This window comes from Plantactinospora sp. ZYX-F-223 (assembly GCF_039649625.1).
GTDB lineage: Bacteria > Actinomycetota > Actinomycetes > Mycobacteriales > Micromonosporaceae > Plantactinospora.
The window spans coordinates 1-57043 of sequence record NZ_JBDJAV010000047.1 but is presented as its reverse complement, the minus strand read 5'-3'; the positions used below and the strand labels follow the sequence as shown (position 1 = coordinate 57043).

The window sequence follows — 57043 nt, the reverse complement described above, 5'->3', positions numbered from 1 at the left end:
GGCGACGACCCACACCCGGGGTAGGCCCGGGATCCGCAGCACACGCAGGCCGACCAGCCGACCGAGCCGTTCCGCCCGACCGGGCCGGGGCACACCCACCAACCGCCAGTGATCGGGCCACTCCACGCGGTGACGATACGTCCTGTCGTGGCCATTCGACGGCAACCGCCCGGGTCGACACGGCAACCATGCCGTGTCGACGGGGCCGGGCGGTGACCCGTTAGAGAGGGATTTCACCTCGGCCAGGCCGCAGCACGGCGACCAGGGCGGCCGATGACCACCACCGGAGCACGACGACCGAGCCGGGGGGCTCCGCGACCGGGCCGGGGGGCACAGCGACCGAGCCGGGGGGCACAGCGACCGAGCCGGGGCGCTCCGCGACCGGGCCGGGGTATGGCGGCCGGCGGCGGCACCGCCTGGACCGGGACAGGGCGGGGTGTCCTATCGTGCACGGATGATCGCACCCCGACCGGCTGGGGCCGGCCCGCTCACCGGCGTCCGGATCGTCGAGCTGGCCGGCATCGGCCCCGGTCCCTTCGCCGCGATGGTCCTCGCCGACCTGGGCGCCGACGTGGTCCGGGTGGACCGGGTCGGCGAGGTCCGGCCGGAGCGGTTCGGCACCCCCCACCCCGACCTGCTCAACCGGGGCCGCCGGTCGCTCGCCGTCGACCTCAAGGCGCCGGCCGGCCGGCAGGTGGTACTCGACCTGGTCAGCGCCGCCGACGTGCTGATCGAGGGCTTCCGGCCGGGCGTCACCGAGCGGCTCGGGCTGGGCCCGGACGACTGCCTGGCGGTGAATCCCCGACTGGTCTACGGCCGGATGACCGGTTGGGGCCAGGACGGCCCGAACGCCCGGTACGCCGGGCACGACATTGATTACCTTGCGCTGACCGGCGTACTGCACGGGATCGGCCGGGCCGGCGAGCGGCCGGTGCCGCCGATGAACCTGGTCGGCGACTTCGGCGGCGGCGGAATGCTGCTGGCCCTCGGCGTGGTCTGCGCGCTCTTCGACATCCGGGGCGGCGGCACCGGGCAGGTGGTGGATGCGGCCATGGTGGACGGAGTGTCGCTGCTGGCCACGATGATCCACTCAATGCGCGGGATGGGCCAATGGGGCGACGACCGTGGAGTGAACGTCTTCGACGGTGGCGCCCCGTTCTACGACACCTACGAGTGTGCCGACGGCAGGCACCTGGCGGTGGGCGCCGTGGAGCCGCAGTTCTACGCCGAACTGGTCCGGCTGACCGGCTTCCCGCTGCCGCCGGACGAGGCGCTGGACCGCACCGATCCGGCGAACTGGCCGGCGCTGCACGACGCCTGGGCCCGACTGTTCCGCACCCGTACCCGGGACGAGTGGGCCGCCCTGCTGGAGCACACCGACGCTTGCGTGGTACCGGTCCTCGACTGGCGGGAGGCGCCCCGGCACCCGCACCTGGCCGCCCGGGACGTCTTCGTCGTCCACGCCGGAGCCGAGCAGCCGGCTCCGGCGCCCCGGTTCAGCCGTACGCCGGGGGCGATCCGCCGGCCGCCGCCGCAGCCCGGCGAGCACACCGACGAACTGCTGGCCGAGCTCGGCCTCGACGCCGACCGGATCAGCCGACTCCGGGCCGACGGCACCGTCGCCTGAGCCACCCGGCCGGCGGTCCGGGAGGAGCTACCGACGGTCGCCGTCCTCCCGGTGCAGCCAGTCGAGCAGGTCCGCCGGGCCCAGCGTGGCCAGCCGGCGGCGGTAGTGCGCCAACTCGTCGGGACGCAGCATTTCCCGTCCCGCCCCATTGCCGCCCCGCCGGAAGAACGCCGCCTGGCTCTTCAGCACCCCGGACCGGTCCGGTACCAGCTCCGGCGCCCGGTCCCGCATCCGGGTGAAGGTGGCCGCCTCGACCAGCGCCGGCCAGCGCCGCTCCGGCACCTCGATGCCGAGCCGCCGCGCGATCCGGCGCATCTGCCCGCCGAGGTCCGCGGAGAGGTCGGCGTAGTGCACCAGCAGCACGTTGGGCAGGTGCCGCCGGGCCCAGGCGTCACCGAGGTGCCACAGTACTCCCGGCAGGGAGTCGAGTTCGTCGGCCGGTGCGACGTCCCGGTCGATCCAGGACAGCAGCCACTCCCGCACCGGTGGGCGTACCCGGGGTGGGCCGGTCGGCGCGGGCTGGCCGGTGAGCTGTGCGACCCGCTCCCGGTCCAGGTTGCCGCTCTGGTGGTAGAGCGACACCGCCATGTCCAGCGGATCCCGGGCGACCACGACGTAGGTGGCGCGCTCGTCGAGGGGAATCCCGTCCAGCGGGGTGTGTGTCTTGACGAACCGGCGGTGCGGCTGGGCCTGGAGCGCGGCGACGACGTCGTCCCGGGGCTCGCCGAGCCAGTCGAGCCAGGGTGACAGCTCGGCCAGCGGGGCCGGCAGCTCCGCCCGCTGGAAGACCAGCAGCGCGCAGATCATCTGCATCCAGGTGGTGCCGCTCTTGGAACGGGTGCTGATCACGATGTCACCCGGTCGGAACGGGAAGCCGGTCCACCGGGCGCTGTCCTCGTCGCCGGACCGGTACCGGACGAAAGCTTCGGGCATTCGGCCGAGGATACCGGCCGGTGATCCATCCGCCCGGGCAGGCGTGAGGGTGCGTACAACGGGTATCCGGCCGGCCGGTGAACCAGACAACGGGCGAGGAGCGGGATCCCATGGTGACCAACGCGGACGTACTGCGGTACCTGGAGTCGATGGACTTTCCGGCGCCCAAGGAGGACATCGTCCGGGAGGCCGAGCGCGCGGGAGCGCCCCGCGAGGTACTTCAGGCGCTGCGCGGGATGCCCCCGGTGGACTACCAGAACACCGAGGAGGTGGCCCGGTCCGCCAAGACCGATTTGGCCCCGGACGCCAGCCCGGCGGAGATGGCCGCCAAGACCCGCGACCGTACCCACCAGCGGGTCGCCCGGCACCAGCGCCAGATCTGACTCCCCCGTTCCGCGGATGCGGCGCAGACCCTGGTCCGACCCGCCGAAGGCCTCGATCCAGATGGCCGTCATCACGCTGGTCGGGGTCTGCGTCGGCATACCGGCCACTCTCCTGCTGTCGCCGCTGCTCGGGCCGCTGATCGGCTGGGACGCGGCGGCGGCAGCCTATGTGGTGTGGGCGTGGCGGGTGCTGTGGTTCCGGGACTCGCAGCAGACCGCCGAGCTGGCCGTCCGGGAGGACCCGAGCCGCCCGGTACGCGACGCGGTGCTGGTCGGGGCGGGGCTGGCCAGCCTGTTGGCGATCGGCATCCTGCTCGCCACCGACCACGAGGTCCGCGGCATCGACCGGGAACTGCACATCGGACTCGGCATCGTCAGCGTGCTGCTCTCCTGGACGGTCGTGCACTTCGTCTTCACCGCCCGCTACGCCCGGCTCTACTACACCGGCGACGACGGCGGGGTGGACTTCCACGAGGAGGACCCGCCAAAGTACACGGACTTCGCGTACCTCTCGTTCACCATCGGGATGACCTTCCAGGTCGCCGACACCGACCTGACCACGAAGACCATGCGGGTCACGGTGCTCGGGCACGCCCTGCTGTCGTACCTGTTCGGCGCGGTCATCATCGCCGCGACCATCAACCTGCTCGCCGGGCTCGCCAAATGACGGTCCGTCCCGAAGGGAGGGAAGGCACCGGACGGGGCGCCCGTCACATCCGCGCTCACACGCGTGTCCCGGGCGCCACGTCCGCCAGTGCCCCGGTGAGGTCACACGTCCGAACCGGACCCGCTCACCGGATCGCGGCGGCCGGCCCGAACCGGGCTGGCTGACGCCGCGCACCCATCTTACGATCCGGGATGGACCGTTCGGCCAGAATCCGGGAAACTGTGTGTGAAAGCACGCTGTTTCGCTGCTCAACGGGCGATTTCGTGGTATCTGTCCTCGAGATCAATCCTGGCCAGAGTACCCACCAACCAGGCCAGTTTCTCCGATTCCCCGCCGCCAGCCAGCGTGGCCAGGTCGGCCGCCGAACGCCCGAGTCCGAGCCGGCGCGCGGCGGCGAGGGCCCGGCGGTCGGCGACCGGCGCCGTTTCCGCCCACAGCGCCTGGACCTCGCGCAGGAACAGCTCCACCACCTCGGCGTCCACACCCGGCAACTCGGCGAGCAACGCCCGCTCCCGGGCCGGCGCGTGCTTCGCCGCGGCTCGCAGCCGGCGCAGGTCGCCGTGGTATCGCGCGACCAGCGCCTCGGCCAGCTCGCCCAGGGTGCCGGCCAACCGGTCGGCGTCGGCACCCCGACCGTGCTCGCGCAGCACCGCCGCCCGCGCCTCGGTGCGGGACCGCGCCATCCGGGCCGGGCTCTCCCAGCCCGCGTCCCGCAGTGCCCGGGCCGGATCGACCGCGCGCCGGACCTCGCCGGTGCGGCGCAGCAGGATCGCCAGGCAGAGCACCTGGAACAGGCTCGCCGGGTTGTTGGTGACCTGGAAGCCGTACTCCTCGGCGAAGCCCCGGCTGCGTGCCACCAGCCGCCGGACGAGCCGCTTACGGTCCTCGACGCTCGTCGTCGCAGTCGTCGCCATGCCGGCGACTACCCACGACGGGTCGGGCCAAAGCTGGCCGGGGCGCCGTTTTCCCGCCACCGCTGCGGCGGCCCGGCATCCTCGTCAGCCGACGGTCCGGCCGTACCAGTCAGCCGACGGTCCGGCCGTGGCGGTCGCGGCTCTTCAGCCGGGTTGTCGGCATCGGCGGAGCCGGCAGCGGATCCGAGTCGTCGCCCTGCACCCGACCGAACCGGAGGCTGCCGGCCGCCCAGTCCGCGCGGGCCTCGGCGATCTCCTCGTGCGAGCGCCCGACGAAGTTCCACCACATCACCAGCGCGGAGTCGAACGGCTCGCCGCCGAGCAGCATCAGCCGGGTCGGGCCGGTCGCCCGTACCGCCAGCTCGGGACGGCCGGCTCCGAGGTAGAGCAGCGAACCGGGGGTGAGCGTGACCCCGCCGATCTCGGCGGCCCCGGACATCACCAGCAGGCCGTGCTCGAAGCCGGCGGTCAGCGGCAACCGGGCCGGGCCACCGTCGGGCAGCCAGAGCTGCGCCCCGAGCAGCGGCGAGTGCACCACCGCCGGCGACCGGACCCCGGCCAGCTCCCCGACGAGTACGGTCACCGAGTAGTCCGGCTCGGTCAGCACCGGAAGCTCGGCGTGGTGGGCGAAGCCGGGCGGGCCGGACCGGGCCCCGTCGGGCAGCGCCACCCAGAGTTGCAGGCCGTGCAGGGTCGGCGGATGCTCCGGTGGCGAGTACTCCGAGTGCGCGATGCCGTGGCCCGAGGTCATCACGTTGAGCTGACCGGGCCGGATGAGCTGGTCGTTGCCGAGGCTGTCCAGATGCCGGATCTCGCCGTGCACCAGCCAAGTCACCGTCTGTAGCCCGGTGTGCGGATGCGGCCCGATCCCCATGCCCGGCCGGTTGGCCACGTCGTCCGGACCGAAGTGGTCGACGAAGCACCAGGCACCGATGGTGCGGAGCTGGCGCTGCGGCAACAGCCGGCGCACGGTGGTGTACCGGCCCAGCGGCACGTCGTGACCGGGCAGCAGCACATTGGTCGGCCCGGTGTCCGCGCCCGTCCCGGTGCCCGGCGGCAGGGTCTCCCCCGGCATCGGCTCGGTGATGCTCACCCGTCGAGCCTACGCGGCGACCAGGGCGCCAGACCCGACTACCCGGCCGGCCGGCACTGCCCGGATACCAGACTGGCGGACACGGATCGGCCGGATCCCGGCCAGCGGTGCGGTACGCCGGTTGACCTCGACCGTGGTCGAGGTTGTTGACTGGCCCGGTGGAGGTGCCGGCAGGCCGGGAGGGGCTGGGATGCGGGCGGTGTGGTTGCGGGAGTTCGGCGGTCCCGAGCGGCTGACGGTGGCGGAGACGCCCGACCCGGTCGCCGGGCCGGGGCAGGTGGTGGTCGACGTCGAGTTCGTCAACATCACCTTCGTGGAGACACAGCTCCGGGCCGGCACCGGCCCGTTCCCGGTGCGGTTGCCGACGATTCCGGGCAACGGCGTCGGCGGTGTGGTCGCCGAGCTGGGTCAGGGGGTCGCACCGGCGCTGCGCGGCCAGCGGGTGGTGACCAGTACCGGCGGGTCGGGCGCATACGCCGAACGCGTGGCGGTGGACGCCGACGGGCTGGTCGAGGTACCCGACGGGCTGCCGCTGGACAGCGCGGTGGCGCTGCTGGCGGACGGGCGTACCGCACTGCTGTTGCTGGAGACCGCGCAGGTACGCCCCGAGGAGCGGGTCCTGGTCGAGGCCGCGGCCGGCGGCGTCGGCAGCCTGCTGGTACAACTGGCCCGCGCGGCGGGTGCCACCGTGGTCGCGGTGGCCGGCGGCGACCGGAAGGTGGCGCTGGCCCGGGACCTCGGCGCCCACCTCGCGGTCGACTACTCGGTGCCCGGCTGGCCGGACCGGGTCCGGGCCGGGGCCGAGGGGCTCGACGTCGTCTTCGACGGGGTGGGTGGCGCGGTGGGCCGGTCGGCGTTCGACCTGCTCGACCGGGGCGGTCGGCTGGTCAGTTTCGGGTTGGCCAGCGGTAGCTGGACACAGGTCCCGGACGAGGTCGCGAAGGAACGGGGGGCGACCGTCGTCCGGTCGCTGACCCGATCACCGGAGCAGTTGCGGGAGCTGACCCGCCTCGCGCTGGCCGAGGCGGCGGCGGGCCGGCTGCGCCCGGTGATCGGGCAGCGGTTTCCACTGGACCTGGCGGCCGACGCGCACGAGGCCATCCAGTCCCGCCGCACGCTGGGCAAGACGCTGCTGGAGGTCGGCTGACTGTGAGCATGGCGGGATCGGTTCATCAGTGGTGAGCTGATTGTCGGCAGCAGTGGGTGTGACCCTTCGTCCGACTGGCTTTGTGCCTCTGGCGGGACCTGTCCGCCCACTGCTGCCGGCTCGACTCCTGACCGCGCGGCCACCGGGGCGGCGGCGAGCACTGCCGCCGCCCCGGGAGGTCCGGCCGAGAAACGAAGGCGCCTGCCGGACGAGGTGTCTCGTCCGGCAGGCACTCCTGCGAGGTACGGGTCGGCTCTCGCCGCCCGCCCGACGGTCAGCCGACCGAGGTCAGCTCTCGCGAACGGCCCCGGCGGCGGCTCGCGGTCCGCCACGCGACCGCCACCAGCACCAGCAGCACACCGGCGATCAGCAGCATGGTGCCGAGCGCGATCTGCGGCCCGGTCTCGCTACCGGTGACCGGCAGCGGTGGCTGCCCCTGCACGACGGTGACCGTGGTGCTCGCCACCCGGCCGGTGGTGAGCCCGGTGCCGGTGATGGCGACGGTGCCGGTCCGGCTGAACCGGACCCGGACCGAGAATTCCCCGGTCACGTTCGCCCGGACGGTCAGCGTGGTCGGGTTCCGGTGCACCGTTTGCGCCTGCTGCGCAACCGGCAGCATCGCGCCGACCCCGCCGGTGTCCTGCACCGCCGTCCCGGCACCGAGCCCCAGCGGCGTACGCGTGAAGACGAGCCGGACGAGTTCGTTACCGCCGTACCCGGAGCCGAAAACCGTGAAGGTCTGGTTCACCTCCACCGTCGGGTCACTGACGGTCAGCGCCGGCGCCTGTGGTGGGTACGGTGGTTGTGGTAGTGGCTGGGCCTGTGCGGGCGACCCCGCGATGGCGAACGCGCCCACCGTGGCGAGCGTCGCCACCGCCGAGCCGATGATGCGGGATAGCCGCATGATGGATCCTCTCTCTACTGATCGCATGACGTTCACAACGGATCGCATGACTTGTTCTGACGTGCCGGCCTACTGGCCACACGCGGGTGCGGAACTGACACGGGTGGTCCATGGGGTCGGGCCCGGGGTGAGCCACAACTCGACCGCGCCACTGGATTTCGGCGGGGTCAGCAGGCCCACTTCCAGTACGCGGGTACGTCCGGGTCCGATGTCGACGGCCAGTACCCCGACCTTCCGGCCCCGCTCGATGCCGCCGCCCATCGGCTTCGACTTGCCGTCCAGCCGGGCGCTCAGCGGCGAGCCGCGTACCGGGCTGAAGACCGAGACCAGAACGCGGGCGGTGTACGGGTCGCCGGACATCGCGAGGCCGCGCACCGACTCGCTGAGCCCGGAGGAGGGTGCGGACGAGCGCAGGGTGAGCCGGAGGTGGAGTTCCCGGCTACCGTCCGCGCGGCAGTCGCCGACGGTCAGCTCGGCCGAGCGGTGCAGGTAGTAGCCGAGCTTCGCGCCGCTGCCGTCGTTGAGGAAGACACCGACGTCGTGCACCGACTCCCGCTCCGGCAGCACTCCGGCGAGCCGGGTGTCGACGAGTTCCCGCTGCTCGCTCGCGTGCGCGCTCCAGAACAGGATCCGGCGCTCGGCGACGGCCGCGTTGACCGCCTGCACCACCGCGCGGGGGTTCACCGACCGCTTCAGCAGGGCGTCGAAGACCGCCCGGGCCGAGACGGCGAAGTACTTGTCCTGCTTGGCCGGCTCGTCGATCCGGCGGTACGCGTCCGACAGCAGGGTACGCACCGCGGTGGACGCGGTGAGGGTCGGATGCCCCGGCACCGGCACCGGTCCGATCGCCTTGAGCAGGTAGGAGAGCGCGACCGGGTCGGTGGCGAGTACGCCGTCGATGGCGCCGCCACCGGCCCGCTGGTACATCCGGCGGATCAGGGTGGCCGCGGTCGGGAAGTGCGGGGTGAGGTTCACGTCCGCCGGATAGATCCCGGGCAGGTCGGTATAGAGCGCGCGCAGCTCCCGGCTCAGTGACAGCGGCGGCTGGCCGTGATTGCTCAGGTCGGTGACCGGGCCCTGCTTGACCAGTTTCACCTCGCCCTTGCTGGCCCGGATGACGGCGTAGGCGCCGAAGATCCCGCCGGTCGCCCGGGGCTCGGCGAGGTTCTGGAAGACCGCCAGGTAGGTCCGGGTTCCGTTGCCGCCGAGCAGGGCGGGGAGCAGGGCACCGCTGCGCCGGACGGCGGAGATCGCCTCGACCAGTCGGTCCAGCTCGGCACGCAACTGTGACACCGCGTCCCGGACCGTGGGCACGAGCCCGGAGGTCGGCACCGCGAGGATCCGGTCCCGGACCTCGCGTACCGCGCTGTCCGCCTCGGCGACCGCGGGTACCGCGCCGCGCATGGCGGCCACGTCGAGCCGTCCGGAACTGGGCAGCAACGTCTGAGGGTTCAGTTCGACCAGGGCCGGGAAGGCCCGCCGGGCGAGTTCGTCGACGCCGACCGCCAGCTCCCGGACCGCCGACATGCTGCGGCCGGCGTACGGGGCGGAGCCGGCGGCACGCCAGCCGATGTCACCGGTACGCGAGCGGGCGGCGGCGGTCTGCTGTTGCAGCGCCTCCAGGGTCCGGCGTGCCTGCCCGGTCTGGCCGTCCAGCACCTGCTGGCTCAACTCCCGGGCCAGGCTGGCGGCGTTCTCCAGGTGTCCACCGGCCTGCCAGCCGCGCAGTCCGAGCCAGCCGCCGCCGACGGCCAGCAGGCAGCCGATGACGAGTGCGGTGAGCAGGATCCGGCGGAGCTTCCGCCGGACCACTCGACGGCCCGCCGTCCGCCGTCCCGGGGACACGTCCCCCACCGCCACCACCGCTTTCGACTAAGTCGGATGAACTGGACACAATGCCTTTAGCGCCTATATCTCTATAGCACGGCTCACAGTTCACTGTTGGTATTTCAACCGCCCTTACAATGCTTTTGTGGGCCTATAGTGAGGAAAGTTCACAAACCGGCCAGGGCGATGCTGCGGTGACGGGCGAAGAGCCAGGTCAGCGCCGCCGGCGGCTGGCCACCGCTTCGGCCAGCAGCTGCTCCATCTGATCGACGCCGGTGCGCAGCGACATCCGGGACAGATAACTGTCCCGGGCCCGCTGCGCCATCTCCGCGCGAGCGGTACTCGGAATCACCGCAGCCAGGGCGAACCGGTCCGCCAGCGCCTGCCAGTCCTCGGGCGGACAGGAGAGTCCCGCCCGGGCCCGCTCCACCAGGTCGGCGGTGTCCCCGCCGGCGGAGGCGACCACCGGCGCCCCGGCGGAGAGCGCCGCCTGCAACTTCGCCGGCACCGCCCCGCGCAGCGCCGGAAGATCGCGCAACAGCACGAGTTGGTATTCGGCGGCGGCGTACAGGTCGGCCACCTCGGCCGGTGGACGCCAGCCGAGGAACCGGACGTTGGTCGCGCCGAGTTCCTCGGCGAGCTGCCGGGACTGCCGCTCCTCCGGCCCGGAGCCGACCAGGACGAGATCGAGGTCGACCTTGCCGTTGATCGCGGCGGCGGCCCGGACCGCCGTGTCGACGCGCTGGAACGGCCCCATCGTGCCGGCGTGCATCACGGTGGTGTGCCCGCGGTGCCCGATCGCCCGCCGGGCCGCCGGAGTGGTGCCCATGGGCCGGAAGAGCCGCTCGTCAGTCCAGTTGAGCACCACCCGCACCCGGTCCGGATCGGCGCCCCGCTCGATCACCACGTCCCGCATCGACGGCGAGATCACCGCGATCCCGGCCGCCGACCGGTAGATCGCGCGCATCGTCCGGCCGAGCAGCCCGTGGGTGAACCCGCCGGAAGCGTCCCGCCCCGACTCGCCAGGCGGCGGGGTCACCCCCTCCGGCCAGATGTCCTGGATGTGCACCACCGCCGGCACCCGGCGCAGCATCCGGAGCAGGGCCGCCGCCGCGTACGCGCCGGCCGGCGGGAAGTGGACGTAGAGCGCGTCCACCCCGGCCAGGAAGCCCGGCGCGGCCAGCGCGCTGCTCATCGCGTACGTGAGCTGCCGCGCCGCCCGCCGGGCCGCCGTACCGTCGTGGCTGGCGTACGCCGGCACCCGGCGGATGGTGACCCCGCCGTCGTCGGTCTGGTGCCGCCACCGCTGCCGGTACCCGGGATAGACCTGGCCGGTCGGATGGTTCGGAAACCCGGTGAGCACCCGCACCTCGTGACCGCGTGCGGCCAGCTCTTCGGCCAGGCAGCCCGGTATGAAGGCGGGCTCGGGCGGAAACCAGTACGAGATAACGCCGATCTTCATTTTTCATCCCCCGATCACCCCGCGACCGGGCGAGCCCGCGTTATCGCGGTACCCGGTCGAGCTCCTCCGTGTTGTCCGCGGGCGCGGCGGCCACGACACCGTTCAGGGGGACGCGTACCGGGTCGGCGACGGGTGGCTCCTCGCCGCGCGTGGCGAGGACCGTCTCCACCGGCCCACCCTTCCGGTACGCCCGGTACTGCTCGACGTCGATCTTGTTCTCCTTCGACATGTTCAGCACGCAGCCGAGTACCCGGGCGGAGACCGCGTGCAGCGCCTGCGCGGCGGCGGCGGTCTGCGCGCTCGGGGTCTTGCCCTGCCGGGCCACCAGCAGCGCGCCGTCGGCCTGCACCGCCACCACCACGCCGTCGGTGAAGGCCAGCAGCGGCGGGGTGTCGATGATGACGATGTCGGTCAGCTCGCGCAGCGACAGCAGCAGGTCGGCCATGGCCTTCGAGCCGAGCAACTCGCTCGGGTTCGGCGGTACCGAACCGCCCGGCAGCACCAGCATGGACTTGTCGCCCCACGGTTGCAGCACGTCCTCGACCGCGACCTCGCCGATCAGCACGTCGGTCAGGCCGGCGCCCGAGCCGAGCCCGAGATAGCCCGCGACCCGGGGCCGGCGCAGGTCCGCGTCGACCAGCAGCACCTGCCAGCCCGCCTCGGCGAGCGTGATCGCCAGGTTGCAGGCGAGCGTGGACTTCCCCTCGGCCTGCACCGCACTGGTCACCGCGATGACCCGGGCCGGCTCCTGGGCGTCCACGAACCGCAGGTTGGTCCGGAGTTTCCGCATCGCCTCGGCCCGGGCCGTCTGGGCGGCGCCACCGACGATCAGCGGGCTCGACCGGGCCTGCCCGTCGTACGGGATGCTGCCGAGCAGCGGTGCCGAGGTCGCCTCCTGGAGCGTCTCGCCGTCCCGGAAGGTGGTGTCGGTCAGTCCGCGCAACACGGAGAGCGCGGCGCCGAGTACCAGCCCGAACACTCCGGCCAGGACGAGGTTGCGGACCGGGCGGGGCGACACCGGCTCGGCGTTCACCCGGGGGCCGCCGACCACCTCGATCTTGATGGGCGGTTCCTTCGCGCCGGGCGGGGTCTCGATGCTGTGCACGAGTTTCACGAACTGCGCCGCCAGCGCCTCGGTGAGCCGCAGCGCCCGGGCCTGGTCGGTGTCGGTGACGGTCGCGGAGAGCAGGACGGTGTCCGCCTCGACCTGCGCGCTGACCCGGGAGCGCACCTCGTCCGCGGTGAGCCCCACGCGTTCCTCCGCCGCGACGGTCTGCGCCAACCGGTCGCTGCTGAGCAGGTCGACGTACGACTTGACTCGCTGTTGGAGGAAGAGGCTGCCCTGGTACGCGTCGGTCATGCCGTGCCCGGAGGAGGTGACGAAGAAGGTCACCGAGGAGGCGTACTGCGGGGTCGCCCGTACCGTGACGAACCCGGCGAGGCCCAGCGCGACCATCACGGTCGCGAGTACCACCCACCAGCGTTGGCGCAGCGCGCGCAGGTAAGTGTGCAGATCCATCAGCCCCGGCCTTCCGTCCCGGCACCAATCGGCGCCAAGACCTCTAGTGATCATAAAAAAGGCGACAGTATGAAAAGTTCCCACTTGTCGCTCGGCAGTTCCTACCGAATGTAGATGATTGGGCGCCGTCAGTAGTCACACTCGGCCCAATAAGGCCGATAAGTACCAGCGACGTGTTCAGGCAGCGAGGTGTTCAGGCAGCGCACCCGGAGCAGGGCGGACGGGAGCGGCGGCGGAGCGGGCAGACGAAACGGCGCCGGCCATTCGGCCGGCGCCGTCGATGATGCCCGGGACTCAACGCGACGGGGGCGGCTCCGCACCCTCGTCCGCCTCCTCCACCTGGTCCGAGTCGGCGAGCGCCTCCCGGAACTCACGCGACAGGTCCGAGCCGGGAACGGCGGCCTCCTCGGCCTCCTCCGCGACCACGTCCCGCTTGTGCGGCCGTTCCGGCTCGGGCAGCGCCACGTCACCGGCGAACCCGTACTCGTTCGGCTCATCGTGCCTGGTCATGCAGTGATCCTCCGTTCGGGCCACAGGTCGGCCGTACCGACCGCCGGCCATCAAAACGGCTACCCGCATCCCGGCCGTCCCACACCCGGCAGTGGTCGTCAGGTCAGTTGGTGCACCGCGTCCACCAGCAACCAGACCCCGCAGATCCCGAACAGCGCGCTGGCGCCGTACCGGATCGTCTTCTCCGGCAGGCGGCGGCCGAGGATCCGGCCGACGCCGATGGCCAGGGCGTCGGCCGCCACCATGCCGACGGTGGAGCCGAGCCAGGTGCCGAACCAGCCGTACTGGGTGGCCAGGGTGATCGTCGCCAGCATGGTCTTGTCGCCGAGTTCGGCCAGGAAGAAGGCGACCGAGACCGCGATGATCGCGGAGCGGCGGGTCCGTTCCGCCTTGCGCCGCTCCTCCTCGGTGAGCGAGTCGCCGCGCAGCGTCCAGATGCCGAAGCCGAGGAAGGCGAGCCCGGCGACCAGCGCGATCCAGCCGGTGGGTAGCGCGGCACCGAGGCCGACACCGAGGGCGACCGAGGCCAGGTGCACGACCGAGGTCGCCACGGTGATGCCGATGATCACCGGTAGTGCCTTGAACCGGGTGGCGAAGGTCAACGCCATCAACTGCGACTTGTCGCCCAGCTCGGCCACGAAGATGACGCCGAAGCTGATCGCCAAGGCGGTGTTGAAGTCCTGCATGTCACCCTTCCCGGTCGATGCCGGGCGGGGGCATGGGCGACCTCGACCCGGCATTGCTGCCTGAGTCGAAGGTCTCGCCCGCCCCACCGGGGTGAGGCCGCGTGGCCGGGTGTGCGACACGCGCGCACCAGTATGTCGACCACGACGTTGGGAGCTACTCCCCTTCGCTGCCGACGACCCTACCCGAGCACGCCCGACGGCGGCGAGGCGCCCTTCGGCTGACCGGGACCTCAGGTGGCCTGGGCGAGGGTCACCGCGAAGAGGCCGTCGTCGTCGGTCCACCGGGCCTGCACGGTGAAGCCGCCAGCGGCCAGTTCCGCGTCGACGTCCTGCGGACGGAACTTCGCCGAGATCTCGGTCCGCAGCTCCTCCCCCTCGGCGAAGGCCAGGTCGAGGTCGAGCACCCGGACCCGCATCGGCCGCCGGGCGCGCAGCCGCATCTCGATCCAGCGCTCGTCCGGGTCCCAGAGCGCGACGTGCGCGAACCCGTCCACCTCGAAATCCGCGCCCAGCTCGCGGTTGAGCACCCGCAACACGTTGCGGTTGAACTCGGCGGTGACCCCGGCCGCGTCGTCGTACGCCGGCACCAGCACGCCGGGGTCCTTGACCAGGTCGGTGCCGAGCAGCAGCCAGTCACCCCGCTCCAGTGCCGAGCGCAGCGCGGCCAGGAATCCGGCCCGCTCCGCCGGCAGCAGGTTGCCGATGGTCCCGCCGAGGAAGGCCACCAGCCGCCGGCCGCCGGTGGGCAGCCGGTCCAGGTGCCGGGTGAAGTCGCCGACGATGCCGCGTACCCGCAGCCCCGGATAGGCGGCGGCGATCTCGGCGGTCGACTGCTCCAACGCGCTGACCGAGACGTCCAGTGGCACGAAGGTACCGAGGCTGCCCCGCGCGGTCAGCGCGTCGAGCAGCAGGCGGGTCTTCTCCGACGAACCCGAGCCCAGCTCGATCAGGGTCTTCGCGTCGGTGAGCCGGGCGATCTCCCCGGCCCGGGCCGCCAGGACGGCCCGCTCGGCCCGGGTCGGGTAGTACTCGGGCAGCCGGGTGATCTCCTCGAACAGCTCGCTGCCCCGGGCGTCGTAGAACCACTTCGGCGGCAGCCACCGGGGCGTGCCGGTGAGCCCGGTCCGGACGTCCTCCCGCAGCGCCCGCTCCAGGTCCCGTTCCTCCAGATATATCTCCAACGGATCAGCGGTCACCCGCACACTCCCCTCGGTCGACACCGCCGCACCGTGCGGCGGGTCCGGTTCCTCGCACCGGCCGCTCCGGCCGCTCAGCCCGGACTCTGCTGTTGCTCGCGCCGGCACTCCGGTCGCGCACGCCCCGGTGGCGCGCTCGGCGCTGCGTCGCTCGGCGCTGCGTCGCTCGGCGCTGCGTCGCTCGGCGCTGCGTCGCTCGGCGCTGCGTCGCTCGGTCGAATCGCGGCCGACGGATGCGGGACGGGCTGGTCGCCGGCTCCGCGCCGGTGGTCCGTCGGCCAGATCGGCGCGATGTCGAGGTGGCCGGCGGCGGCCACGACGAGATGGCCGTCGGGGACCGGCCGCCAGCCCGGTTCCTCGGCCAGCGGCTCGGAACTGACCAGCACCGACTCCCCGGTGGCCCGGACCGACAACGCGTGCCCACCGGCGTTCGCCACCACCAGCCGCCCGTCGGTGAGCATCAGGTTCAGCCGGGAGCCGGGAGCCGCGGCGGCCACCTCCCGGACGGTCTCCGCCACCGCCTCGGCCGGCCCGGCCCCGGCGCGCAGCCGGTGGCGTACCAGGGCCCAGAGCAGGGCCGCGTCGGTCGGGGCGTCCAGGGTCATCAGGTCCCGGGTCGGCAGCCGGCCAGCCAGCGCCGCGATCGAGTCCGGCCAGCCGTGGACCGCACCGTTCAGGCTGAACAGCCACGGTCCCTCGGCGAACGGGGCGGCGGCGGTCTCGACCACCGGCATGCCGACGGTGGCCGAGCGCACCGCCGCCAGTACCGCGCCGGCCGAGGTCGCCGCGGCCAGCACCGGGAGGGTGTCGTCGGCCCAGATCGGGGTGGCCCGCCGGTAGCGCACCGGCGGGCCGTCCAGGGGGTACCAGCCGACGCCGAAGCCGTCGGCGTTGACCGTGCCGCCGCCGCGCATGTCCAGGGGTGCCCAGGACTGCCGCGCCAACGAGTGCGGCGGGTCGAACAGCAGCGCGGCCAGCGGTAGCGCGGGACCGAGATAGGCCAGGTGCCGGCACATCAGCGGGCCCCGCTCCGCCGGCCGGGCAACCGGTCGGGACCGGTCACGCCGTCTCGTCCGGCCGGGCGTCCCGGGCGCACCGGAAGCCGCTGAAGATCTGCCGGCGGATCGGCAGGTCCCAGTTGCGGAACGTGCCCCGACAGGCCACCGGGTCGGTGCCGAAGGAGCCGCCCCGGAGCACCCGGTAGGCGGAGCCGAAGAAGACCTCGGAGTATTCCCGATAGGGGAAGGCGGCGAACCCGGGATAGCCGAGGAACGGACTGGAGGTCCACTCCCAGACGTCCCCGATCAGCTGGTGGACGCCGAGCGGCGAGGCACCCGCCGGGTACGCCCCGACCGGTGCCGGCGCCAGGTGCCGCTGCCCCAGGTTGGCGTGCTCGGGCGTCGGGTCGTCGTCCCCCCACGGATAGCGGCGGGACCGGCCGCTGTCCGGGTCCCAGCGGGCCGCCTTCTCCCACTCGGCCTCGGTCGGCAGCCGCTTGCCGGCCCAGGCGGCGTACGCCTCGGCCTCGTGGAAGCCGACGTGCACCACCGGCTCGTCCGGGACCAGCGGGGCGAACCGGCCGAACCGGGTGTAGCCCCAGTCGGTGCCGTCCCGCCGCCAGTGCATCGGAGCGGTCAGTCCGGCCGACGACCGGTGCCGCCAGCCCGCCTCGCTCCACCAGCGCTGGTCGGCGTAACCGCCGTCGGCGACGAAGGCGAGGTATTCCGCGTTGGTCACCGGCGCCGCGTCGATGACGTACGCCGGCAGTTCCACCGGGTGGCCGGGGCGCTCGTTGTCCAGCGCCCACGGGTCGGTGGAGGTGCCCATCGTGAACCGCCCGGCCGGAACCAGCACCTCACCGGCGACCGGTCCGGCCGAGGGCGGCGGCGCGGGTGCGGAGAGCACCGGCGGGCCGGTCCGGAGCTGGTGGGTGGCGAGCATGGTCTCGTCGTGCTGCTGCTCGTGCTGGGCGATCATGCCGAACGCGAACCCGTCGGCGACCAGCCGGCTGCCGTCGAACCGTACGCCGTCGAGCAGGTCGAAGACCTTGTCCCGGACGGTCGCGACGTAGCGTCGGGCCTCGGCCGGGCCGAGCAGCGGCAGGGCCGGCCGGTCCTTGCGGGGATGCTTGAAGGCGTCGTAGAGGTCGTCGATGTCCTGCCGCACCGGATCGCGGCCGCCGATATCGCGGACCAGCCACAGTTCCTCCTGGTTGCCGACGTGGGCGAGGTCCCAGACCAGCGGGGACATGATCGGTGAGTGCTGCCGGACCAGGTCGTCGTCGTCGACCGCCTCGGTGAGCCGGACGCTGCGGTCCCGGGCCCGGGTGAGTTCGGTGGCGATCCGGTCGCGAAGCGGCCCGGTCGGCCGGTTGTCGGGTCGGACGTCGGTCATGTCGATCCCTCCCGCGCGGCGGCGAACCGCCGCGCCACGATCCGGGTGATCTCCTCGCAGGTCGCCGGCGACAGTCCGGTGCGGTGCAGCGACCGCAGCGCGAGGTCGAGCAGGGTATCGGCCGCTCCGGCCAGCAGCGGGTCCCGCAGCCCGCGCCGGGCCGCCTCGGCCCACCGGCCGGCGACCGGTTCGCAGGCAGCCCGGGCGGCGTCCCGGGTGCGGTCGTCGTCGAGCAGCGCCGCGAGCACGCCGACCGGCGCGATCCACTCACCGTCGGGTTGCGCGTCGAGGTAGCGGATCTCCAGGTACCCCCGGGGGCGTACCGGCGGAAACAGGGTGCTGAGGTGGTAGTCCAGGTCGTCGGTGGTCGGCGGCCGGGGCAGCGCACCGGCCAGCCAGTCCCGGAAGGTGATCCCGGGCGGGACCGTCCAGTCCCCGCCGTCCCGGCGTACGCAGAGCAGCGGCGCGGCGAGCGCGTACCGGACCCAGGCGTCGACCGGGTCGGCCGAGCCCGGCGTCGGCGACCAGGCCGGACGGGTCCGGGCCGGGTCGATGAACTGCCAGGCGGCCATCCGGGCGGAGGCCCAGCCGGTGTCCCGGCCGGCGTGCCGACGGGCGGTGGCGAAGAGCGCGAGCAGGGGCGGTCCGAAGGCGTGTGCGGCGGCCCACCGGTCGGCGAACCGGTCGACGGTGCCGGCGTCCAGGCAGACCTGGAGCCCGGCGGTGCTGTACATCATGGTCCGGCCGGCCGCGCCGAGCCGGTCGAAGGCGCAGCGCATCGCGCGGTAGCGGGGGGTGTCGACCACCGGTGTCGGTGGCCGGTGCGGATCGATGCCGGTGTCGCCGCGGACGAGTCCTGCGGCGCCGAGCAGATCGGTGAGGTGGGCGAGGTCCGAGGTGGTGCTCTCGTGCAGCTCGCCGAGGAGGTGACGCGGGGCGGTGGAGAGTTCCACCTGGCCGCCGGGCTCCATGCTGACCGTGCCCGAGCGGGGCAACGGCTGGCCGGGACTGTCGGGATCGAGGGTGGTCGGGGCGTACGGGCCGAGTGCGGTGCGGAGCCGGGCCGGGTCCACCGGTCGGCTCGGAACGGCCGCGTCGTGCACGGTCCATTCCAGTTCTACGCCGCTGAGCGTGGGCGGCCCGGTCTTGAAGCAGATCTTGGCGACATATCCCTCGGCGTCCTCCATCGCCCGCAGGATCGTGCCGCTGTCCAGGTCGGATGGCATCAGTGCAGGTCCTCCCTCCTGGGAACCGACTCCCCTTACCCGGTTTTCCGATGCACACGCTCCGGACTACTGCCGAGCGCCGCACATGCATAACTTGATCGGCATATTACTGAGTTGGTATGTTCGGGGTCATGGCCACGCCGTTCGAAGTCCTCGCCGAGCCGGTCCGGCGACACATCCTGGACCTGCTCCGGGAGCGCCCGCGCTCGGTGGGCGAACTCACCGAGCAGTTGGGGCTGACCCAGCCGGGCACCTCGAAACACCTGCGGGTGCTGCGCGACGCCGGGCTGGTCCGGGTCCGCCCGGAGGCGCAACGCCGCTGGTATGAACTCTGCCCCGAACCGCTCGCCGAACTCGACGCCTGGCTCGCACCCTACCGATGGATGTGGTCCAGCCGGATCGATGCTCTTGAACGGCATCTGAACACCATGCCACCCGGGTCCGACAATTCCGCCGGGCCCGAGCACCCGCCGGTCGTCGAGCCGCCGCCACCGGCGCGTTCCGGCCCCACCAAGAAGCGGCGGACCGATCCGAGATCCGAGGAGTTGTCGTGAACGAGAGCCTGGACACCGCGCACGGACGGCAGGTGCTGCGCATCGAGCGCCGGCTGGCCCATCCGGCGGAGAAGGTCTGGCCCGCCGTCACCGAGCCCGAGCACCTCCGCGAGTGGTTCCCCGCCGAGATACGGCTGGACCCGCGCCCCGGCGGGCGGATCACCTTCAGCTTCGGGTCCGGTCCCGACGCGCCGCCGGAATCGATCGGCCGGGTCGACGCGTACGAGCCGCCCCGGCTCTTCGCCTTCACCTGGGAGGACGAGCTCTTCCGGATCGAACTGCACCCGGACGGTCCGGGCTGCCTGCTGGTGTTCAGCCACGTCTTCGACGACCGGGCCGGCGCCGCGAGCTTCGCCTCCGGCTGGCAGATCTGCCTCGACGCGCTCGAATGTGTGCTGGACGGCCGGTCCGTCGACCAGTCGGCACGCCCGTCGGGGCGGCTGCACGAGTCGTACGTCGAGCGGTTCGGGCTGGCCGAGGGGGTCGCCGACACCACCGGGGACGGCTGGCGGGTGCGCTTCGAGCGGCAACTGACCCGGCCCGCCGAGGCGGTCTGGGCGGCACTGACCCGGTCCGCGCCCGACCGGCCGGCCACGCTCGGTGCGCCACCGCCGCCGGGCTTCACCACCGACGAGTTCCCGGCCGGCCCGGTCACCGCACTGCACCCCCCGACCCTGCTGGAGTACGCCTGGGAGGCCGCCGGAGCACCGGCCGGCCGGATCCGCTGGGAACTGGCCCAGGGCACCGGGCACGGCGCCCGGCTGGTACTCGAACAGACCGGGCCGGCCGACGCGCCGGGCGGCAAAGCGACCGCGCTGGCCGCCTGGCGCTCCCGGATCGAGCCGCTCGCCCGCCAGCTCGCCGAGGAGGCGGACCGGCTCGCCGGCTGACCGGGTCGGGTCAGCCGGTGAGCCGGACTCGGCGCGGCGCCGGTTGGATAACGGGACGGAACGTAACGGCGTTCCCGGCTTGACACCAAGCTTGCGAATATGTGCACTTGTGGCACTCCGCTCCAGCCGGCACGGTGCCCGCTCAGCAGTCGGAACCGGACCGGCCACCACCGTCACGGGGAGGCACGATGGCACGACGCGCAGGCACGCCCCGCACAGACCTCCGGCTCGACCGGCGCCGGCTACTCGGGCTCGGCCTCGCCGCCGGGGCCGCTCCACTACTGAGCGCCTGCGGCGGCGCGTCGACCACGGGCTCGGACGAGGAAGGGTCGATCACCTTCCTCTCCACCCAGTTCACCCCGGTCGAGGAGCGGCAGCGGTTCGAGCAGATCCTCCGGGACCGGGTCAAAGGCGGCGCGGTCGCGTACAACACCGTCGAGCCGAACGTCTTCTCCTCGACCATCACCTCGCAGGTCGGTGCCGGGCGGGTCGAGGTCAGCCTCGCCGGCGGGCTGCACGGCGACTTCGCCCCGCACGCCGACAAGTTCGAGAACCTCGACGACCTGGCCGGCAAGCTGGCCGACCGGAAGTTCCCGACCGACCTCGCCCAGCTCGGCAAGCTGGCCGGCGGCGCCACCACCTACCTGCCCTGGATGCAGGCGTCGTACGTGCTCGCCGTCAACAAGCGGGCGTTGCAGTGGCTGCCCAGCGGTGCCGACGTGCAGAACCTGACGTACGACCAGTTGCTGACCTGGGTCGGCAACGCCCGGCGGGCCAACGGCAACAAGCCGGTCTTCGGCCTGCCCTGCGGCCCGAAGGGTCTCTACCACCGGTTCTTCCAGGGCTACCTGCTGCCGAGCTTCACCGGCGGCCAGATGACCACGTTCCGGGGCCCGGAGGCGGTGCGGGCCTGGCAGTACATGGTGGAGCTGTGGGCACAGACCGCGCCGGCGTCGACCAACTACGACAACATGCAGGAGCCGTTGCAGCGCGGCGAGGTGCTGATCGCCTGGGACCACGTCGCCCGGCTGGTCAACGCCCCGGCCGACAAGCCGGACGACTGGATCATGGCGCCCGCGCCGCGCGGTCCGAAGGGGCTCGGCTACATGCTGGTCGTCGCCGGCCTGGCGATTCCGAAGGGCGCCCCGGAGCCGGACCGGGCACGCCAGGTGATCGAGGCGTTGACCACTCCGGACGTGCAGTTGGAGGTGCTGCGCCGCAACGCCTTCTTCCCGGTGATCGAGGCCGCGCTCCCGACCGACCTGCCGCCGGCCGTGGCGCTGGAGGCCGAGGCGGTGCGCCGGCAGCAGGACGCCGAGGGCGCCGTGCTGGCCCTGCCCCCGGTGGGGTTGGGCGGCAAGGACGGCGAGGTGTCCCAGATCTTCAAGAACTGCTTCAAGGAGATCTGCCTGGACCGCCGGCCGGTGCAGCAGGTCCTCGACCGGCAGGCCCAGCAGCTCAACAGCATCCTGGACGAGGTGAAGGTGCCCTGCTGGCGCCCGGACCCGGTCGCGGCGGGGCAGACGTGCCGGGTGCAGTGACCACCGCGCCGGATCCGGCGCCCACCGAACGGTCCCCGGCGGCACCGGCCCGGCCGGGCCGTCGGCGACCCCGGCCCCGGGTGCCGACGGCGGCGCTGCTGGTCGCCCCATCGGTGCTCTTCCTGGCCGCGCTCTTCCTCTGGCCGATCGTGGTCGGCGTCGGGCAGGCGTTCACCGGGACCGACGGGCCCACCCTGGCCCACCTGCGCCGGATGCTGGACGACCCCTACTTCTGGACGGCGACCCGGAACACCGCACTGCTGATCGTCGTACTGATCCCGTTGCAGTTCGCGTTCGCGCTGACCATGGCACTGCTGCTGCGGGAGCGGCCGAGGCTGTCGTCGTTCTACTTCTACGTCTGGTGCGTACCGCTGGCGATCAGCGACCTGGCCGCCGGGCTGGTCTGGCTGTCGATCTTCGCCGACCGGGGCTACCTCAACTCGGTCCTGGCCCACCTCGGGCTCGGCGACGGCTACGCCTGGCTCTCCTACGACAACCAGACCACCATGTTCGTCGCGGTGCTGCTGGCCGAGCTGTGGCGGGCCACCTCACTGGTGCTGGTGATCGTGGTGGCCGGACTGCAGAACATCCCGCGCGACTACGACGAGGCGGCGGCGGTCTTCGGCGCGACCTACTGGCAGCGGCTGCGCCACGTCATCCTGCCGCAGTTGCGCCCGAGCCTCCAGGTGGCGCTGATCCTGCGGACCATCCTCGGGTTGCAGACCTTCGCGGTCGCCCAGGCACTCACCGGCCGGAGTTTCCCGCTGCTGGTCGGCGAGACCTACCAGTGGTACGTGACGTTGCAGAACGAGCGGGTCTCGGCGGCGATCGCCCTGGTGATCCTGCTGATGTCCCTCGGCACCGCGGTGGTCTACCTGCGGGTGCTGCGCGACCCGGCAGCCACCGGCGGTGGTCGGTGAGCCGGCTGAAGGCGGCCCGGCGCCGCACGATCGTGATCCACGTCGCCTGCGTGGCGGTCACCCTCTTCATGGGGCTGCCGATCTACCTGATCGCGCTGGCCGCGCTCTCCAGCCGGGAGTCGCTGAACCGGTTCCCGCTCTCCCTGCTCCCCACCGACGTCTCGACCGAGACGATGCGGGTCTTCCTGGACAGCACCGGGGTGGTCGGCGGGTTCCAGAACTCCGTCGAGGTGGGCCTGCTCAGTCTCGCCCTCTCGCTGGCCCTCGGGGTGCCGGCCGGCTACGCCGTGGCCCGGTACGCCTTCCGGGGCCGGGAGCCGTACCAGCTCTTCCTGCTGCTCACCCGGGCGCTGCCGATCGTGGTGCTCTCGGTGCCGCTGGCCCGGGTCTTCCTGGCCACCGGGCTCTACGACACCACGTACGCGGTCGCGCTGCTGCACACCGCGCTGGCGCTGCCGACCACCGTCCTGATCACGTCGGCGATCTTCGTGGCGGTACCGGTCGAGCACGAGGAGGCGGCGATGGTCTTCGGGGCCAGCGCGCCGCGGGCGTTCGCCCGGGTGGTACTGCCGCAGGCGCTGCCCGGGATCGCCGCCGCCGCGATCTTCACCTTCGTCACCTCCTGGAACGAGGTGCTCGGCGCGGCCGTGCTCACCCTCAACCGGCGTACCCTGCCGGCCCAGGTGCTCTCCACGCTGGCCGACTCGCCGCTGGCGTTCCGGTTCGCCGGGGGCTTCGCGCTGGTCGTACCCGCCCTGGTCTTCATCGCGTTCATGCGCCGCTACCTGTTGAACATGTGGGGAACCACGATCCGCTGAAAGGGACGAGCGTTGGCCGAGATCGTGTTGCGGAACCTGGTGAAGACCTATCCGGGGACCCGCTCCCCCGCCACCGACGACATCAGTCTGGAGGTACGCGACGGCGAGTTCCTGGTGCTCGTCGGGCCGAGCGGCTGTGGCAAGACCACCCTGCTGCGGATGATCGCCGGGCTGGAGACCCCGGACGCCGGCAGCGTACACATCGGCGGCCGGGACGTGACCGACCTGCCGGCCCGGCAGCGCGGCCTGTCGATGGTCTTCCAGTCGTACGCCATCTGGCCGCACATGCGGGTACGCCAGAACATCGCGTTCGGGCTGGCCATGCGGAAGACGCCGAAGGCGGAGATCGACCGCCGGGTGGGCGAGGCGGCCGAACTGCTGCACCTGACCGAATACCTGGACCGCTATCCGGCGCAGCTCTCCGGCGGGCAGCGGCAGCGGGTCGCGGTGGCTCGGGCGATCGTGACCGACGCCGACGTGCTGCTGATGGACGAGCCACTGTCCAACCTGGACGCACTGCTCCGGATGGAGTTCCGCACCGAGCTGAAGCGGATCGTCGGCAAGCTCGGCACCACCACGGTCTACGTCACGCACGACCAGGCCGAGGCGCTCTCCCTGGGTGACCGGATCGCGGTGCTGCGCGAAGGACGGGTCGCGCAGGTCGGCCCGCCGCTTGCGGTCTACGACAGCCCGGCCGACGAGTTCGTCGGCGGTTTCCTCGGCGCCCCGCCGATGAACTTCCTCCCGGCCCGGGTCGACCGGGCCGACGGCCGGCCCCGGCTGCGGATCGGCGACCAGTCCACGGCCGCCCCCACGGTGCTGGGCGACTATCCGGGCGACGAGGTGACGGTGGGCGTCCGGGCCGAGAACATCGAGGTCTTCGACGCCGACGGGCCGGGCCGGCTGGCGGCCCGGGTGGAGGTGGTCGAGCCGACCGGGGCGGCCATCCTGCTCACCGTGGACCTGGCCGGCCGGCAGCTCAAGGTGCAGGCGCCGCCGACGTTCCGGATCGGCCCCGGCAGCCCGGTCTGGCTCGCTGTCGACCCGGACCGGGTGCGCTGCTACCACCCCGCCGACTCGACCGCGATCGCCGTCTCCGGCTGATCCGGCGGGGTGCCGGACCGGTCGCGGTGGCCTCCGGGTACGGTGATCGACGGCACCACCAGCCGACGCAGCACAGTCGCCGCCGCGATTGCGTACCCGGCCACACGGCTGGGTACGGTGTGCACGTGCTGGAATCGGGAGTCCTGCTGAGCGGGCGTTACCGCCTTGACGAGCGTGTCGCCACCGGCGGGATGGGCGACGTGTGGCGCGGTACCGACGTGGTGCTCGGGCGCCGGGTCGCGGTCAAGGTGCTGCTCCCCTCGCTGCTGTCCGACCCCGATTTCATCGCCCGGTTCCGCGCCGAGGCCCGGATGCTGGCCACCCTGCACCACCCGGGCATCGTGCAGGTCTTCGACTACGGCGAGGACGAGCTGCCCTCCGGCCGGACCGACTACCTGGTCATGGAGTACGTCGACGGCGAGCCACTGTCGGCCCGGATCCGGGACACCGGACGGCTGAGCGTGGTCGACGCGATGCGCGTGGTGGCCCAGGTCGCCCAGGCACTGCACGCCGCCCACCAGGGCGGGATCGTGCACCGCGACGTGAAGCCGAGCAACCTGCTGGTGCAGGCCGACGGCGCCGTCCGGCTGCTCGACTTCGGGGTCGCCCGCTCGGTGAACATCACCAGCATCACCAGCTCGAACGCGGTGCCCGGGACGGCGCTCTACATGGCGCCGGAGCAGGCCGCCGGCAAGCCCGTCTCGGCCGCCACCGACATCTACGCGCTCGGCGCGGTGGCGTACCAGTGCGTGGCCGGGCAGCCACCGTTCACCGGGGAGAATCCGTTGCAGGTCGCGGTGAAGCATCTGCACGAGGATCCGGATCCGCTCCCCGCCGACGTGCCCGGGCCGGTGGCCGAACTGATCGGGCGGGCCCTGGCCAAGGACCCGGCCGACCGGTACCCGGACGCGGCGGCGCTGGCGACGGCGGCCCGGGCCGCCGCGAACCACCCGGAGGTGCTGGCGGCGGACGCGGTGGGCGGGGTCGACGGTGGCGGCATCGCCCCGGCGGAGCCGACCGCGGTGACCGGTCTCGGCGTCCGCGCGGGCGCGGCGGGTGGCAGCGGCAAGGCGGGCACGGCGAGCGGGCCGAGCACGCTGACCGACAATCCGGTGGTCGGCCCGGACGGCCGGGACCGGGAACCCGGAGTCCGCGTCCTCACCCTGGCCGGGATCGCCGCCGTGATCGGGCTGGGCGCGGCGGTGGTCACCGCCGTGATCGCCTTCCGGTTGTCCGACGACGCCCCGGCGACGAACGCACCGCCGTCCCCGACGCCCAGCAGCACCGCGACGGTCGAGGCCCACACTCCGGAACAGCCGTCGCCGACGCTGCCGAGCGGGCAGGATGCGAACTCCCCCCGACCTCGGGACAGTCCCCGGCCGCGTCCCACCGCCTCGCCGACGCCGAGCCCGACCCCGGACAGCGAGCCGAGCGACGTCCCGACCGAGCCGCCGCCGACCAATCCGCCGGCGAGCAACCCGCCGACCGGCCCTGAGGACCCGCCGGGCAGCGGCGGGCCGGTCGAGCCGGGTGACGGCTGAGCCGAACCGCGCCACACTGTTGGTAGCCTCTCCGCTACCAACAGTGTGTGTATCGTCGCACTGCCAGCACGACGATGGGAAATACTTCCCTTTATCCCTGTTTCGAGGGTGATCAACGATAAATCACCCTAAGGTGTGCACCACGTCGTCCGAGTACGGTGGGAGCCCCTTATGAGCAGCGAAAAGCTGGTTGTCGTCGGTCAGGGATACGTCGGTCTGCCCCTCGCGGTGGCCGCTGTGGAGTCCGGACTGGACGTCGTCGGACTCGACCTCGACACCGACCGGATCAAACGGCTCGGCAGTGGGGAGTCCTTTGTCGAGGACATCTCCGACCAGCGGCTCGGTACGGCGCTGGCCACCGGCCGCTACCTGCCTACCAGCGACTACGCCGACGCCCGGGACTTCGATGTCTGCGTGATCAGCGTGCCGACCCCGCTGCGGGACGGCGTACCCGACCTCAGCTATGTGGAGCAGGCCGGCATGGCACTCGCCCCGTACGTCCGGCCCGGCTGCACCGTCATCCTGGAGTCGACGACCTATCCCGGGACCACCGAGGAACTGCTCCGGCCGCTGCTCGAATCCGGCAGCGGGCTGCGCAGCCCGGACGACTTCCATCTCGGCTACAGCCCGGAGCGGATCGACCCGGGCAACCCGGTCTGGAGACTGGAGAACACCCCGAAGGTGGTCTCCGGAATGGGACCGGAGGCGTTGGACCGGGTCGACTCGTTCTACCGCCGGATCGTCCAGCAGACCGTACCGGTCGACTCGACCCGGGTCGCCGAACTCACCAAGCTGATCGAGAACACCTTCCGCCAGGTGAACATAGCGCTCGTCAACGAGCTGGCCACCTTCAGCCACCAACTCGGCATCGACATCTGGCAGGCCATCGACGCGGCGGCGACCAAGCCGTTCGGGTTCATGTCCTTCCGGCCCGGCCCCGGAATCGGCGGCCACTGCCTGCCGATCGACCCCTGCTACCTGTCCTGGCAGGTGAAGCGGCGGCTCGGCCGGCAGTTCCGGTTCGTCGAGCTGGCCAGCGACATCAACCACGCCATGCCGGAGTACGTGGCGCAGCGGGTGATGGCCGGGCTGAGTAGCCGGGGTCGGCCGCTGCGGGGCGCCCGGCTGCTGATGATCGGCCTGGCGTACAAGAAGAACACCGGCGACCTCCGGGACTCTCCGGCGATCGACCTGGCCGGCCGGCTACACGCGCTCGGAGCCCGGATCAGGGCGGTGGAGCCGTACGCCGATCCCCGGCAGGTGCCGACCGAACTGGCGATGGTCGAGTTGACCGAGGACGAGGTCCGGGACGCCGACGCGGTGGTGGTGGTCACCGACCACGACGTACTCGACTACGACATGATCATCAGAACCGCCCGGTACGTCTTCGACAGCCGCGACCGCTGCCGCGGCCCGGTGGTCGAACGCCTGTAGCCCGGGTGGTCCGCGCACCGGTAGGTCGGCGCGGCCCGTCGGGTAGCGGTAGGTCGGCGACCCGGCCCGTCGGAGCGGCCAGGCCGGTGGTCCGGTCCCTCGTACACCGGCAGCTCGGCGACCCGGCCGCCGGATGGCGGTGGGTCAGCGGGCGCGGGCCAGCGCGCCGGGGGACTCGGCAGGCTCGGTCGGCCAGCAACCCCGGGCCATCGCGAGCCGGTGGTAGAGGTCCCGGGTGGCCGCCACCAGCCGGGGCGTGCCGAACGCCTCCCTGGTCTCGGCCAGCGCGGTGCGACCCATCCGGTGCCGCGACTCGTCGTCGGCCAGCAGCCGCAGCACCGCACGGCTCAGCCCGTCGATGTCCCGGCGGTCGCAGAGCAGCCCGGTCCGGCCGTGCCGGATCACCTCGGCGGTGCCGCCGACGTCGGTGGCCACCACCGCCCGACCGGCGTGGCCGGCCTCGATCAGCGTCAGCGGCGTCCCCTCGTGATCCGAGGTCTGCACCACCAGGTCGGCGGCCGCGTAGACCGTCTCCAGATCGGACCGCCAGGGCAGGAAGGTCACCTCGATCCGGTCGGCGGCGGCCGCCCTGACCGTCTCGGCCAACTCGGCACCCTCGCCGCAGACCACGAACCGGACATCGGCCCGGGTACGCCGGACCGCCCGGGCCACCGTGAGGAACCGGTCCGGCCGTTTGGCCGTACTGAGCGGACCGATGTACGCCACCACCGGCCCGGTCTCGGGCAGTCCGAGGGTACGCCGCGCGTGGTCCTGCCCGGGCAGCGGCGACAGGCTCGCCCCCGGTGGCATCACGGTGTACTGGTCAGGACGGCCGATCGAGGCGGCCAGGAGTTCGTCGCGGAGCCGGGCGCCGACCGCAACCAGGGCGTGGCTGGTCCGGGCCAGCATCCACTCGGCACCCGCGGCCACCTGGCCGGCGATGCGCGACGACCCGGGCACTGGATGGGTGTGGAAGGTGTGCACCCGGATCGGCACCCGGCAGGTGACCGCCGCGACCCGGCCCAGCACGCCGGCCCGCACGTCGTGGGTGTGCACCAGGTCGGGCTGGAAGTGGCGGATCTCCCTGATCAACGCGGCCAGCGCCCGGAGGTTGTCGACCGGCCGGGCCGGACTGCGGAGCGCGGGCAACACCCGGACGGGTACGTCGGAGGCCCGCAACCGGCGGTAGTCGCCGGTACCCAGCTCGACCGGGCCCGCGTAGAGCCGTTGCTCGAAGCGGTCCGGATCGAGCCCGCGCATCAAGGCGCCGACCTGCGGCGCGGCCTCGCCCACAGCCATTCGGGAGATGATCCGCAGCACCCGAAGCGGTCGCATGACCAGACCTTTCACGCCTCGCGGCACGGCCGATCCGGTGATCGGTCGCGCCGAAATCAACCTTTGGTCCCGTTATACGCTGATTTGCAGGGGCAGACCGATGATCGGGCAAATTAGGAGGGTCGACAATGGCCGACGGCCTTGCTGATCGCCCCTACCGGCGGCGCCCGGACGAGGGCCGGCGACCGAACGGGAGGACGCTGATCAGTCACCCACCCGGAACGTGCCGGATTTCGGCCGCCAGCCCGCCGGAGGGTCCTCGCCGACGAGTCCGTCCACCGCCTCCCGGAGCAGGTCGGCGTGCCCGGTGTGCCGGCCGTACTCCTCGACCAGATCGAAGACGAGCCGACGCAGGCTGGCACGCCGACCGTCCGGCCAGGACAGGTGCACGAGCTGGTCGAGCCCGTCGGTGGCCAGGGCCGCCCCGAGCCGCGCCCGGGACCGCTCGACGGCGCCGTCCCAGTATCCGTAGAGCTGTTCGGGCGTGTCGTCGGCGGCGGAGGTGAAGACCCAGTCGCCCCCGCCCGCGGCCTCGATGGTGTCCCACGGTGCGCCGATCGGCTCCCCGGTCAGCCTGGTGGTGAAGACATGGTCCTCGACCAGGGCAAGATGCTTGAGCAGGCCGCCGAGGGTCAACGCGGAGACGCCGAGCCGGGTGCCCAGCCCGGCCGCGTCCAGGTTGTCGGCCTTCCACCGGAAGGTGGTGCGCAACCGGTCGAGCGCACCGAGGAGGTGCGCGACCTCGGTGCCGACCAGGGGCGGTTCCCAGGGACAGTCGCTGTCGGTCATGGGCGCTACCGTAACCGTCGGCGCCGACGGCCGACCCGCACACCGGCCGCCGGTCAAACCCCCGCCGCGACCTCGACCGACTGGACCGCCCCAGCGCGGTGGTGCTGCGGGGACGACTCGTCCGGGCGGCGGCCGGATAGTCCAGGACCGGTGTACGTCCCGGCCGGCGGTCCAGCCCGGACCGGGCCGGCGGCTCAACGGCGTTCCAGCAGCACCACGGGGATCTGCCGGGGTGCCTGTCCGGCGTATGTCCGGTACATCGGGAAGATCCCCGCCATCAACTCCCAGAGCCGGGGTCGCTCGACGGGGTCGGCGACCCGGGCCCGGGCTACGAACCGGTCGGCCCGCACCTGTACCCGCACCACCGGGTCTGCCAGCAGGTTGAGAAACCAACTCGGATCGCGCGCGGCGGCGCCGTTCGAGGCCACCACGACGTACCGGTCGCCGTCCCGTCCGTAGATCAGCGCGGTCCTGCGCAGGGCGCCGGTCCGCCGGCCCCGGGTGGCGATCAGCAGCGTCGGAAAGCCGATCGTCCACGTCGTGCGCCGGCACATCCGTCGTGCGCCGGCCGGTACCCGCCCGGCCCCTCACGCGACCGACTTCGGCTGGTCGAAGCAGTGCACCTCCCCGTCGACCTCCACCCCGTGGATGTCGAGGTCGGCGGTGAGCCGCCGACTGCTCGCCATGATGGCCGGCGCGCCGCGTACCTCGACCGGTTCTCCCCCGGTCTCGATCGGCGCGACCCTGGCCATGTCCGGTGCGAGCAGCGCGGCGACCAGGTCGAACCGTCCCCTCTGGACCAGCGAGACGTACCGCTGCGCGATGCCGCGCACCGAGAGCGGCCTGAAGTCGTCCGCATGGTCGGTCGCCCACTCCCGGAAGGTCCGTGCCGGGACCCCGGTCACCTCCTGCACGGTCCGGGTCACCGGCTCCGGTTCGGTGACCAGTCCCGCCCAGTACGCCAGCGCCCCGTCGAGGTAACCGGCGTCGCCCCAGACCTCGAGGAGGTCCTGGCGTACCTGCTCGACCGGGATCTCGACCCAGCGCACCGGCCGGCCGACCGCCTCGCCGAGCAGCCGCGCCTGCTCGGCCTGGGTCACCGGCTCCGGCCCGGTGAGCACGTACTTCTGGCCGGCGTGCCCCTGCTCGGTCAGCGCCCGTACCGCCACCGCCGCAATGTCACGCTCGTGGATCAGCGACCGGGCGGCTCCGCCGTAGACCCAGCGGACCGTTCCGGTGGCGCGGATCTGGTCCGCCCACTCCAGCGTGTTGGTGGCGAAGCCGCCGGCGCGCAGGAAGGTCCAGGTCGCTCCGGACGCCTCGATCAGCCGCTCGACCTCGCCCCAGAATCCGTTGCGGGCCGGGTCCTGGTCGTCCCGGACGTTCATCGCGGAGAGGTAGACCACGTGCAGGCCGGGTGCGGCGACGGCGTCCACCACCGCCGGAGCCAGCTCGGCGGTGAGGAACGGCCAGAGCAGGAACACCCCGTCGACCCCGGCGGCGGCGCCGGCCAGGGCGCCCGGGTCCGCGAGGTCACCCCGGACCAGGGTGGCACCCTCGGGCAGGTCGGCACGGTCCGGATCCCGGACCAGCGCCCGGACGCCGGCACCGGCCGCCAGCAGTCCGGTGACCACATGCCGCCCCACGTTTCCGGTAGCGCCGATGACCAGGATTGTTCGCTTGTCGCCCATTTCAGTCCCCTCGTGCCGACGGGCCGACCAGATGCGGGCCGGCCGGGTCCCGGTGCGGGACCGCCGACCCAGGCTCGGACTTGAACAAAGGTTCAAGTCAACTAGCCTCGGTCGGGTGACGACAATTTCCTGGCAGGCGGCGGAGTTGACGATCGGCGAGCTCGCCGAGCGCAGCGGCGTACCGGCGTCGGCGCTGCGGTTCTACGAGCGGCAGGGGCTGATCGGCAGCCGTCGCACCTCGGGAAACCAGCGGCGTTACCACCGCAGCACTTTGCGTAAGGTCGCGTTCATCCGGGCGTCGCAGAGCGTCGGCATCCCGCTGTCGGTGATCGGCGAGGTGCTCGGCTTTCTACCCGCGGACGTCGCGCCGACCCGGGAGTTCTGGCTCCGCGCGTCGGAGTGCTGGAGCGCCGAACTGAACGGGCGGATAGCCCGGCTGGAGCGGATGCGCGACCTGTTCACCGAGTGCGTCGGCTGCGGCTGCCTCTCCTTCGAGCAGTGCGGGCTGGTCAACCCGCAGGACGTACTCGGCGAACAGGGCTCGGGGCCGCGCCGGTTGCGGTGACTGGTTGTCGCTGCCGCCGCCCGCCGGACCGACCGCGCTCCGCCCGAGGCGTACCTCCGGCGGCACGACGCGAACCGGCGGCACCGCGACGCTTCGCCGGGCCTGGCCGCCACTGCGTGAGTGGCGGCGTTTGCGCCTGATCGGGCGATGGGTATCAGGTCGGCAACACTCCCGGCGGGCCGGGGCCGGCAGGAGTTCGGCCCTCGGTCACCGCGCCGGGTCGATCCGCATTCCACCCCCGAGGAGGCTCTCATGCGCTACGGATCGATAGGCGGCGTCATCGTACTGCTATGGCTGATCATCGGCGCGATCGCGGCCGGACAGCGCGGATACTTCGACCGGAGCAACGACAACTGCGCCGAGGTGGGCACCACCGCCGTGACGGTGGTCGCCGGACCGCTCAACTATGTCGGCTTGAACCCCGAGATCGAGTGTGACGTGCCCGAGCCCTCGCAGTGACCTCGGCCGGTCGGGACGGCCAGCCGGATCCCTCGTCCGGGCCCGTCCCGGCGGCGAGTTCCCGCGGCACGGTGCCGATCTCCCCGGCCCGCAGCGGCAGCCGAAGACCACCCGTCCACCCCACCGACAGCATCGCGCCGGGCCGACCTACTGGGTCGGCCCGGCGCGGTGCCGTCGGGCCGGTTGCCGGCCGGCCGACGGGGGGGGACGTCCGGGCGGACGTATCGGAGTAGACGGCTCCAACCAGCGGAGATTCGTATATCCGGATTTAGCTATATAGATGATTCTCATTCACGTGCGAGCCCTGACATTTGTCATAGGTACCCGTGCACGACGCACCTCTGGGGATGACTTAACACACTAGTAACACCTCGGATCCGACCAGGAGACTCGGATGCGTCGATGAAGCACGGTCGCCCAGGGACCACCCGAGGAGCCGCGACGATGGACGAAAGATACGACGCCTACTGCGCGGTCGATCCGCTGTTCTACGACTCCCTCAGCACCACCTCCGCAACCACCGCCGCCGGGTTCACGGCCGCCGACCGCCCGGTCCCGGCCGGCTGGCAGCGCGAGCCGAGCGACGACTGGCTGGTCTACGGTCCCGAGGACGGCAAACTGCCCCAGCAGGGCTGGAAGATCCATGTGTCGGCCTGTCTGGACAACGCCGATCGGATCCTGGACAGCGTCTTCGACTACTGCATCCCCCGGGGGATGTCGTTCAAGTTCCTCCGCGGTCCGCGGATGCTGCTGATGCGCAACTCGAAGTACGCCCGGCGCGGCTCCAGCGGCAAGTTCGTCACCATCTACCCTCGGGACGAGGCCGAACTCGAACTGGCCTGCAAGGAACTCGCCGAGCGGCTGGACGGCGAGGCCGGGCCGTACATCCTCAGTGACCTGCGCTACGGCGCCGGCCCGGTTTACGTCCGGTACGGCGGCTTCGCCGCCCGGTACTGCGTCGGCGCCGACGGCCAGGTGGTACCCGCCGTCGAGGACGGCACCGGCACCCTGGTACCGGACCGGCGCGACCCGGTCTTCCACGTACCGGACTGGGTGACCCTGCCCGAGTTCCTCGGCCCGCACCTCGCCGCCCGCAACGCGACCACCACCACCGAGCTGCCGTACCGGATCGAACGCGTGATCCACTTCTCCAACGGCGGCGGCCTGTACGTCGGCCGGGACACCCGCACCGACACCCAGGTGGTGCTGAAGGAGGCCCGCCCGCACGCCGGGCTGGACGCCACCGGCACGGACGCGATCACGAGGCTGCACCGCGAGGCCGAGATGCTCCGCCGGCTCGCCGACGTGCCGGGAATCGCCCGGGTGCACGACGAGTTCGTCCTCGGCGACCACCACTTCCTCGCCCTGGAGTTCGTCGAGGGCCGGGCGCTGAACAAGCTGGTCGTCGAGCGGTACCCGCTGGTCGACGCCGACGCCACTCCGGCCGAGCTGGCCGACTACACGGACTGGGCGCTGCGGATCCACGCGCAGGTGCAGCGGACCGTGGAGGCGATCGCGGCGCACGGCATCGTCTACGGCGACCTGCACCTGTTCAACATCATGGTCGGGCCGGACGACCAGGTCACCCTGATCGACTTCGAGGTCGCCGCCCCGGTCACCGAGGCGAGCCGACCCGCGCTGCGCAACCAGGCATTCGCCGCCCCGCGCGACCGGACCGGCCTTGCCGTGGACCGCTACGCCCTGGCCTGCCTCCGGCTCGCCCTGTTCCTGCCGCTGACCCAGATGGTCCGGCTGGCCCCGACCAAGGCCGCGCACCTCGCCGACGTGGTCGCCGCGCACTTCCCGGTGCCCCGCGACTTCCTGGACGCGGCCGTCGCCGAGATCACCGGCGGCGCCGCCCGCCCCGGCGAACCCGGCGGCCGTTCCGACGAGGCAGCTACGCGGGCCGACGAGGCAACTACGCGGGCCGACGAGGTGCCGGCCGGTCGGGCCGAGGGCTCGGCGCGGGCCGACACGGGCCACCCGGTGCCCGGGACCGACGACTTCGCCGCCGGCCCGTCGGCCTGGCCGAGGCTGCGTGACCGAATCGCCGGCGCCATCCTCGCCAGCGCGACGCCGGACCGCGACGACCGGCTCTTCCCCGGCGACATCGACCAGTTCCGTACCGGCGGACTCAGCCTTTCCTACGGCGCGGCCGGCGTCCTGCACGCGCTGCACGCCACCGGCGCCGGCCGGTACCCGGAGTACGAGGACTGGCTGGTGAAGCGGGCACTGCACCCGGCCTCCGGCACCCGCTGCGGCTTCTACGACGGGCTGCACGGGGTGGCGTACGCCCTGGAGCACCTCGGCCGGCGGCAGGACGCGCTCGACGTACTCGACATCTGCCTCGGAGAGCCCTGGGAAGAACTCGGCGAGGACCTGGTGAGTGGGCTCTCCGGCATAGCGCTCAACCTCGCCGAGATGGCCGGCCGGACCGGCGAACCGACGTTACGGCAGGCTGCCTGGCGCGCCGCCGAACTGGTCGCCGACCGGTCGACCGACGGCGCCGGTGCGCCGGCCGGAGGCGACACCGCCGGCAGCACCGGCGCCGGGGCGCAGATCAGCGGCGGGCAGCACCCGTACGCGGGACTGACCCGGGGACGTACCGGCCCGGCCCTGATGTTCCTCCGGCTCTACGAGTGCAGCGGCGACACCGAACTGCTGGACCGGGCCGGCGACGCGCTCCGGCACGACCTGCGCCGGTGCGTGGTACGCCCGGACGGGGCGCTGGAGGTCAACGAGGGCTGGCGGACCATGCCGTACCTGGCGCACGGCAGCGTCGGCATCGGACTGGTGCTCGACCAGTACCTCCGGCACCGGCCGGACCCGGAACTCGCCGAGTCCGCCGACGCCGTCCGGCGGGCCGCCCGAGCCCCGTTCTATGCGCAGTCCGGACTCTTCGCCGGCCGGGCCGGCATCATCGCCTACCTGGCCGCGCGGGCGGCCGACCGGAGCCGCCCGGCCGGGGAGCACCCGAGCGGTGCGGGGCCGGACCGGGCCGACGACCGGGCCGAACTGGACCGCCAGGTGGGCCGGCTGGCCTGGCACGCGCTGCCGTACCGGGACTTCCTCGCCTTTCCCGGCGAGCAACTGCTGCGGCTGTCGATGGACCTGGCCACCGGGAGCGCGGGCGTACTGCTCGCCACCGGGATGGCCCGGCACGACGAGCCGGTGACGCTGCCCTTCCTCGCGCCGCTGACCGGCGCGACCAGACTCCCCTCGCTGCCGCGAGGGGCATATCGGACCGACATCTAGGAGGAGGTGAACACACATGGCGCTTCTGGACCTTCAGGGGATGGAGCTGGCCGACCGCACCGGTGGGGGCGGCGGTGGCGGCGGTAGCCGCGCGAGCCTGCTGCTGTGCGGCGACAGCTCGCTGTCCGTGACGACCTGCAACTGATCAGGTCAGCATCGGGGCCCTGGGTGGGCAGACGTCCCCACCCAGGGCAACCCCGTGTCGACGGGAGGGTGGTACGCGTGGCCGCCGACGGGAACCGGCTGTTCCGGGCCGACGGGAACCGGCTTCTCCGGCAGGCGATCGCGTACGGCGGCGGCTGGACCGTCACCCTCGGAGCCGCCGCGCTGCTCGGCGCGGCGGCCGAACTGCTGTTGCCGGCCGCCCTCGGACTGGCGGTGGACGCCGCGCTCGGCGAGGCGGACCGGCGGTGGCCGCTGGCCGCCTGCGGCCTGGTCGTGCTGATCGTCGCCACCGACACGCTGAGCAACCTGGCCGGCGGAGCCGGCACCGCCCGCACCACCGCACGGCTCCGGCACCGGCTGCTGGGGCACCTGCTCGCCCTCGATTCGCGCCGCGCCGCCCGCTATCCGGTGGGCGACCTGGTCGGCCGGCTGGTCGGCCAGGCAGCCGACTCCGGGCAGGCGGGCAGCACCGTGGTACTCGGCGTGACCGCCGCGCTGCCCCCGCTGGGCAGCGTCGTCGCACTGCTGCTGCTCGACTGGCGCCTCGCCGTCACGTTCGGTGCCGGGCTGCTGCTGCTCGCCTTCGGCCTGCGGGCCTTCGTCACCGACGCCTCGGCCGCCGCCGCCGGATATCTCGGGGTACAGGGTCGGATCGCCGGGCGGCTCACCGAGGCGCTGCACGGCGCCCGTACCATCGCCGCCGCCGGCACCGTCCGGGCCGAGATCGACCGGGTACTCGCCCCGCTGCCGCAACTGCGCGCGCACGGTACCCGCACCTGGACCACGCTGGCCCGGGCCTCCGGCCGGACCGCTGCGGTGGCCCCGCTGCTGCAACTGGCGATCGTCGCGGTCGGCGGCTGGTCGGTGGCTGACGGGCGACTCACCCCCGGCCAGCTCTTCGCCGCGGTGCAGTACGCCGCGCTCGGCGCCGGCCTGGGCAGCATCGTCGCCACGCTCAACCGGCTGGTCCGGACCCGGGCCGGTGCGCAGCGGGTCGCCGTCGTACTGGCCGAACCGCCCCGGTCGTACGGGACGGCGGCGCTGCCCGCCGGCGCCGGCCGGCTGGTCCTCTCCGGCGTGACCGTGTACGGCGACGACGGCCGGCCGGTGCTGGACGGAATCGACCTACGGGTACCGCCCGGCGCCACGATCGCCGTCGTCGGCCCGTCCGGAGCCGGCAAGTCGACCCTGGCCGCCGTCGCCGGCCGGCTCCGGGATCCCGACGCCGGCGAGGTGCTGCTGGACGGGATACCGCTGCGTCGGCTGACCCGATCCGCCCTGCGACACGCGGTCGGCTACGGCTTTGAACGGCCGGTGCTGATCGGCGCCACGATCGCGGAGGCGGTCACGCTCGGCTCCGCCGTCGGCTCCGGCGGGCAGCCCGGGACCGGACAGCCGACCGTCGACGGGCGACCCGCCGCCGGGCAGCTCGTCGCGGTGGCCCGGGCCGCCGCGATCGACGAGTTCGTCGAGCGGCTGCCGGACGGCTACCACAGCCGGCTCGACGCGACCCCGATGTCCGGCGGCGAGGCACAGCGGCTCGGCCTGGCCCGGTCCCTACACGCCCAGCGGCTGCTGATCCTCGACGACGCGACGTCCAGCCTGGACACCGCGACCGAGTACCGGATCGCGGCGGCGGTCGCCGCGCACCCGGACCGGCGTACCCGACTGGTCGTGACCCACCGGGTGGCCACCGCCGCCGCTGCCGACCTGGTCGCCTGGCTGGACGGCGGTCGGCTGCGCGGCGTCGGCCCGCACCGGGAGCTGTGGCGGGATCCGGCCTACCGGGCTGTGTTCACCGCGTCGGCGCTGTCCGGGACGGAGCCCGCCGAGCCGGCGGAGTCACCGGTCGAGGCGGTTCGATGAGCAGCGTCGTCCGGTTCACCGCCGCCGCGCTGCGCCGCCGGGCCGGCCCGCTCGGCCGGCTCGCCGGCTGGTCGGCCGCCGAGGCGCTGCCGGCCCTGCTCGCCGGCTATCTGACCGCGCGGGCGGTGGACGACGGGTTCCTGGCCGGTCGGCCGGGTACCGGACTGGGCTGGCTCGGCGTACTGGCCGTCGCGGTCGCGATCGGCGCGGTCGGCACCAACCGGGCGTACGCCTGCCTCGGCGACGTCGTCGAGCCGTTCCGCGACGAGCTGGCGGAACGGGTCGTCACCGGCGCGCTGCACCGGTCGACCGTGGCCGGAGCCCGACCGGAGACCGCGGCGGTGGCCCGGCTGACCCACCAGGTGGAGATCGTCCGGGACACCTTCGCCGGGCTGGTGATGGTGGTCCGGGGCTTCCTGTTCACCGCCGGGGCGGCCCTGCTCGGGCTCTTCTCGCTGACCCCGGTGGTGGCCGGGGTGGTCGCGGTACCGCTGGTCGCCGGGCTGGTGCTGTTCGCCGCCGCGCTGCCGGCGATGGTCACCCGGCAGCGCGACTACGTCCGTGCCGACGAGCGGCTCGGTGCGGCGGCCGGCGCCGCCTTCGCCGGGCACCGGGACGTGGTGGCCTGCGGCGCGCAGGAGATCGTCGCCGACCGGGTGGGCCGGCAGGTGGACCGGCAGGCCGGGGCCGAGCACGCGCTGGCCCGGATGGCCGCGCTGCGCAGCCTCAGCCTCGCGGTCGGCGGCTGGCTGCCGCTGGCGGTACTGCTGCTGGCCGCTCCGTGGCTGGTCCGGCGCGGGCTCACCGCCGGTGCGGTGCTCGGCGCCCTGGTGTACGTCGCGACCGGTCTCCAGCCGGCGCTGCACGCGCTGGTGCAGGGCGTGGCCGGCGGCGGACTCCGGTTCGCGGTGACGCTGGACCGGATCCTCGACGCCACAACGCCCCCGACCAGCGCCACCGCACCCCCGACCAGCGCCACCACCGCCGGAGGCGTCGAAGCCGAGCCGGCTCGCACGGGGGCCGCAGCCGCCCGCCCCGCAGAGGGCCGAGCACCCTTCCCGCCGGACGCCGGAACCGGGCCGCCGGACGCCGGAACCGGGCCGCCGGACGCCGGAACCGGGCCGCCGGACGCCGGAACCGGGCCGCCGGACGCCGGAACCGGGCCGCCGGACGCCGGGACCGGGCCGGCCTGGGCGGAGCTGCGCGGTGTGACCTTCCGCTACGGCCCACGGGCCCGTCCGGTCGTCGACGGCTTCGACCTCACCCTCGCCGAGGGGGCCTACCTGGCGGTGGTGGGGCCGAGCGGGGCCGGCAAGTCCACTTTGGCCGGGCTGCTCGCCGGGCTGCTCCGGCCGCAGGCCGGGACGGTGCTGCTCGGCGGGACACCGGTCGGTGCTGTCGGGCCGGCGACGCTGGCCCGACACCGGGTACTGATCCCGCAGGAGGCGTACGTCTTCACCGGCACCCTGCTGGACAACCTGCGCTACCTCCGGCCCGACGCGCGGCACAGCCAGGTCGACGCGGCGGTGCACCGGCTGGGCCTGCTGCCGCTGGTACGCCGCCTCGGCGGGCTGACCGCGACGGTGGACCCCACGGCGCTCTCCGCCGGCGAACGGCAACTCGTGGCGGCGGTACGCGCATACCTCTCCCCCGCGCCGCTGGCGATCCTGGACGAGGCAACCTGCCACCTGGACCCGGTCGCCGAGGCGACGGTCGAAGACGCCTTCGGCACCCGCCCCGGTGCGCTGGTGGTGGTCGCCCACCGGATCAGTTCGGCGCTGCGGGCCCGGCAGGTGCTGATCCTCGACGGCGGTCGTCCGCTGTGCGGCCGGCACGACGAACTGCTGGCCCGCTCGGCGACCTACCGGGAACTGGTCGGGCACTGGCAGGGCGATCCCGTTGTGGCCGAGGCGGCCAATAGCTAGCCGAGGCGCCCAGTCGATAGAGTTATCTCGATGGCAGCCATGCACGTCCTCGGCCTCAGCGCGCTGTCGCACGACGCGTCGGCATGTGTCGTACGGGGTGACGAGATCCTTTTCGCCGGCCACGCCGAACGCTACTCACGCCGGAAGAACGATCCTGACCTCACCCCCGGGCTGCTCGCCGAGGCACTCTCCTGGGGCCGTCCGGACCTGGTCGCCTGGTACGAGCATCCGCTGTGGAAGAAGCTGCGGCACGTACGGGCCGGGCAGTTCCGGCACGCCGTGGCCGTCGACGACCTGCCCCGCCGCTACCTGGCCCGACTCGACCTGCCGGAGCTGCGCGGCGTGCCGGTCCGGTACGTGGGGCACCACCACTCGCACGCCGCCGCCGGGCACTTCACCAGCGGCGAGCGGCATACGGCCGTACTCACCGCCGACGCGATCGGCGAGTTCGAGACGCTGACCCTCGGCGAGTTCTCCGACGGCGTCTACCGGGTCCTCGCCCGTTGCCGATATCCACACAGCCTCGGGCTGCTCTACAGCGCCTTCACCCGGCGCTGCGGATTCAAGCCGAACGAGGAGGAGTTCATCGTGATGGGGCTGGCCGCGCTCGGTCGACCCCGGTACGTGGCACAGCTCAAGGCGGACCTGATCGAACTCACCCCGCCCACCTTCCGGCTGCGCCGCAACGTGCACCGGGGCATCGGCGACTGGCAGCCCCGGGCCGATCCGGCGGACCTGGCGGCGAGCATCCAGGCGGTGACCGAGGAGGTCCTGCTCGGGGCGGCGCGCTGGCTGCGTACCCGGGTCGACGCGGCGACGCTGACCGTGATGGGTGGGCTGGGGCTCAACTGCGTCGCCAACGAACTGCTCGCCCGGCGCAGCGGCTTCGACCGGGTGACCCTGCTGCCGAACCCCGGGGACGCCGGGTCGAGCCTCGGCGCGGCGGCGGCGGTCCTCGGCCACCAGCTCAACTGGACCGGGCCGTACCTGGGCACCCTGATCGGGGGTGACTACCCGGTCGCAGCCCTGGCCGAGGCGCTGGCCGCCGGGACGGTGGTGGGGGTGGCCCGGGGTCGGGCCGAGTTCGGTCCCCGGGCGCTGGGCAACCGCTCGCTGCTGGCCGATCCGCGCGGTCCGGACAGCCGGGACCGGGTCAACCGGGTGAAGGGGCGGGAGCCGTTTCGCCCGTTCGCCCCGGTGGTCCGGCAGGAGGTCGCCGAGCGGTACTTCGACATGCCGGTCAGCGCGTCGCCGTACATGCAGTTCACCGCCCGGTGTCGGGATCCCCGGGCGTTTCCCGGGATCGTGCACGTGGACGGGACGTCCCGGGTGCAGACCGTGACCCGGGACCAGCACCCGGGCCTGTACGACCTGCTCGGCGAGTACGAACGGCGGACCGGCTGCCCGATCCTGCTCAACACCAGCCTGAACCTGAAGGGTGAACCGCTGGTCAACGACCTGACGGACGCCCGGCGGTTCAGCAGCCGGACGGGCGTGCCCGTGCTGTGAGCCGTGGAACGCGACGGCGGGCGGGGCGTCGATCGTCCCGCCCGCCACCGGTCTCCGGCCGTCGACCCGGTCGACCGGTTCAGATCCAGCCCTTCTCCCGGGCGATCCGGATCGCCTCGATCCGGGTACGCGCGCCGGTCTTGCCGGCGATCCGTGACAGATGGTTCCGCACGGTGCCGGCGGACAGCGACAGCTTGCTGGCGATCTCCACCACCGGCCACCCTTCGGCGGCGATCTCCAGCACCTCCACCTCCCGTTCGGTGAGCGGGTTGTCCCGGCTGAGCGCCGCGACCACCAGATCCGCGTCCACGACGGAACCCCCGCGGGCGAGCCGGCGGACCGCCTCGACCACCCGCTCCGGCGTGACGTCACTGCCGAGGAACCCGAGACGCTGGCACTGGGCACGCAACGCGTCCCCGAGCACCCTCGGCCGGCGCGGGTCCACCAGTACCAGTACCGGAGGCGGTTCGGACGGCGCGACCCGGTTGGAGAGCGCCCCCGCCTCGAAGAGCTTGACGTCCGCGATGGCCACGTCGGGACGCTGCATCCGCAGCGCCGTGCCGACGTCCTCGGCTCGGTCGACCTCCGCGACGACCTCGATGTCGTCCTGAGTGGTCAGCACGAAGGCCAGGGCGCCACGGATGAGAGCGCCGTTCAGCGCGAGCAGCGTTCGGATCACGTTCCCCCCTGCTACTTGTCACCGCTAGATCACCCCGCGTGAACATTCAAACACGAGCACGCCGAGTACGCCCGTTGGAGCGACCGGAACCGACGAGGTCAGATCCAACCCGCCCGCTGGGCCTGCCGGACCGCCTCCAGCCGGTTGCGGGTCCCGGTCTTGCGCAGGATCACCGAGAGGTGGTTGCGCACCGTGCCGTGTGCGAGAAAGAGCCGGCGGGCGATCTCCTTCAGCGGCAGACCCTCGGCGACCACCCGCAGCACCTCCAGTTCCCGGTTCGTCAGCGGGCTCTCCGGCGGGTTCAGCGCGGCGACGGCGGCGACCGGGTCGAACACCCGCTCGCCGAACGCCACCGCCCGGACCAGTCGGGCCAGCTCCGCAGGTGGCAGGTTCTTGTCGACAAAACCCCGGGCACCGGCCCGGATCGCCCGTTGCAGCGCCTCCGGGGTCAACTGGGTACTCAACGCCAGCACCGCGCTGCCCGGCGCCTGCACACCGAGCTGCGCCACCACGTCGAGCATGTCGACACCCGGCAGTTCCATGTCGACCACGACCACGTCCGGTCGCCGCCGACAGGCGACCGTCACCAGCTCAGCGGGCTCGTGAAGATCCGCCACCACGTCCAGGTCCTCCTCACTCGACAACACCGCCCGCAACGCCCCCCGCAGCAAACCCATCTCCTCCACGATCACAATCCGGATCACGAGGTCACTCCGATCTCGGTACACGAAACTCAGCGACAACTCGACGTCCGAGCGGGTCCCACCCGACCGGAGCCGATCACGAGCACGATTGAGTACGGCGCCGTCGGTCGGGCCCGCCACCTCGACGGGTACCGCGATGCCCGGTGCACCGACGGAGGCTCCACCGGCAGCTCCCGGAACGGGAACGGCCACGGCGGAGATGGAGAGCGACCGGGAGTACGGCCGCCGGAGCGGATCAGCCAGGCAAGGCTGGTACGCCCGGCGACCGGCCGGTGGGGCTGGCGTCGCCGTACGGGAACAGCGACGGAGTTCGCGTGGGCGACGGCGAGCCGGCCGCGGCCGGCAGTGCGGCGGTCTGTCCACCGCTGGACGGGGTAGGCCCGGCCTGCTGGGTACCGGTATCGGTGCCGACGGGTGAGCGTGGAGTGGACGGAAGCTCGGAGTTGGTGCTCCGGGCGACGGCACGCGAGGCCGAGGGACGGCTCGCGCCCGCCGCGCCGCCGGCACCCGGATCGAGCGAATGCCGCGGTGGCGCGGACAACCTGGGCGGTTCGGCGGGAACCGCGACCGCCGCGACCAGGGCCGGCGGGAGCGCCGGTGGCGCCACGGCGGACCCGGTGGACGGCTCGACCGGTTGGTGCACCAGCAACAGGGGCGACGGTCCGCCGGAGTAGCCTCCGCGCGGAACCTCACCGACGACCTCCGGCACGCTACCGACGATTTCCGGTACCGTCCCCGCCAGCTCCGGCAACCGTACGACCACTTCCGGGACGACTCCCAGCACGTCCGGCAGCGCCCCTCGCACGAGCGGCACCCCGGCCAGCAGGTCGGGGCGCGCACCGGTCAGCACGGTTACCCCGGCCGCCAGCTCCGGAAACGCGCCGGCCAGCACGGGCACCCCGGCCGTCAGGTCCGGGAGCGCACCGGTCAGCACGGGCACCCTGGCCGGGATCTGAGGCACAACCGCCGTCCCAAGTGGAGCATTACTGTCCTCGGCCGGGCGAGGGGTCTGCGACATGACCCGGCCTGGCTGGATCGCGGTGCTCGCACCGTCGGGTCGGGACGCCGGGGCCGAGCGCCGGGCGCCGGGGCCCGACCCGCCACGCTCCGGACGGGACGCGGAACCACCGCGCGCCGAGCCGGCGGCCGGCTGCTCCGGCTGCCACCGAGAGGCGGGGCCACCGCGTCCCGCCCCGGAGGGGTGACGGACGGGTGCCGCCGCAGCGGATTCCGGACGGACACGCTCCGGACGGACACGCTCCGGACGGGCGAACTGCGGACGGGCGAACTGCGGACGGGCGGCGGGGCGAACGGTGTCGGGTGTCGCTTTTCGAGTCAACTGAACGTGATCGTCGAGGAGTGCCGGCAGTGCCGGCGCGACCGTCCGGACAAGCGAGCCGAGCGGTTGCGGCCCGCTCGCCGGGGCGCCGCGGTCACCGGCGAGTGCCGGTCCGTCGAACGCGGCGAGAAGGAGATATCCGGTCAGTGCACCGCCGCCGAGCAGGGCAATTCGGGTCAGCAGTCGGAGAGCTCGCCGCCCGGGGCCCGGCCGTCCCGGACCCGGCACGTGCCGGACTGCTGAGACCACGGCCATGTCGCGAAGGCGCTCCTCAAGTAGGCGGACAGAGACGAAAGCGTAACGCAGTGTCTATCACGCCGCACCCGCTACACCACGCCGGCTCGCGGGCGCGGCCGGGAGTACCCGTTCACTCACGCCCTCAAGGCAGCCGCCGACCTATGGTGGGCGGGTGACCGCACCCCGCCCGCCCGCACTGCCCGTCGTGCAGTTCCGGAGCCAGGCCGGGACCATCGACCTCGGTTGGGGACACCCGCATCCGGCGGCGCTGCCGACAGACGCCTGGGCCGAGGCGACCCACTCCGCGCTGCGCCGCTACGGTGCCGCCGCGCTCACCTACGGGCACGCGGCCGGCCCGGGTCCGCTGATCGAGTGGCTCTGCGAACGGTTGGCCGAGGTGGACGCCGGGGCGCCGGAGCCCGGCCAGGTCTTCGTCACCGCCGGCGCGTCGCACGCGCTCGACCTCGTCGCCGCCGTCCTCTGCCGACCCGGCGACGTCGTACTGGTCGACTCCCCCACCTACCATCTGGCGCTGCGGGTCGTCGCCGACCACCGGGTCGACACGGTGCCCGCCCCCGCCGACGAGGACGGCATCGATCCCACCGCCACCGCCGGATTGATCCGGGCCATCACCCGGCAGGGCCGGCGGGTGGCAATGCTCTACCTGGTGCCGACGTTCAACAATCCGACCGGGCGGTCACTGCCGGCGCAGCGCCGGGCCGACCTGCTGGCGGTGGCCGCCCGCACCGGCGTACCGGTGGTGGAGGACGACACCTACCGGGAACTCGCCTATCCGGCTCCGGCGCCGCCCTCCCTGTTCAGCGGCGCCGAACCGGGGACGGTGGTCCGGATCGGCTCGTTCGCCAAGAGTGTCGCGCCCGGGCTGCGGCTCGGCTGGCTCACCGGTGCCCGACCGCTGGTCGCGGCGGTGACCGCACGGGGCTATGTGGACAGTGGTGGCGGGGTCAACCACGCCGTGGCGCTGGCCATGGCCGAGTTCGCGGCGTCCGGCGGGTACCGGCGGCACGTCGCGGCGATCCGGATCCGGTACGGCCGGCAACGCGACGCGCTGGTGGCCGCCGTACGCGACGAGCTGCCGCAGGCCCGGTTCGTGGTACCCGGCGGTGGCTGGTTCCTGTGGTTGCGGCTGCCGCACCCGTACGGCGGCACCGACCTGCTGCCGTACGCCGAGGCCGCCGGGGTCTCGTACCTGCCCGGCCGGCAGTTCTTCGTGGCCGACACCGGGCACCGCCACCTGCGACTGTCGTACTCGATGTATGACCCGGAGACGCTGGCCGAGGGGGTGCGCCGGCTGGCCGGGGCGTACCGGGAGGCCGGACTGTCGAGCCGGTCCACCCCGCTGCCAGGCTGAACCGGAGGCGTTGCGCGGCCGCGGCGGCTCAGTTCTGCCGGCCGGAGCCGGTCAGCCGGCGCCACGCGGGGCCGACCTTCCATCTCGCCATCCCGGCCAGGTCGCGGGCGTGTTCGAGGACGTCCGGCCGGGCTGTGCCCTTGGCGACGGCGCGGTCGAGGTCGTGGCCGCAGCGCACCAGTACGGTGTCGAAGTCCCGGCGTACCGGTTCCAGCAGCTCGTAGCCGAACGCCCGGTACTGGCGGGCGAAGAGCGCACGGTACGGCCGCACCCCCTCGTGCAGCCCCGACCCGTACGCCAGCGGCTCCCTCGGCCGGTCCCGGACGTACTCCGGCAGCAGGTCGGCGTACGCGTGCCGGAGCAGCCACTGCCGCCGCCCGTCCCGCAGTTTCAGCTCGGCCGGCAGCCGCATCGCCAACTCGACCAGCGACAGGTCGAGGAAGGGCGGCCGGGCCTCCACCCCGTGCCCGAGGCTGGTCCGGTCCACCCGCTGCAATCCGGTACGGCAGAGGTTGCGGATCCGGTGCCGGAAGAGCCGGCCGGCCGCCTCCGGCCCGACCCGGCCCGAGCCCGGATGCCCGCCGAAGAGGTCGTCGACGCCGTCGCCGGTGAGCACCACCCGGACGCCGAGATCGCGGACCCGCCGGAACAGCGGCACCGAGACGACCGCGTCGATCAGGTCGGCGTACTCGGTGAGTTCGGAGATCCGGATGGCCGCCCGGATGTCGTCGAGCCGGACGTCCCGGGGCTGGGCCTCGATCACCTCGTGGTGCACGCCGAGCTCGGCGGCGAGCCGGCGGGCGCACTTCACGTCCGCGCTGTCCGGGGTGCCGACGGTGAACGCCACGCAGTCGTGGTGGAGCTGCCGGACGTGCAGCAGGGCGAGGGTGCTGGCCAGGCCGCCGGAGAGCAGCACCCCGACGGTGAGGTCGGTGTCGACCCGGGCCCGGATGCTGTCCCGGACCGCTTCGCGGAGCAGTTCCGCCGCCTCCTCGGTGTCGCGGACCGGCGGCTGCCCGCCGCCGAGCCGGGCCAGGTCCAGGTAGGGCACCAGCTCCGGCCCGCTGACGGCGTCGGCCCAGCCGTGGTGCCCGGGCGGCAGCTCCGAGATCGGCGCGCCGACCGGCACCAGCGCCTTGACCTCCGAGGCGACGTGCAGCCGGCGCAGGTGCCGGGACCAGTAGAGCGGGCGTACTCCGAGCGGGTCGCGGGCCAGGTAGAGCCGTCCGGTGGCGGTGTCCGCGAGGGCGAACGCGAACTCGCCGCGCAGCCGGGTGACCGCCTCCGGTCCCCAGGCCAGGAACGCCTCCAGCACCACCTCGGTGTCGCTCTCGGTGCGCAGCGGCCGGCCGAGCCGGAGCAGTTCGGCGGCGAGTTCCCGGTGGTTGTAGACCTCGCCGTTGTAGCAGAGCAGCCACCGGCCGTCGGCCGAGCACCAGGGCTGCACCGCGCGTTCCCGGTCGACGATCCGCAGCCGCTGGACGCCGGCCAGCAGGTCGGGACCGAGCTGGGTCTCCGCCAGGTCGCCGCGCGGGGTGAGTTCCGCCATCATCCGGTGGAAGGTGCGGCGGTCGGCGCCGGGACCGAGCAGTAGGACGATGCCGGACATGCCGCTCAACCTCCCAGTGCGGTCAGGAAGTCGCGCCGCAGCCGGCTGGCCGCGCGCGGGCTGACACAGAGGTGCCAGGTCTGACCCTCGTCGATCACGTTCACGTCGCCCCAGCCCTGCCGCTCCCGGAGCAGGGCGGCGACCACGCCGGGCGCGTCGAACCGGCGCAGCCAGGACATCTCCAGGTCCATCGCGTACCCGAGGCAGTGCCCGCTGGGCAGCATGGCCGCGTAGCCGAGGGCCCGGAGCCGGTGCTGGTGTTCGAGGCTGCGGGCGAGGCTGGTCACCCGCAGCGGCGGGGTGGGCAGCCCGGGGCGCCGCCGGGCGAGGTCCACGGCGAGCTGGTTGAGCAGTGCCACCACCTCGGGCCGGGTCCGGGTGGTCCGCGGCCCGGTACCGGCCGCCGGTACGCCGCCCCGGCCCGCCTGCGGGGTCGAGGGTGGCCGGACCCGGCACCGGACCGCGCGGGCCGCCCGGGTCAGCAGGTGCCCGGCCGGCCGGCGGTAGCGGAACCGGAGCAGGTCGGTGCGGCGGAGTGCCTCAAGGTCGACCAGTTCGGCGGAGCTGTGCAGGTCGTCGTCGGTCGGGAAGCCGGGCAGGTGTCCCCACCACATGACGTCGATCCGGGAGAGCAGGTAGATCCGGATCAGCCCGGCGAGGTTCCGGGCAGCGCTGCGGTTGTTCGGCCGGTAGTCGCGGATCTCCCGGACGAGCCGGTCGGTGGCGTCGGCGGCGCCGCCGGGCAGCACGCCGAGCACGGCGGCGAAGTCCGGGCCGGTGATCCGGTCCGCCAGGGTCCGCTCCAGCCTCGGCAGGTCGTCGCGGCCGGCGTAGCCGGTCACCTCGGCGAGCAGGTCCACCACGGCCGCCCGGTATCCGACCAGTTCGGAGAGGGACGCTCCGGTGACGGGACCGGGACGCGGCGGCCGGCCGGCGGTCACGCGCCCCTGCTGCTGCCCGCTCGGCCGGATCCGTGATCCGACCTCCCCGGCGACCTCTTGGCTGGGCATCTCCGGCCTCTCCCAGGTTTCGGCGTGACCCCGAAAAGTACTGCCGGTTTTGACCGTAACACCCGATAAACCAGAAAAACGCGCGTTGCTTCGGTTGTCCCTGCCGGCACCGCGGGCACCACCCCGCCCGCAGCCGACCGGAAGGCGCCGCCGGATCATCCTTGGAACGTTTTAGCCTTCCATTGACGAATGTAGATCGATCTCTTACCGTACCTGACAGGTTCACCGCACTCGCCCCTTGCCCCAACCAATGCCGCGATCGGCACGCTGGCCCGGGAGGTTCCACGACCGATGATGAAACGTTTCAGGATGCTCGTGGCCGGCGGCACCGCGCTGGCCTGCCTCGGCGTACTGGTGGCCGGCTGCGGCGACGACTCCGAGTCCGGCCCGGCCACCCTCCGGTACTCGTGGTGGGGCAACGCCGAACGGGCCGACCTGATGAAACAGGCGATCGCGCTCTTCGAGTCGAAGAACCCGGACATCACAATCACGCCGAGCTTCCAGGAGTACGAGGCGTACTGGCAGAAGATGGCCACCGAGACGGCCGGCGGCAACGCCCCGGACGTACTCCAGATGGACTTCTCCTACCTGCGCGAGTACGCCGACCGGGGCGTGCTCTACGACCTGAAGAAGCAGACCGGTGGCAACCTCGTCCTGACCGACCTGCTCCCCGGCTTCCAGGGCGCCGGCGAGGTCGACGGCGCGCTGTACGGCGTACCGGTGGGCGGCAACACCTGGAGCCTGTACTACAACCCGGCGATCTTCGCCAAGGCCGGCGTACCGGAACCGGCCGCCGGCTGGACCTGGCAGGAATACCGGACCGGCATGGCGAAGATCGCCGAGGCGACCGACAGCTACGGCGGCGGCAACTACACCGGCATCATCTACAACCTCGAGGCGCGGCTGCGCCAGCAGGGCGGGCAGCTCTTCACCCCCGACGGCAAGCTCGGCTTCACCAGGGAGCAGCTCAGCGCGTTCTGGACCGAGGGCCAGGAGCTGATCAAGGCCGAGGTGGTGCTGCCGGTCGAGAAGGCGGTGCAGATCAAGCCCCGCTCCGGCTTCGTCGACGACCTGATCGCCACCGAACTCGGCTGGGACAACTTCCTCGTCCGGTACGCGGCCGAGGTCAAGACCCCGTTGAAGCTGGCCCCGGTGCCGACCGACAACCCAGGGCAGCTCGGCCAGTACCTGAAGCCGGCCATGCTGCTCAGCACCTCCAGCCGGACCGACCACCCGGAGGAGGCGGCCAAGCTGATCTCGTTCCTGATCAACGACCCGGAGGTCGGCCGGATCTTCGGCGGCAACCGCGGCCTGCCGGCCACCAACGCCCAGCGCGCCGCCGCCCAGCTCCAGGGTCCGCTGGCCGAGGTCGCCGCCTACGAGAAGAGCATCGCCGACCAGTTGACCAAGGCTCCCCCGGCACCGCCGAAGGGTGCCGGCAGTGTGGAGGCGACCTTCATCCGGATCAGCGAGGAACTCCACTACGGCCGGATCTCGGTCGCCCAGGCGGTGGAGCAGTTCTTCACCGAGGCGGAGCAGAAGCTCGGTTCTTGACCGGGGAGACGGTCGGTTCCCGACCGACCCGACGACCGGCGGCCGAGCGGCAGCCGGCGGAGAAGGGGCGCCAGCGGAGCATGACGACGACCAGCCAGAGCACCGTACGCCGGGACCAGCCGGCCGGTCCGGTGCCGCGTGCCGGCCGGCCCGGTGCCGCACCGGGGCGGCGGCCCCGGCGGCCGGGCGACGGACCCGCCGGCTACCTGTTCCTGTCGCCGTGGATCCTCGGCATGCTGCTGCTCACCGTCGGGCCGATGGCCGCCTCGCTCTACCTCTCGTTCACCGACTACAACCTCTTCACCGCCCCCGAGTGGGTCGGGCTGGAGAACTACCGGCGGATGTTCGACGACCCGCGCTGGCTCCAGTCGGTCCGGGTCACCGGCGGGTACGTGCTGGTCGCCGTACCGGTCAAGCTGGCCGCCGCGCTCGCGGTGGCGCTGCTGCTGCACCAGCGCCGCCGCGGCGAGGGCTTCTACCGGGCGGCGTTCTACGGGCCGTCGCTGATCGGGGCCAGCGTCAGCGTGGCGATCGTCTGGCGGGCGCTGTTCAGCGACGACGCGGTGGTCGACCGGCTGCTCCGCGCCGTCGGGGTCGACGCCGGCGGCTGGGTCGGCAACCCGGACCTCTCGCTGCTGATGCTGGTGCTGCTGGCCGTCTGGCAGTTCGGCGCGCCGATGGTGATCTTCCTGGCCGGGCTGAAGCAGGTACCGGCCGAACTCTACGAGGCCGCCCAGGTCGACGGGGCCGGCCGCTGGCGCCGGTTCCGGTCGGTCACGCTGCCGATGATCTCGCCGGTGCTCTTCTTCAACCTGCTGCTGGAGACCATCAACTCGTTCCAGATCTTCACCTCGGCGTACGTGATCGGCGGCCGGAACGGCAGCCCGGCCGGCTCGACCCTCTTCTACACCGTCTACCTCTACGACCGCGGCTTCGCCGACTTCCAGATGGGCTACGCGTCCGCGCTGGCCTGGATGCTGCTGCTCGGCGTCGGCCTGGTGACCGCGTTCCTGTTCCGGACCGCCCGGGGCTGGGTGCACTACGCCGAAGACCAGCGATGACCACCACCGAGGTACCCGGGACCGGAACGCCTCCCCGGACGGCGGGCGCCGGGCGGTCCGCCGCACCCCGCCGCCGGTGGGGCAGCCTGGCCTGGCATTTCGGGGCGCTGGCGATCCTGGCCGTACTGCTCTATCCGGTCGGCTGGCTGGTGGCCGCCTCGTTCAAGCCGTCCCCGTCCATCCTCGGCAGCCTGCACCTGCTGCCGACCGAACCGACCGTCGCCAACTACCAGCGGGCCGCCGACGGGCTGGCCGGGATCGGCGTGCTGCGGTTCTTCGGCAACTCGGCGCTGCTCGCCGGGCTCTCGGTGGCCGGCACGGTGGCCTCGTCGGCGCTCGCCGGTTACGCCTTCGCCCGGCTGCGCTTCCGGGGCCGGGGGACGATGTTCGTGCTGATGATCTCGACGCTGCTGCTACCGTTCCACGTCCTGATCATCCCGCAGTACGCGGTCTTCCAGCGGCTCGACCTGGTCGACACCTACCTGCCGCTGCTGGTCGGCAAGTTCCTGGCCGGCGAGGCGTTCTTCGTCTTCCTGATGGTGCAGTTCATGCGGACCATCCCAGCCGAGCTGGACGAGTCGGCCCGGATCGACGGCGCCGGGCACTGGGCCACGTTCTGGCACATCGTGCTGCCGCTGTCCCGGCCCGCCCTGGTGACCACGGCCATCTTCACCTTCATCTGGACCTGGAACGACTTCTTCGGCCCGCTCATCTACCTCAGCACGCCGGAGAAGTACCCGCTGCCGCTGGCGTTGCAGCTCTACATCGACCAGACCACCGTCTCGGACTACGGGGCGCTGATGGCGATGTCGATGCTGGCCCTGGTGCCGGTCATCCTCTTTTTCCTGTTCTTCCAGCGGTTCCTGGTGCAGGGCGTCGCCACCTCCGGGCTGAAGGGCTGAACGACCGCACGCCGGCGCTGAGTAGGGGTACTCGGGTTCCGGTGCGGCCGATGATGGAGAGTCGGGGGTATGACCGAACGGCAGCCGGGCCACGCCCGGCACACTCCGCTCTGGATCGTCGGACTCGCCGGCCTCACCGCGCTCGCGTACTGGGCGTTCCTCGGCTGGGACCAGCAGAAGGAGACCGATCCGGTGACCGGGGCGCAGACCGGTCCGTACTCGGCCTGGCAGGTGCTCGGCCTCGGGGTGGTACTGGCCCTGCTGGTCTTCGAGACCGGGCGCCGGGGCCGGCCGTGGCTGGCCGGCATCGCGGTGTCGGCGGTGCTCACCGTGGCCTTCTCGGTCGACGCCGCGACCGACCCGGACGGCGACGGGCTCTGGGTGGTCGGTGCGGTGCTCGTGGCGCTCGGCTCGGCACTCGGCACCGGTCTGGTCGCGGCGCTCGGCGCCTACGCGGGGCGGCGTTCGCGCGCCCACTGAGCACCGGCGGGCCCGGCGGTGAGCCTGGCACCGCCGGGGTCTCCGTGCGGGGCGGGCGACGACCCTGCTCCGCCCCTACGGCTGCGGTGGCCCGGGGATACGGGCCGACAGGAAATGCGGTGTGCGGTGGCCTAGCGCCGGCCGGCGGGTTCGCCGTCGAGCAGCGGGTCCGGCTCCTGCCGCCGGATCATGTACTGGGCGGTGAGAGTGTCCACGCCGGTGCCCCGGGCGCTGTTCGGCCGGTACGTGACCGTCGCGGCCAGCGCCGAGGCCGCCTCGACCACTCCCGCCCGCCAGGTGCCTGACCGGTAGACCCAGACCGGATCGGTCGGCCGGTAACTGGCGGTGGAATCGATCTCCGCCGGGTCCCGTCGGTGCGGATCCACGTTGGGTACTGGCATGTTGTCACTGCCCTCCTGACTCGGCACCGGGTGTCGTCTCGATCAGTTCGCGTGGCATGGCCGGCGTGCCGGTGGCCTCGCCGGTCGTACCGCTCGACAGGCCGTACTGCGCCTGGCCCTGGACGTACCCCACGGACGGGCCGACGCAACCGGCGGCGTCGACATCGGCCGGGGCGAGTCGGGCCCGCCGGGTCTTCACTCGGTACATCGCGGCGTCGGCGAGGTTGAGCACCTCGGCCAACTGCACGCAGCCGTGCACCGGGGCGAGTCCGATCGACGCGGTGACCCGCAGGTCGCGCTCGGCCACCTGGATCGGCGCGGAGAGCAGCTCCGCGAGCCGTCGCGCGGACTGGTGCAGCCAGCGTCCGTCGGCCCGGGTGCCGGCTAGCAGGCCGGCGAACTCGTCGCCACCGAGCCGGGCCACCAGGTTGTTGCCCGCGTACGCCGCGAATCGCCAGGCCACCGCGACCAGCACCTGGTCTCCGGCGGCGTGGCCGAACCGGTCGTTGATCTGCTTGAAGTCGTCGAGGTCCAGCACCACCGCGACCAGCGGCGGCCGGCCGGGATCGGCGACCAGCGCGGCGCCGATCTGGTAGAAGGCCCGCCGGTTGAGCAGCCCGGTCAGCGGGTCGTGGGTGGCCGCGTGCCGTTCCGACTGCAACTCCTCGCGGAGCCGGACCACCTCCGCCTGGGCCATCCGCACCCGGCCGCGCATCCGCCAGGCCGCGCCGAGGCCGGCAACCGCGGCGGCGCCGGCCGCGAGGGTGAAGGGATCCACGGTGCCGCGTCCCTTCAGGAGACCCGGCTCGGGGACGGGTCGTGGCCTGGACCGAGACCCTGTCCGGAGGCCGGTAGCCGGGAGTAGTCGGTGACTGTCCGTGATCCAACTTCGCGTCCGCCAGCACGGGCCGGAACCGCACCGTCGCGATGCGTTGGCGTCCATCTGCCCAGGCAGGCGGGCATGCCAGCGATCTTGCCTGGTCCCCGACGCGTCGGCTGCGCTGGCAACGACACCCCGCCTCCATCACGAAAAGTGAACAAACGGACACACCCTTACCGCGCTATCATGCTCGCTGTCAGGTGCAGACGCAAGAGCGAATGCACGTGCAGATGGTCATGCAGAGGTGACCATCCGCGGTACTGCACGCACCGTCACGGCTGAGGACGCGTCCACGGGGAGGAATCAGTACGCAGTCGGGCCTACGCGACGCCCACCGCCCCCAGCCCTCCGGAACCTCCAGAAAGACTGGCGATGATTCAGACGTACAACGGCATGTCCACCGGCCAACTGCCGACCCTCGCGTGGCAGAAGAGCCGCCGCAGTAACCCGAGCGGGAACTGCGTCGAGATGGCCGAGTTGCCCGGCGGCGCCGGTATCGCCGTCCGCAACTCCCGGGACCCCGACGGGCCGGCGCTGATCTACACCATCGACGAGATCACCGCCTTCATCCTCGGCGCCCGGGACGGGGACTTCGACAACCTCATCCGCTGACCGGCGGTACCTACGGCGTCCGGTACGCCGGCGCCACCGTTCGCCACCATCCCGACCCGCTCCCGCGACCCGGACTGGACGAGGGTCGAGAAAATTAGCGCGTTGGGTCTACCCTCCTCACCGTCAAGCCATGGCATGCTTACCGACGGATTTGGCCCAGCCCTCGGTGGGCTGCGTCGAGCATGTGTGGAGGCGACACGTGGCGATGGCTCCATCCGGCCATGGTTCGGTCCCGGACGGCGAGGTCGCCGACCGTGGACCGATCGTCGACGGTGGACCAGTCTTCGCGGCTGGAGCGGCCGACCCCGGGATGGCGGGCGGCCCCACCGTGCTGCGGATCCTGCTCGGAAGCCAGTTGCGCAAGCTGCGGGAGGCCAGAGGCGTCAGCCGCGACGACGCGGGCTGGGAGATCAGGTCGTCCGGGTCCAAGATCAGCCGGATGGAGCTGGGCCGGGTGGGATTCAAGGAACGCGACGTCGCCGATCTGCTGACCCTCTACCAGGTGACCGACGAGACCGAACGGTCCGCACTGCTCGCCCTGGCCCGCCAGGCCAACAACCCCGGCTGGTGGCACCGGTACGGCGACGTCCTGCCGAACTGGTTCCAGTCCTACCTCGGGCTGGAGGCGGCGGCGGCGCTGATCCGGGCGTACGAGGTGCAGTACATTCCCGGGCTGTTGCAGACCCGGGACTACGCCCGGGCGGTGGTACTGCTCGCCCACGACGGGGCACCGCCCGAGGAGATCGAACGCCGGGTCGAGCTCCGGATGGACCGGCAGAAGGTGCTGACCCGGCCCGGCGCGCCGCAACTGTGGGCCGTGGTGGACGAGGCGGCGCTGCGCCGGCCGATCGGCGGGATCGACGTGATGCGCGGCCAGATCGAGCACCTGATCGAGGCCGGCCGGCTGCCCAACGTCACGGTCCAGGTGATCCCGTTCCGGGCCGGCGGGCACGCCGCGGCCGGGGGCGCGTTCAGCCTGCTCCGCTTCCCCGACCAGGAGCTGCCGGACGTCGTCTACATGGAACAGCTCACCAGCGCGCTCTACCTCGACAAGCGTGACGACGTCGACTACTACGCCGCGGCGATGGAGCGGCTCTGCGTCGAGGCCGTCTCGCCGACCGAGACCCCGGCGTTCCTCCGCGCCGCCCTGGCCGCCCTCGACTCCTGACCCGACCGCCGCCCGCCGAGCGGGCCCCGGTTCGGCGCTCCGTCCGGCCCACCGGCCCGGGATGGGCCACACTACCGGTATGACTTCCCGCCGCCTCGCTGGTGCCGTCGCCCTGGTCACCGGCGCGTCGTCCGGGATCGGCGCCGCGGCGGCCCGGCGGCTGGCCGGTGCCGGCGCGCGGGTCTTCCTCAGCGGCCGCGACCCCGAGCGGCTCGCGGCGGTCGCCGGGCAGTCCGGCGGTACGGCGATCCCGTGCGACCTCACCGACCCCGACCGGACGGCGGCACTCGCCGGCCGGGTGCTCGAGGACGCCGGTCGGGTCGACATCCTGGTCAACAACGCCGGCCAGGGCTACGCCGGGCCGCTCACCGGGATGACCGACGCCCAGATCCAGGCGCTGGTGGCGGCGAACCTGACCGCACCGATGTTGCTCGCCCGGGCGGTACTGCCCGGGATGCTGGCCCGGGGCAGCGGCCGGCTCGGCTTCGTCGGCTCCATCGCCGGCCGGCTCGGGGTACGCGAGGAGGCGGTCTACGCGGGCACCAAGGCCGGGCTGAGCGTCTTCGCCGACAGCCTGCGCAAGGAGACGACCGGTCGGGGCATCGTGGTCACCGAACTCGTCCCCGCCGTGGTGGACACCCCGTTCTTCGCCCGCCGGGGCCGGCCGTACCCGCGCCGCCGTCCCCGGCCGGTGCCGGCGGAGCGGGCCGCCGACGCCCTGCTCACCGGGATGCTCGCCGGCCGGCACGAGGTGTGCCTGCCGCGCTGGATGGTGCTGCCGATCGCGGTCCGGGCCACCCTGCCGGCCACCTACCGCCGGCTCGCCGACCGGTTCGGCTGACCGGACCGCCGCGCCGCCCGCTAGTTCGCGCGGATCGCCCGGATCGACTGGCGCAGCGAGGACATGGTGGCGAGCACCGCCGTCGGCTCGTACCCGCAGTGCGCCATGCAGTTGGCGCAACGGCTGTCCCGCCCCCGGCCGTACGCCGACCAGTCGGTGGTCTCGATCAACTCCTGGTACGTCTGCGCGTAGCCGTCACCGAGCAGATAGCAGGGGCGCTGCCAGCCGAAGAGCGAGTACGACGGGATGGCCCAGGCGGTGCAGGAGAAGTCGACCTTGCCTTCCAGGAAGTCCAGGAAGAGCGGCGAGTGGTTCAGCCGCCACTTCTTCCGGCGCCCCTCGCCGAACGCCTTCTTGAACATCGCCCGGGTCTCCGCGACGCCGAGGAAGTGCTCCTGGTCCGGCGCCTTGTCGTAGGCGTACGCCGGGGAGAGCATCATCTGGTCGACGCCCAGGTCGTCGTTGAGGTAGTCGAGCACCTCGATCACGGTCTGCGGGGTGTCGGTGGAGAAGAACGTCGTGTTGCTGGTGACCCGGAAGCCGCGCCGCTTCGCCTCCTTCACCGCCTCGACCGCCTCGTCGAAGACGCCCTCCTTGCAGACCGAGGCGTCGTGCCGCTCCCGCAACCCGTCGATGTGCACGGCGAACGAGAAATAGCGGGACGGGGTGAACTTGTCCAGCTTCTTGCGCAGCAGCGCCGCGTTGGTGCAGAGGAAGACGTACTTGCGGCGCTTGACGAGTTCGTTGACCAACCGGTCGATCTCCGGGTGCATCAGCGGCTCGCCGCCGGCGATGGAGACCATCGGCGCCCCGCACTCCTCCATCGCGGCGAGTGCCTGCTCCACCGGCATCCGGCGCTTCAGCACGTCCGCCGGATGCTGGATCTTGCCGCAGCCGGCGCAGGCGAGGTTGCAGGCGAAGAGCGGCTCCAACTCGACAAGCAGCGGGAAGTGCGTCCTCCGGCGCAGCTTCTGCTCCATCAGATAGCGGCCGACTCGCAGGCTCTGGCGCAGTGGCATGCCCATGGTCACCACCCCGTTCCGGTCGGCCGGTCGATCGGCGCGCGGCGGTACCGCGCGGCGCTTCGCGAACTGGTCCCCGTCATCGGATTCCTTCCGTGAAATACTCCGGCTTCAGACCGGAGAGGAAACGGAACTCCTGCGGTGCAGGGCAGGGATGGCCGATCCGCCGCCAGGGCGGATAGGCGTCCACCCGCGTCACCGCAGGGCTTACCAGTTGGGGCGCTAGCGTGTGAGGCGTGTCCAGGGCGGTGAAGCGGGCGTTCAAGTACCGCTTCTACCCCACCGAGGCGCAGGCCATGGAGCTGTCGCGCACGTTCGGATGC

The 57043-nt window shown here is 72.7% G+C and carries 51 protein-coding genes and 3 pseudogenes (1 of these 54 cut by a window edge); 28 read left to right on the top strand and 26 right to left on the bottom strand.

From position 1 onward, the window contains the following. Positions 1-126: the start of a glycosyltransferase gene (locus AAH979_RS34505; RefSeq protein ID WP_346262320.1), read on the bottom strand. Its footprint begins 1722 nt before the window's first position; only the first 126 of its 1848 coding nucleotides appear in the window; it begins with the start codon at positions 124-126; its stop codon lies beyond the left edge, outside the window. A 328-nt stretch (positions 127-454) separates the two neighbouring features. On the opposite strand from AAH979_RS34505, the gene AAH979_RS34500 reads away from it, so the two are divergent. Next, positions 455-1627: a CaiB/BaiF CoA-transferase family protein gene (locus AAH979_RS34500; protein WP_346262319.1), complete on the top strand. Its 1173-nt coding sequence runs from the start codon at positions 455-457 to the stop codon at positions 1625-1627. 27 nt (positions 1628-1654) lie between these two features. Here AAH979_RS34500 and AAH979_RS34495 read toward each other — a convergent pair whose 3' ends face one another. Then, a complete protein-coding gene (locus AAH979_RS34495) occupies positions 1655-2560 on the bottom strand; it encodes a sulfotransferase domain-containing protein (protein ID WP_346262318.1) in 906 nt (301 codons plus the stop codon). A gap of 77 nt (positions 2561-2637) precedes the next feature. Here AAH979_RS34495 and AAH979_RS34490 point away from each other — a divergent pair, with 77 nt between their 5' ends. Both AAH979_RS34490 and AAH979_RS34485 read left to right on the top strand, forming a co-directional pair. Beyond that, positions 2638-2943, top strand: a complete 306-nt coding sequence (locus tag AAH979_RS34490) for a DUF2795 domain-containing protein (RefSeq protein ID WP_346262317.1) — start codon at positions 2638-2640, stop codon at positions 2941-2943. A 16-nt stretch (positions 2944-2959) separates the two neighbouring features. Continuing rightward, positions 2960-3610, top strand: coding sequence for a DUF1345 domain-containing protein (locus AAH979_RS34485; protein WP_346262316.1), 651 nt, complete (start codon positions 2960-2962; stop codon positions 3608-3610). 248 nt (positions 3611-3858) lie between these two features. Here the strand turns inward: AAH979_RS34485 and AAH979_RS34480 are convergent, their stop codons facing one another. Both AAH979_RS34480 and AAH979_RS34475 read right to left on the bottom strand, forming a co-directional pair. Further along, positions 3859-4524, bottom strand: coding sequence for a hypothetical protein (locus AAH979_RS34480; protein ID WP_346262315.1), 666 nt, complete (start codon positions 4522-4524; stop codon positions 3859-3861). Positions 4525-4633: 109 nt separating this feature from the next. Beyond that, positions 4634-5617: a pirin family protein gene (locus AAH979_RS34475; protein ID WP_346262314.1), complete on the bottom strand. Its 984-nt coding sequence runs from the start codon at positions 5615-5617 to the stop codon at positions 4634-4636. Between the two features lie 190 nt (positions 5618-5807). Here AAH979_RS34475 and AAH979_RS34470 point away from each other — a divergent pair, with 190 nt between their 5' ends. Then, complete coding sequence (locus AAH979_RS34470) at positions 5808-6764, top strand: zinc-binding dehydrogenase (RefSeq protein ID WP_346262313.1); 957 nt, start codon at positions 5808-5810, stop codon at positions 6762-6764. A gap of 274 nt (positions 6765-7038) precedes the next feature. Here the strand turns inward: AAH979_RS34470 and AAH979_RS34465 are convergent, their stop codons facing one another. The 10 genes and pseudogenes from AAH979_RS34465 to egtA all read right to left on the bottom strand — a co-directional run bounded on the left by AAH979_RS34465 (position 7039) and on the right by egtA (position 18488). Then, positions 7039-7668, bottom strand: a complete 630-nt coding sequence (locus AAH979_RS34465) for a hypothetical protein (protein ID WP_346262312.1) — start codon at positions 7666-7668, stop codon at positions 7039-7041. 69 nt (positions 7669-7737) lie between these two features. Further along, entirely contained in the window at positions 7738-9522 is a 1785-nt protein-coding gene (locus tag AAH979_RS34460) for a DUF4012 domain-containing protein (RefSeq protein ID WP_346262311.1), read from the bottom strand. 187 nt (positions 9523-9709) lie between these two features. After that, positions 9710-10957, bottom strand: coding sequence for a glycosyltransferase family 4 protein (locus tag AAH979_RS34455; RefSeq protein WP_346262310.1), 1248 nt, complete (start codon positions 10955-10957; stop codon positions 9710-9712). Between the two features lie 40 nt (positions 10958-10997). Next, positions 10998-12476 carry a polysaccharide biosynthesis tyrosine autokinase gene (locus tag AAH979_RS34450; RefSeq protein WP_346262309.1) on the bottom strand — a complete coding sequence of 493 codons (1479 nt, stop codon included), beginning with the start codon at positions 12474-12476 and terminating at the stop codon, positions 10998-11000. Positions 12477-12770: 294 nt separating this feature from the next. After that, entirely contained in the window at positions 12771-12986 is a 216-nt protein-coding gene (locus AAH979_RS34445) for a hypothetical protein (RefSeq protein WP_346262308.1), read from the bottom strand. Between the two features lie 98 nt (positions 12987-13084). Continuing rightward, positions 13085-13672, bottom strand: a complete 588-nt coding sequence (locus AAH979_RS34440) for a TMEM165/GDT1 family protein (RefSeq protein WP_346262307.1) — start codon at positions 13670-13672, stop codon at positions 13085-13087. A gap of 230 nt (positions 13673-13902) precedes the next feature. Continuing rightward, complete coding sequence (gene egtD / locus AAH979_RS34435) at positions 13903-14868, bottom strand: L-histidine N(alpha)-methyltransferase (protein ID WP_346262306.1); 966 nt, start codon at positions 14866-14868, stop codon at positions 13903-13905. Between the two features lie 281 nt (positions 14869-15149). Next, positions 15150-15884, bottom strand: a pseudogene (gene egtC / locus AAH979_RS34430) (ergothioneine biosynthesis protein EgtC); the annotation flags it as partial. Between the two features lie 43 nt (positions 15885-15927). After that, the gene (egtB, locus tag AAH979_RS34425; RefSeq protein ID WP_346262305.1) at positions 15928-17262 is read right to left on the bottom strand and encodes an ergothioneine biosynthesis protein EgtB; all 1335 of its coding nucleotides are present in this window, start codon (positions 17260-17262) and stop codon (positions 15928-15930) included. Beyond that, positions 17259-18488 (bottom strand): ergothioneine biosynthesis glutamate--cysteine ligase EgtA, encoded by a 1230-nt coding sequence (egtA, locus tag AAH979_RS34420; RefSeq protein ID WP_346262304.1) that lies wholly within the window; start codon positions 18486-18488, stop codon positions 17259-17261. Before egtA ends, egtB begins: the two co-directional genes overlap by 4 nt. A gap of 131 nt (positions 18489-18619) precedes the next feature. On the opposite strand from egtA, the gene AAH979_RS34415 reads away from it, so the two are divergent. The 8 genes from AAH979_RS34415 (at position 18620) to AAH979_RS34380 (ending at position 27290) form a co-directional block, all read left to right on the top strand. Beyond that, positions 18620-19042 carry a metalloregulator ArsR/SmtB family transcription factor gene (locus AAH979_RS34415; protein ID WP_346262303.1) on the top strand — a complete coding sequence of 141 codons (423 nt, stop codon included), beginning with the start codon at positions 18620-18622 and terminating at the stop codon, positions 19040-19042. Beyond that, positions 19039-19932, top strand: coding sequence for an SRPBCC family protein (locus tag AAH979_RS34410; RefSeq protein WP_346262302.1), 894 nt, complete (start codon positions 19039-19041; stop codon positions 19930-19932). The genes AAH979_RS34415 and AAH979_RS34410 overlap by 4 nt, the downstream gene beginning before the upstream one ends. Positions 19933-20120: 188 nt before the next feature. Then, positions 20121-21473 (top strand): ABC transporter substrate-binding protein, encoded by a 1353-nt coding sequence (locus tag AAH979_RS34405; protein ID WP_346262301.1) that lies wholly within the window; start codon positions 20121-20123, stop codon positions 21471-21473. Beyond that, positions 21470-22393 (top strand): sugar ABC transporter permease, encoded by a 924-nt coding sequence (locus AAH979_RS34400; protein ID WP_346262300.1) that lies wholly within the window; start codon positions 21470-21472, stop codon positions 22391-22393. Before AAH979_RS34405 ends, AAH979_RS34400 begins: the two co-directional genes overlap by 4 nt. Then, positions 22390-23211: a carbohydrate ABC transporter permease gene (locus AAH979_RS34395; RefSeq protein WP_346262299.1), complete on the top strand. Its 822-nt coding sequence runs from the start codon at positions 22390-22392 to the stop codon at positions 23209-23211. Before AAH979_RS34400 ends, AAH979_RS34395 begins: the two co-directional genes overlap by 4 nt. 12 nt (positions 23212-23223) lie before the next feature. Continuing rightward, positions 23224-24315, top strand: a complete 1092-nt coding sequence (locus tag AAH979_RS34390; RefSeq protein WP_346262298.1) for an ABC transporter ATP-binding protein — start codon at positions 23224-23226, stop codon at positions 24313-24315. Positions 24316-24440: 125 nt separating this feature from the next. After that, positions 24441-25856: a protein kinase gene (locus tag AAH979_RS34385; protein WP_346262297.1), complete on the top strand. Its 1416-nt coding sequence runs from the start codon at positions 24441-24443 to the stop codon at positions 25854-25856. Between the two features lie 171 nt (positions 25857-26027). Continuing rightward, entirely contained in the window at positions 26028-27290 is a 1263-nt protein-coding gene (locus AAH979_RS34380) for a nucleotide sugar dehydrogenase (RefSeq protein ID WP_346262296.1), read from the top strand. Between the two features lie 144 nt (positions 27291-27434). Here AAH979_RS34380 and AAH979_RS34375 read toward each other — a convergent pair whose 3' ends face one another. The 4 genes and pseudogenes from AAH979_RS34375 to AAH979_RS34360 all read right to left on the bottom strand — a co-directional run. Continuing rightward, on the bottom strand, positions 27435-28625 hold the full coding sequence (locus tag AAH979_RS34375; protein ID WP_346262295.1) for a glycosyltransferase: 1191 nt from the start codon (positions 28623-28625) through the stop codon (positions 27435-27437). A 204-nt stretch (positions 28626-28829) separates the two neighbouring features. Continuing rightward, positions 28830-29414 (bottom strand): DUF664 domain-containing protein, encoded by a 585-nt coding sequence (locus tag AAH979_RS34370; protein WP_346262294.1) that lies wholly within the window; start codon positions 29412-29414, stop codon positions 28830-28832. A 194-nt stretch (positions 29415-29608) separates the two neighbouring features. Next, positions 29609-29968, bottom strand: coding sequence for a nitroreductase/quinone reductase family protein (locus AAH979_RS34365; RefSeq protein WP_346262293.1), 360 nt, complete (start codon positions 29966-29968; stop codon positions 29609-29611). Between the two features lie 291 nt (positions 29969-30259). Beyond that, a pseudogene (locus AAH979_RS34360) lies at positions 30260-31105 on the bottom strand (NmrA family NAD(P)-binding protein); the annotation flags it as partial. 124 nt (positions 31106-31229) lie between these two features. Here AAH979_RS34360 and soxR point away from each other — a divergent pair. From soxR to AAH979_RS34325, 7 genes are all read left to right on the top strand, one after another. Continuing rightward, positions 31230-31670 (top strand): redox-sensitive transcriptional activator SoxR, encoded by a 441-nt coding sequence (soxR, locus tag AAH979_RS34355; protein ID WP_346262335.1) that lies wholly within the window; start codon positions 31230-31232, stop codon positions 31668-31670. Positions 31671-31922: 252 nt separating this feature from the next. Continuing rightward, positions 31923-32129, top strand: coding sequence for a hypothetical protein (locus AAH979_RS34350; protein ID WP_318394000.1), 207 nt, complete (start codon positions 31923-31925; stop codon positions 32127-32129). Positions 32130-32573: 444 nt separating this feature from the next. Further along, positions 32574-35384, top strand: coding sequence for a class III lanthionine synthetase LanKC (gene lanKC, locus AAH979_RS34345; RefSeq protein ID WP_346262292.1), 2811 nt, complete (start codon positions 32574-32576; stop codon positions 35382-35384). Positions 35385-35400: 16 nt separating this feature from the next. Further along, the gene (locus AAH979_RS34340; protein WP_101366223.1) at positions 35401-35529 is read left to right on the top strand and encodes a SapB/AmfS family lanthipeptide; all 129 of its coding nucleotides are present in this window, start codon (positions 35401-35403) and stop codon (positions 35527-35529) included. Between the two features lie 77 nt (positions 35530-35606). After that, on the top strand, positions 35607-37415 hold the full coding sequence (locus tag AAH979_RS34335; RefSeq protein ID WP_346262291.1) for an ABC transporter ATP-binding protein: 1809 nt from the start codon (positions 35607-35609) through the stop codon (positions 37413-37415). Further along, a complete protein-coding gene (locus AAH979_RS34330) occupies positions 37412-39340 on the top strand; it encodes an ATP-binding cassette domain-containing protein (protein WP_346262290.1) in 1929 nt (642 codons plus the stop codon). The genes AAH979_RS34335 and AAH979_RS34330 overlap by 4 nt, the downstream gene beginning before the upstream one ends. A gap of 30 nt (positions 39341-39370) precedes the next feature. After that, positions 39371-40849 carry a carbamoyltransferase C-terminal domain-containing protein gene (locus AAH979_RS34325; RefSeq protein WP_346262289.1) on the top strand — a complete coding sequence of 493 codons (1479 nt, stop codon included), beginning with the start codon at positions 39371-39373 and terminating at the stop codon, positions 40847-40849. Between the two features lie 79 nt (positions 40850-40928). Here AAH979_RS34325 and AAH979_RS34320 read toward each other — a convergent pair whose 3' ends face one another. The 3 genes from AAH979_RS34320 to AAH979_RS34310 form a co-directional block, all read right to left on the bottom strand. Then, complete coding sequence (locus AAH979_RS34320; protein ID WP_346262288.1) at positions 40929-41528, bottom strand: response regulator transcription factor; 600 nt, start codon at positions 41526-41528, stop codon at positions 40929-40931. A 98-nt stretch (positions 41529-41626) separates the two neighbouring features. After that, positions 41627-42232: a response regulator transcription factor gene (locus AAH979_RS34315; RefSeq protein WP_346262287.1), complete on the bottom strand. Its 606-nt coding sequence runs from the start codon at positions 42230-42232 to the stop codon at positions 41627-41629. Between the two features lie 235 nt (positions 42233-42467). Then, positions 42468-43172, bottom strand: coding sequence for a hypothetical protein (locus AAH979_RS34310; RefSeq protein ID WP_346262286.1), 705 nt, complete (start codon positions 43170-43172; stop codon positions 42468-42470). Between the two features lie 405 nt (positions 43173-43577). Between AAH979_RS34310 and AAH979_RS34305 the strand changes: the two genes are divergently transcribed. Together AAH979_RS34305 and AAH979_RS34300 are read left to right on the top strand one after the other, a co-directional pair. Continuing rightward, positions 43578-43814 (top strand): hypothetical protein, encoded by a 237-nt coding sequence (locus AAH979_RS34305; RefSeq protein ID WP_346262285.1) that lies wholly within the window; start codon positions 43578-43580, stop codon positions 43812-43814. Positions 43815-43980: 166 nt separating this feature from the next. Then, positions 43981-45180, top strand: a complete 1200-nt coding sequence (locus tag AAH979_RS34300; protein WP_346262284.1) for a PLP-dependent aminotransferase family protein — start codon at positions 43981-43983, stop codon at positions 45178-45180. Positions 45181-45208: 28 nt separating this feature from the next. Here AAH979_RS34300 and AAH979_RS34295 read toward each other — a convergent pair whose 3' ends face one another. Both AAH979_RS34295 and AAH979_RS34290 read right to left on the bottom strand, forming a co-directional pair. Then, positions 45209-46789 (bottom strand): asparagine synthase-related protein, encoded by a 1581-nt coding sequence (locus tag AAH979_RS34295; RefSeq protein ID WP_346262283.1) that lies wholly within the window; start codon positions 46787-46789, stop codon positions 45209-45211. 5 nt (positions 46790-46794) lie between these two features. Continuing rightward, the gene (locus AAH979_RS34290; protein ID WP_346262282.1) at positions 46795-47799 is read right to left on the bottom strand and encodes a hypothetical protein; all 1005 of its coding nucleotides are present in this window, start codon (positions 47797-47799) and stop codon (positions 46795-46797) included. Between the two features lie 291 nt (positions 47800-48090). Between AAH979_RS34290 and AAH979_RS34285 the strand changes: the two genes are divergently transcribed. The 4 genes from AAH979_RS34285 (at position 48091) to AAH979_RS34270 (ending at position 51796) form a co-directional block, all read left to right on the top strand. Further along, positions 48091-49353: an extracellular solute-binding protein gene (locus AAH979_RS34285; RefSeq protein ID WP_346262281.1), complete on the top strand. Its 1263-nt coding sequence runs from the start codon at positions 48091-48093 to the stop codon at positions 49351-49353. Continuing rightward, entirely contained in the window at positions 49350-50414 is a 1065-nt protein-coding gene (locus AAH979_RS34280; protein ID WP_346262280.1) for a sugar ABC transporter permease, read from the top strand. The genes AAH979_RS34285 and AAH979_RS34280 overlap by 4 nt, the downstream gene beginning before the upstream one ends. Beyond that, a complete protein-coding gene (locus AAH979_RS34275; protein ID WP_346262279.1) occupies positions 50411-51316 on the top strand; it encodes a carbohydrate ABC transporter permease in 906 nt (301 codons plus the stop codon). Before AAH979_RS34280 ends, AAH979_RS34275 begins: the two co-directional genes overlap by 4 nt. Before the next feature lie 69 nt (positions 51317-51385). Further along, a complete protein-coding gene (locus AAH979_RS34270) occupies positions 51386-51796 on the top strand; it encodes a hypothetical protein (RefSeq protein ID WP_346262278.1) in 411 nt (136 codons plus the stop codon). Positions 51797-51927: 131 nt separating this feature from the next. Here AAH979_RS34270 and AAH979_RS34265 read toward each other — a convergent pair whose 3' ends face one another. Both AAH979_RS34265 and AAH979_RS34260 read right to left on the bottom strand, forming a co-directional pair. After that, a complete protein-coding gene (locus tag AAH979_RS34265; protein WP_318393982.1) occupies positions 51928-52197 on the bottom strand; it encodes a hypothetical protein in 270 nt (89 codons plus the stop codon). A gap of 190 nt (positions 52198-52387) precedes the next feature. After that, a pseudogene (locus AAH979_RS34260) lies at positions 52388-52975 on the bottom strand (GGDEF domain-containing protein); the annotation flags it as partial. Positions 52976-53449: 474 nt separating this feature from the next. Between AAH979_RS34260 and AAH979_RS34255 the strand changes: the two are divergent. From AAH979_RS34255 to AAH979_RS34245, 3 genes are all read left to right on the top strand, one after another. After that, on the top strand, positions 53450-53689 hold the full coding sequence (locus tag AAH979_RS34255) for a DUF397 domain-containing protein (protein WP_203856560.1): 240 nt from the start codon (positions 53450-53452) through the stop codon (positions 53687-53689). Between the two features lie 310 nt (positions 53690-53999). Further along, positions 54000-54857, top strand: coding sequence for a helix-turn-helix transcriptional regulator (locus tag AAH979_RS34250; RefSeq protein ID WP_346262334.1), 858 nt, complete (start codon positions 54000-54002; stop codon positions 54855-54857). Positions 54858-54936: 79 nt separating this feature from the next. Then, the gene (locus AAH979_RS34245; RefSeq protein WP_346262277.1) at positions 54937-55698 is read left to right on the top strand and encodes an SDR family NAD(P)-dependent oxidoreductase; all 762 of its coding nucleotides are present in this window, start codon (positions 54937-54939) and stop codon (positions 55696-55698) included. Between the two features lie 20 nt (positions 55699-55718). Here the strand turns inward: AAH979_RS34245 and hpnH are convergent, their stop codons facing one another. Further along, positions 55719-56723, bottom strand: a complete 1005-nt coding sequence (gene hpnH, locus AAH979_RS34240) for an adenosyl-hopene transferase HpnH (RefSeq protein WP_346262276.1) — start codon at positions 56721-56723, stop codon at positions 55719-55721. Positions 56724-57043: the final 320 nt, after the last annotated feature.

Excerpts from the sequence above, each read along its gene's own strand:
- AAH979_RS34255 (WP_203856560.1), top strand. The coding sequence starts at position 53,450 with ATGATTCAGACGTACAACGGCATGTCCACCGGCCAACTGCCGACCCTC.
- AAH979_RS34350 (WP_318394000.1), top strand. The coding sequence starts at position 31,923 with ATGCGCTACGGATCGATAGGCGGCGTCATCGTACTGCTATGGCTGATC.
- AAH979_RS34275 (WP_346262279.1), top strand. The coding sequence starts at position 50,411 with ATGACCACCACCGAGGTACCCGGGACCGGAACGCCTCCCCGGACGGCG.
- AAH979_RS34295 (WP_346262283.1), bottom strand. The coding sequence starts at position 46,789 with ATGTCCGGCATCGTCCTACTGCTCGGTCCCGGCGCCGACCGCCGCACC.
- hpnH (WP_346262276.1), bottom strand. The coding sequence starts at position 56,723 with ATGGGCATGCCACTGCGCCAGAGCCTGCGAGTCGGCCGCTATCTGATG.
- AAH979_RS34250 (WP_346262334.1), top strand. The coding sequence starts at position 54,000 with ATGGCGGGCGGCCCCACCGTGCTGCGGATCCTGCTCGGAAGCCAGTTG.
- AAH979_RS34270 (WP_346262278.1), top strand. The coding sequence starts at position 51,386 with ATGACCGAACGGCAGCCGGGCCACGCCCGGCACACTCCGCTCTGGATC.
- AAH979_RS34340 (WP_101366223.1), top strand. The coding sequence starts at position 35,401 with ATGGCGCTTCTGGACCTTCAGGGGATGGAGCTGGCCGACCGCACCGGT.
- AAH979_RS34265 (WP_318393982.1), bottom strand. The coding sequence starts at position 52,197 with ATGCCAGTACCCAACGTGGATCCGCACCGACGGGACCCGGCGGAGATC.
- AAH979_RS34500 (WP_346262319.1), top strand. The coding sequence starts at position 455 with ATGATCGCACCCCGACCGGCTGGGGCCGGCCCGCTCACCGGCGTCCGG.
- AAH979_RS34285 (WP_346262281.1), top strand. The coding sequence starts at position 48,091 with ATGATGAAACGTTTCAGGATGCTCGTGGCCGGCGGCACCGCGCTGGCC.
- AAH979_RS34370 (WP_346262294.1), bottom strand. The coding sequence starts at position 29,414 with ATGACCGACAGCGACTGTCCCTGGGAACCGCCCCTGGTCGGCACCGAG.
- AAH979_RS34445 (WP_346262308.1), bottom strand. The coding sequence starts at position 12,986 with ATGACCAGGCACGATGAGCCGAACGAGTACGGGTTCGCCGGTGACGTG.
- AAH979_RS34495 (WP_346262318.1), bottom strand. The coding sequence starts at position 2,560 with ATGCCCGAAGCTTTCGTCCGGTACCGGTCCGGCGACGAGGACAGCGCC.
- AAH979_RS34440 (WP_346262307.1), bottom strand. The coding sequence starts at position 13,672 with ATGCAGGACTTCAACACCGCCTTGGCGATCAGCTTCGGCGTCATCTTC.
- AAH979_RS34470 (WP_346262313.1), top strand. The coding sequence starts at position 5,808 with ATGCGGGCGGTGTGGTTGCGGGAGTTCGGCGGTCCCGAGCGGCTGACG.
- AAH979_RS34405 (WP_346262301.1), top strand. The coding sequence starts at position 20,121 with ATGGCACGACGCGCAGGCACGCCCCGCACAGACCTCCGGCTCGACCGG.
- AAH979_RS34465 (WP_346262312.1), bottom strand. The coding sequence starts at position 7,668 with ATGCGGCTATCCCGCATCATCGGCTCGGCGGTGGCGACGCTCGCCACG.
- AAH979_RS34375 (WP_346262295.1), bottom strand. The coding sequence starts at position 28,625 with ATGCGACCGCTTCGGGTGCTGCGGATCATCTCCCGAATGGCTGTGGGC.
- lanKC (WP_346262292.1), top strand. The coding sequence starts at position 32,574 with ATGGACGAAAGATACGACGCCTACTGCGCGGTCGATCCGCTGTTCTAC.
- AAH979_RS34365 (WP_346262293.1), bottom strand. The coding sequence starts at position 29,968 with ATGTGCCGGCGCACGACGTGGACGATCGGCTTTCCGACGCTGCTGATC.
- egtB (WP_346262305.1), bottom strand. The coding sequence starts at position 17,262 with ATGACCGACGTCCGACCCGACAACCGGCCGACCGGGCCGCTTCGCGAC.
- AAH979_RS34245 (WP_346262277.1), top strand. The coding sequence starts at position 54,937 with ATGACTTCCCGCCGCCTCGCTGGTGCCGTCGCCCTGGTCACCGGCGCG.
- AAH979_RS34330 (WP_346262290.1), top strand. The coding sequence starts at position 37,412 with ATGAGCAGCGTCGTCCGGTTCACCGCCGCCGCGCTGCGCCGCCGGGCC.
- AAH979_RS34325 (WP_346262289.1), top strand. The coding sequence starts at position 39,371 with ATGGCAGCCATGCACGTCCTCGGCCTCAGCGCGCTGTCGCACGACGCG.
- AAH979_RS34455 (WP_346262310.1), bottom strand. The coding sequence starts at position 10,957 with ATGAAGATCGGCGTTATCTCGTACTGGTTTCCGCCCGAGCCCGCCTTC.
- egtA (WP_346262304.1), bottom strand. The coding sequence starts at position 18,488 with ATGCCATCCGACCTGGACAGCGGCACGATCCTGCGGGCGATGGAGGAC.
- AAH979_RS34485 (WP_346262316.1), top strand. The coding sequence starts at position 2,960 with ATGCGGCGCAGACCCTGGTCCGACCCGCCGAAGGCCTCGATCCAGATG.
- AAH979_RS34450 (WP_346262309.1), bottom strand. The coding sequence starts at position 12,476 with ATGGATCTGCACACTTACCTGCGCGCGCTGCGCCAACGCTGGTGGGTG.
- AAH979_RS34480 (WP_346262315.1), bottom strand. The coding sequence starts at position 4,524 with ATGGCGACGACTGCGACGACGAGCGTCGAGGACCGTAAGCGGCTCGTC.
- AAH979_RS34415 (WP_346262303.1), top strand. The coding sequence starts at position 18,620 with ATGGCCACGCCGTTCGAAGTCCTCGCCGAGCCGGTCCGGCGACACATC.
- AAH979_RS34290 (WP_346262282.1), bottom strand. The coding sequence starts at position 47,799 with ATGCCCAGCCAAGAGGTCGCCGGGGAGGTCGGATCACGGATCCGGCCG.
- AAH979_RS34380 (WP_346262296.1), top strand. The coding sequence starts at position 26,028 with ATGAGCAGCGAAAAGCTGGTTGTCGTCGGTCAGGGATACGTCGGTCTG.